The 57,671-nt window shown below is 60.6% G+C and carries 47 protein-coding genes (1 of these 47 running past the window's edge); 20 read left to right on the forward strand and 27 right to left on the reverse strand.

The genetic code is table 11. The annotated features are described in order from the left end of the window. Positions 1 to 507: 507 nt before the first annotated feature. Positions 508 to 1,959: a pyruvate kinase gene (gene pyk, locus ACI2KS_RS05230; protein WP_404617867.1), complete on the reverse strand. Its 1,452-nt coding sequence runs from the start codon at positions 1,957 to 1,959 to the stop codon at positions 508 to 510. A 319-nt stretch (positions 1,960 to 2,278) separates the two neighbouring features. On the opposite strand from pyk, the gene ACI2KS_RS05235 reads away from it, so the two are divergent. Then, entirely contained in the window at positions 2,279 to 2,653 is a 375-nt protein-coding gene (locus ACI2KS_RS05235) for a tol-pal system YbgF family protein (protein ID WP_404617869.1), read from the forward strand. A 314-nt stretch (positions 2,654 to 2,967) separates the two neighbouring features. Further along, positions 2,968 to 3,327, forward strand: coding sequence for a PilZ domain-containing protein (locus ACI2KS_RS05240; protein ID WP_404617871.1), 360 nt, complete (start codon positions 2,968 to 2,970; stop codon positions 3,325 to 3,327). Between the two features lie 10 nt (positions 3,328 to 3,337). On the opposite strand, the gene ACI2KS_RS05245 is transcribed toward ACI2KS_RS05240, so the two are convergent. The 7 genes from ACI2KS_RS05245 to ACI2KS_RS05275 all read right to left on the reverse strand — a co-directional run bounded on the left by ACI2KS_RS05245 (position 3,338) and on the right by ACI2KS_RS05275 (position 12,054). After that, positions 3,338 to 4,693: a DUF58 domain-containing protein gene (locus ACI2KS_RS05245; RefSeq protein WP_404617873.1), complete on the reverse strand. Its 1,356-nt coding sequence runs from the start codon at positions 4,691 to 4,693 to the stop codon at positions 3,338 to 3,340. Next, positions 4,690 to 5,814, reverse strand: coding sequence for an AAA family ATPase (locus ACI2KS_RS05250; RefSeq protein ID WP_404617875.1), 1,125 nt, complete (start codon positions 5,812 to 5,814; stop codon positions 4,690 to 4,692). Before ACI2KS_RS05250 ends, ACI2KS_RS05245 begins: the two co-directional genes overlap by 4 nt. A gap of 29 nt (positions 5,815 to 5,843) precedes the next feature. Next, positions 5,844 to 7,367 carry a glycosyltransferase family 39 protein gene (locus ACI2KS_RS05255; RefSeq protein ID WP_404617877.1) on the reverse strand — a complete coding sequence of 508 codons (1,524 nt, stop codon included), beginning with the start codon at positions 7,365 to 7,367 and terminating at the stop codon, positions 5,844 to 5,846. 156 nt (positions 7,368 to 7,523) lie between these two features. Continuing rightward, positions 7,524 to 8,741, reverse strand: a complete 1,218-nt coding sequence (locus ACI2KS_RS05260; protein WP_404617879.1) for a DUF4350 domain-containing protein — start codon at positions 8,739 to 8,741, stop codon at positions 7,524 to 7,526. Continuing rightward, complete coding sequence (locus tag ACI2KS_RS05265) at positions 8,738 to 10,336, reverse strand: DUF4129 domain-containing protein (protein ID WP_404617881.1); 1,599 nt, start codon at positions 10,334 to 10,336, stop codon at positions 8,738 to 8,740. Before ACI2KS_RS05265 ends, ACI2KS_RS05260 begins: the two co-directional genes overlap by 4 nt. Next, complete coding sequence (locus tag ACI2KS_RS05270; RefSeq protein WP_404617883.1) at positions 10,323 to 11,303, reverse strand: stage II sporulation protein M; 981 nt, start codon at positions 11,301 to 11,303, stop codon at positions 10,323 to 10,325. Before ACI2KS_RS05270 ends, ACI2KS_RS05265 begins: the two co-directional genes overlap by 14 nt. Positions 11,304 to 11,316: 13 nt before the next feature. Further along, positions 11,317 to 12,054, reverse strand: coding sequence for an RDD family protein (locus ACI2KS_RS05275; RefSeq protein WP_404617884.1), 738 nt, complete (start codon positions 12,052 to 12,054; stop codon positions 11,317 to 11,319). A 156-nt stretch (positions 12,055 to 12,210) separates the two neighbouring features. Between ACI2KS_RS05275 and sbcB the strand changes: the two genes are divergently transcribed. Beyond that, the gene (gene sbcB, locus ACI2KS_RS05280; protein ID WP_404617886.1) at positions 12,211 to 13,641 is read left to right on the forward strand and encodes an exodeoxyribonuclease I; all 1,431 of its coding nucleotides are present in this window, start codon (positions 12,211 to 12,213) and stop codon (positions 13,639 to 13,641) included. Positions 13,642 to 13,740: 99 nt separating this feature from the next. Here sbcB and mvaT read toward each other — a convergent pair whose 3' ends face one another. After that, on the reverse strand, positions 13,741 to 14,118 hold the full coding sequence (gene mvaT, locus ACI2KS_RS05285; RefSeq protein WP_404617888.1) for a histone-like nucleoid-structuring protein MvaT: 378 nt from the start codon (positions 14,116 to 14,118) through the stop codon (positions 13,741 to 13,743). A gap of 351 nt (positions 14,119 to 14,469) precedes the next feature. Here mvaT and purU point away from each other — a divergent pair, with 351 nt between their 5' ends. Together purU and ACI2KS_RS05295 are read left to right on the forward strand one after the other, a co-directional pair. Next, positions 14,470 to 15,321 carry a formyltetrahydrofolate deformylase gene (purU, locus tag ACI2KS_RS05290; RefSeq protein WP_404617890.1) on the forward strand — a complete coding sequence of 284 codons (852 nt, stop codon included), beginning with the start codon at positions 14,470 to 14,472 and terminating at the stop codon, positions 15,319 to 15,321. Between the two features lie 138 nt (positions 15,322 to 15,459). Continuing rightward, positions 15,460 to 15,657 carry a hypothetical protein gene (locus ACI2KS_RS05295; RefSeq protein ID WP_404617892.1) on the forward strand — a complete coding sequence of 66 codons (198 nt, stop codon included), beginning with the start codon at positions 15,460 to 15,462 and terminating at the stop codon, positions 15,655 to 15,657. On the opposite strand, the gene ACI2KS_RS05300 is transcribed toward ACI2KS_RS05295, so the two are convergent. Genes ACI2KS_RS05300 through ACI2KS_RS05310 form a run of 3 tightly spaced genes read right to left on the reverse strand, consistent with a single transcriptional unit; the run spans position 15,634 to position 18,522 of the window. After that, positions 15,634 to 16,629, reverse strand: coding sequence for a YbhN family protein (locus ACI2KS_RS05300; protein ID WP_404617894.1), 996 nt, complete (start codon positions 16,627 to 16,629; stop codon positions 15,634 to 15,636). The genes ACI2KS_RS05295 and ACI2KS_RS05300 overlap by 24 nt on opposite strands. Beyond that, entirely contained in the window at positions 16,626 to 17,405 is a 780-nt protein-coding gene (locus ACI2KS_RS05305; RefSeq protein WP_404617896.1) for a DUF2334 domain-containing protein, read from the reverse strand. Before ACI2KS_RS05305 ends, ACI2KS_RS05300 begins: the two co-directional genes overlap by 4 nt. Then, the gene (locus ACI2KS_RS05310) at positions 17,398 to 18,522 is read right to left on the reverse strand and encodes a glycosyltransferase family 4 protein (protein WP_404617898.1); all 1,125 of its coding nucleotides are present in this window, start codon (positions 18,520 to 18,522) and stop codon (positions 17,398 to 17,400) included. Before ACI2KS_RS05310 ends, ACI2KS_RS05305 begins: the two co-directional genes overlap by 8 nt. A 230-nt stretch (positions 18,523 to 18,752) precedes the next feature. Between ACI2KS_RS05310 and ACI2KS_RS05315 the strand changes: the two genes are divergently transcribed. Further along, complete coding sequence (locus ACI2KS_RS05315; RefSeq protein ID WP_404617900.1) at positions 18,753 to 20,237, forward strand: helicase HerA-like domain-containing protein; 1,485 nt, start codon at positions 18,753 to 18,755, stop codon at positions 20,235 to 20,237. Between the two features lie 137 nt (positions 20,238 to 20,374). On the opposite strand, the gene ACI2KS_RS05320 is transcribed toward ACI2KS_RS05315, so the two are convergent. After that, on the reverse strand, positions 20,375 to 21,847 hold the full coding sequence (locus ACI2KS_RS05320) for an inorganic phosphate transporter (protein WP_404617902.1): 1,473 nt from the start codon (positions 21,845 to 21,847) through the stop codon (positions 20,375 to 20,377). Between the two features lie 237 nt (positions 21,848 to 22,084). Continuing rightward, on the reverse strand, positions 22,085 to 22,282 hold the full coding sequence (locus ACI2KS_RS05325; RefSeq protein ID WP_404617904.1) for a hypothetical protein: 198 nt from the start codon (positions 22,280 to 22,282) through the stop codon (positions 22,085 to 22,087). A gap of 823 nt (positions 22,283 to 23,105) precedes the next feature. Between ACI2KS_RS05325 and pcaR the strand changes: the two genes are divergently transcribed. From pcaR to pcaD, 4 genes are all read left to right on the forward strand, one after another. Further along, positions 23,106 to 23,948, forward strand: coding sequence for a pca regulon transcriptional regulator PcaR (pcaR, locus tag ACI2KS_RS05330; protein WP_404617906.1), 843 nt, complete (start codon positions 23,106 to 23,108; stop codon positions 23,946 to 23,948). 328 nt (positions 23,949 to 24,276) lie between these two features. After that, the gene (gene pcaF / locus ACI2KS_RS05335) at positions 24,277 to 25,479 is read left to right on the forward strand and encodes a 3-oxoadipyl-CoA thiolase (RefSeq protein WP_404617908.1); all 1,203 of its coding nucleotides are present in this window, start codon (positions 24,277 to 24,279) and stop codon (positions 25,477 to 25,479) included. Between the two features lie 189 nt (positions 25,480 to 25,668). After that, on the forward strand, positions 25,669 to 26,958 hold the full coding sequence (locus ACI2KS_RS05340; protein ID WP_404617910.1) for an MFS family transporter: 1,290 nt from the start codon (positions 25,669 to 25,671) through the stop codon (positions 26,956 to 26,958). An 85-nt stretch (positions 26,959 to 27,043) separates the two neighbouring features. Next, on the forward strand, positions 27,044 to 27,832 hold the full coding sequence (pcaD, locus tag ACI2KS_RS05345) for a 3-oxoadipate enol-lactonase (protein ID WP_404617912.1): 789 nt from the start codon (positions 27,044 to 27,046) through the stop codon (positions 27,830 to 27,832). A 197-nt stretch (positions 27,833 to 28,029) separates the two neighbouring features. Here pcaD and ACI2KS_RS05350 read toward each other — a convergent pair whose 3' ends face one another. Genes ACI2KS_RS05350 through ACI2KS_RS05360 form a run of 3 tightly spaced genes read right to left on the reverse strand, consistent with a single transcriptional unit; the run spans position 28,030 to position 33,791 of the window. After that, positions 28,030 to 29,496 carry an AdeC/AdeK/OprM family multidrug efflux complex outer membrane factor gene (locus ACI2KS_RS05350; RefSeq protein ID WP_404617914.1) on the reverse strand — a complete coding sequence of 489 codons (1,467 nt, stop codon included), beginning with the start codon at positions 29,494 to 29,496 and terminating at the stop codon, positions 28,030 to 28,032. After that, complete coding sequence (locus ACI2KS_RS05355) at positions 29,493 to 32,627, reverse strand: efflux RND transporter permease subunit (RefSeq protein WP_404617916.1); 3,135 nt, start codon at positions 32,625 to 32,627, stop codon at positions 29,493 to 29,495. Before ACI2KS_RS05355 ends, ACI2KS_RS05350 begins: the two co-directional genes overlap by 4 nt. Positions 32,628 to 32,630: 3 nt before the next feature. Further along, the gene (locus ACI2KS_RS05360; protein WP_404617918.1) at positions 32,631 to 33,791 is read right to left on the reverse strand and encodes an efflux RND transporter periplasmic adaptor subunit; all 1,161 of its coding nucleotides are present in this window, start codon (positions 33,789 to 33,791) and stop codon (positions 32,631 to 32,633) included. A gap of 251 nt (positions 33,792 to 34,042) precedes the next feature. On the opposite strand from ACI2KS_RS05360, the gene ACI2KS_RS05365 reads away from it, so the two are divergent. Further along, a complete protein-coding gene (locus ACI2KS_RS05365) occupies positions 34,043 to 34,705 on the forward strand; it encodes a TetR family transcriptional regulator (RefSeq protein ID WP_404617919.1) in 663 nt (220 codons plus the stop codon). A 297-nt stretch (positions 34,706 to 35,002) separates the two neighbouring features. Further along, complete coding sequence (locus ACI2KS_RS05370; protein ID WP_404617921.1) at positions 35,003 to 35,866, forward strand: cache domain-containing protein; 864 nt, start codon at positions 35,003 to 35,005, stop codon at positions 35,864 to 35,866. A 194-nt stretch (positions 35,867 to 36,060) separates the two neighbouring features. Here ACI2KS_RS05370 and ACI2KS_RS05375 read toward each other — a convergent pair whose 3' ends face one another. Beyond that, positions 36,061 to 37,566: an MDR family MFS transporter gene (locus ACI2KS_RS05375; protein ID WP_404617923.1), complete on the reverse strand. Its 1,506-nt coding sequence runs from the start codon at positions 37,564 to 37,566 to the stop codon at positions 36,061 to 36,063. A gap of 493 nt (positions 37,567 to 38,059) precedes the next feature. Further along, complete coding sequence (locus ACI2KS_RS05380) at positions 38,060 to 38,950, reverse strand: LysR substrate-binding domain-containing protein (RefSeq protein WP_404617925.1); 891 nt, start codon at positions 38,948 to 38,950, stop codon at positions 38,060 to 38,062. Positions 38,951 to 39,115: 165 nt separating this feature from the next. Here ACI2KS_RS05380 and ACI2KS_RS05385 point away from each other — a divergent pair, with 165 nt between their 5' ends. The 6 genes from ACI2KS_RS05385 (at position 39,116) to ACI2KS_RS05410 (ending at position 46,551) form a co-directional block, all read left to right on the forward strand. Further along, positions 39,116 to 40,753, forward strand: a complete 1,638-nt coding sequence (locus ACI2KS_RS05385; protein ID WP_404617927.1) for a 5-guanidino-2-oxopentanoate decarboxylase — start codon at positions 39,116 to 39,118, stop codon at positions 40,751 to 40,753. Positions 40,754 to 40,767: 14 nt separating this feature from the next. Beyond that, positions 40,768 to 42,210, forward strand: a complete 1,443-nt coding sequence (locus ACI2KS_RS05390) for an aldehyde dehydrogenase family protein (RefSeq protein WP_404618474.1) — start codon at positions 40,768 to 40,770, stop codon at positions 42,208 to 42,210. Between the two features lie 216 nt (positions 42,211 to 42,426). Further along, positions 42,427 to 43,530 carry a PotD/PotF family extracellular solute-binding protein gene (locus ACI2KS_RS05395; protein ID WP_404617929.1) on the forward strand — a complete coding sequence of 368 codons (1,104 nt, stop codon included), beginning with the start codon at positions 42,427 to 42,429 and terminating at the stop codon, positions 43,528 to 43,530. A 195-nt stretch (positions 43,531 to 43,725) separates the two neighbouring features. Further along, complete coding sequence (locus ACI2KS_RS05400) at positions 43,726 to 44,634, forward strand: ABC transporter permease (protein WP_404617931.1); 909 nt, start codon at positions 43,726 to 43,728, stop codon at positions 44,632 to 44,634. Continuing rightward, positions 44,631 to 45,479, forward strand: coding sequence for an ABC transporter permease (locus tag ACI2KS_RS05405; protein WP_404617933.1), 849 nt, complete (start codon positions 44,631 to 44,633; stop codon positions 45,477 to 45,479). Before ACI2KS_RS05400 ends, ACI2KS_RS05405 begins: the two co-directional genes overlap by 4 nt. Positions 45,480 to 45,495: 16 nt before the next feature. After that, positions 45,496 to 46,551, forward strand: a complete 1,056-nt coding sequence (locus ACI2KS_RS05410; RefSeq protein WP_404617935.1) for an ABC transporter ATP-binding protein — start codon at positions 45,496 to 45,498, stop codon at positions 46,549 to 46,551. An 18-nt stretch (positions 46,552 to 46,569) separates the two neighbouring features. Here the strand turns inward: ACI2KS_RS05410 and ACI2KS_RS05415 are convergent, their stop codons facing one another. Beyond that, a complete protein-coding gene (locus tag ACI2KS_RS05415) occupies positions 46,570 to 47,496 on the reverse strand; it encodes an AraC family transcriptional regulator N-terminal domain-containing protein (protein ID WP_404618475.1) in 927 nt (308 codons plus the stop codon). A 370-nt stretch (positions 47,497 to 47,866) separates the two neighbouring features. Here ACI2KS_RS05415 and ACI2KS_RS05420 point away from each other — a divergent pair, with 370 nt between their 5' ends. Together ACI2KS_RS05420 and ACI2KS_RS05425 are read left to right on the forward strand one after the other, a co-directional pair. Further along, positions 47,867 to 48,220, forward strand: a complete 354-nt coding sequence (locus tag ACI2KS_RS05420; protein WP_404617937.1) for an antibiotic biosynthesis monooxygenase family protein — start codon at positions 47,867 to 47,869, stop codon at positions 48,218 to 48,220. Between the two features lie 182 nt (positions 48,221 to 48,402). Next, positions 48,403 to 48,642, forward strand: a complete 240-nt coding sequence (locus ACI2KS_RS05425) for a hypothetical protein (protein WP_404617939.1) — start codon at positions 48,403 to 48,405, stop codon at positions 48,640 to 48,642. Here the strand turns inward: ACI2KS_RS05425 and ACI2KS_RS05430 are convergent, their stop codons facing one another. From ACI2KS_RS05430 to bglX, 7 genes are all read right to left on the reverse strand, one after another. Continuing rightward, positions 48,643 to 49,266 carry a flavin reductase family protein gene (locus tag ACI2KS_RS05430; RefSeq protein WP_404617941.1) on the reverse strand — a complete coding sequence of 208 codons (624 nt, stop codon included), beginning with the start codon at positions 49,264 to 49,266 and terminating at the stop codon, positions 48,643 to 48,645. A 194-nt stretch (positions 49,267 to 49,460) separates the two neighbouring features. Beyond that, positions 49,461 to 49,862: a hypothetical protein gene (locus ACI2KS_RS05435; RefSeq protein WP_404618476.1), complete on the reverse strand. Its 402-nt coding sequence runs from the start codon at positions 49,860 to 49,862 to the stop codon at positions 49,461 to 49,463. A 409-nt stretch (positions 49,863 to 50,271) separates the two neighbouring features. Next, on the reverse strand, positions 50,272 to 50,658 hold the full coding sequence (locus tag ACI2KS_RS05440) for a hypothetical protein (protein WP_404618477.1): 387 nt from the start codon (positions 50,656 to 50,658) through the stop codon (positions 50,272 to 50,274). Between the two features lie 336 nt (positions 50,659 to 50,994). Continuing rightward, positions 50,995 to 52,317, reverse strand: a complete 1,323-nt coding sequence (locus tag ACI2KS_RS05445) for an MFS transporter (protein WP_404617943.1) — start codon at positions 52,315 to 52,317, stop codon at positions 50,995 to 50,997. 310 nt (positions 52,318 to 52,627) lie between these two features. Further along, positions 52,628 to 53,968, reverse strand: a complete 1,341-nt coding sequence (locus tag ACI2KS_RS05450; RefSeq protein ID WP_404617944.1) for a sigma-54-dependent transcriptional regulator — start codon at positions 53,966 to 53,968, stop codon at positions 52,628 to 52,630. Continuing rightward, on the reverse strand, positions 53,962 to 55,719 hold the full coding sequence (locus ACI2KS_RS05455) for an ATP-binding protein (RefSeq protein WP_404617946.1): 1,758 nt from the start codon (positions 55,717 to 55,719) through the stop codon (positions 53,962 to 53,964). The genes ACI2KS_RS05450 and ACI2KS_RS05455 overlap by 7 nt, the downstream gene beginning before the upstream one ends. Before the next feature lie 167 nt (positions 55,720 to 55,886). After that, a protein-coding gene (bglX, locus tag ACI2KS_RS05460; RefSeq protein WP_404617948.1) for a beta-glucosidase BglX crosses the window boundary here: on the reverse strand, positions 55,887 to 57,671 show its 3' portion. 516 nt of this gene lie beyond the right edge of the window; 1,785 of the gene's 2,301 nt are visible here — the last part of the coding sequence; its start codon lies beyond the right edge, outside the window; its stop codon occupies positions 55,887 to 55,889.

Consider the following 57,671-nt stretch of genomic DNA (forward strand, 5'->3'; position numbering starts at 1 on the left):
GTTTAACGATCTGGAGGGCGATAGATGTCGATCGCTTCTGCCCGGAGGGCGTGGGAGTCTGGCTTGCCGACGATCTGGCGCGAAGCGTCAGCAAACCGGCGACCACGATATGCCTGACCCACCGAGCCGCCTTGCACTGCCGGTGCCCGGCAGCGCGGGGCAAGCCCGCTCCTACGGGCCTTCGCCCAGAATCAAACACGGCCCTCCGATGCATTAACGATCTGGAGGGCGATAGATGTCGATCGCTTCTGCCCGGAGGGCGTGGGAGTCTGGCTTGCCGACGATCTGGCGCGAAGCGTCAGCAAACCTGCGACCACGATATGCCTGACCCACCGAGCCGCCTTGCACTGCCGGTGCCCGGCAGCTCGCGGGGCAAGGCCGCTCCTACGGGCCTTCGCCCAGAATCAAACACGGCCCTCGGCCAGTAACAGGGCGATACTGGAAAAACGGCCAGAAAAAAGCCCCGCTCCTCCTTCGAGGGGCGGGGCTTTTTATCGCTGCAGAGGCTTAGACCATTGGGTCGCCGACGTGCAGGATCTTCATGCCGTTGGTGCCGCCGATGGTGTGGTAGCTGTCGCCCTTGGTCAGGATGACCCAGTCACCTTGCTCCACCAGACCGCGCTTGACCAGCTCGTCCACAGCCGACTGGCTGACTTGACCGGCCGGCAATGCGGCTGGGTCGAACGGGATGGTGTAGACGCCGCGGAACATCGCCGCACGAGCCTGGGTGTGGCGGTGCGGAGAGAACGCGTAGATCGGCACCGAGGAGCGGATCCGCGACATGATCAGCGGGGTGTAGCCGCTTTCAGTCAGTGCAATGATCGCTTTAACGCCCGGGAAGTGGTTAGCGGTGTACATGGCCGCCAGCGCGATGCTTTCGTCGCAACGGGTGAACGAGTGACCGATACGGTGGCTGGAGGTCTTGCCGGTCGGGTGACGTTCGGCGCCGACGCAGATGCGCGCCATGGCTTCCACGGCCTCGACAGGGTAGGAGCCGGCAGCACTTTCAGCGGACAACATCACCGCGTCGGTGTAGTCGAGCACGGCGTTGGCCACGTCGGACACTTCGGCGCGGGTCGGCATCGGGCTGGAAATCATCGATTCCATCATCTGCGTGGCCACGATTACCGCTTTGTTGTGGCGACGGGCGTGCAGGATGATTTTTTTCTGAATGCCGACCAGCTCGGCGTCACCGATTTCCACACCCAGGTCGCCACGGGCAACCATCACCGCGTCACTGGCGCGGATCAGGGCATCGAGGGTTTCGTCGTTGGCCACGGCTTCGGCGCGTTCGATCTTCGCCACCAGCCAGGCGGTACCGCCCGATTCGTCGCGCAGCTTGCGAGCGTATTCCATGTCAGCGGCGTCACGCGGGAAAGACACGGCCAGGTAGTCCAGGTCCATCTCGGCAGCGAGCTTGATGTCTTGCTTGTCTTTTTCGGTCAGCGCCGGTGCCGTCAGACCGCCACCGCGGCGGTTGATGCCCTTGTGATCCGACAGCGGACCGCCGATGGTCACGGTGCAGTGCAGCGCGTCGGCAGTCTGGGTGTCGACGCGCATGACCACACGTCCGTCGTCGAGTAGCAGTTCGTCGCCTACGCCGCAATCCTTGACCAGATCGGGATAGTCGATACCGACGATGTCCTGGTTGCCTTCGGTCAGAGGATGGCTGGTGGAGAAGGTGAACTTGTCACCGACCTTGAGCTCAATCTTCTTGTTGACGAATTTGGCGATACGAATTTTCGGGCCTTGCAGGTCACCCAGCAACGCAACGAAGCGGCCATTCTTGGCAGCGATGTCGCGGATCAGCTTCGCGCGAGCCTTGTGCTCGTCGGGCGTGCCGTGGGAGAAGTTCAGGCGGGCGACGTCCAGGCCGGCAAGAATCAGCTTCTCGATGACTTCTGGCGAATTACTGGCAGGGCCTAGTGTTGCTACGATTTTGGTGCGACGAACGGACATGCACAAACTCCTTAAATGAAGCGCAGCGAGAGGCTACTACTGTATTGGTCTGTAGTCATTGTTCCTTTGCACTACCTTGTCGCGTTATGACTGGGCAATCGGCCCAGCTTGCGGAGAAACTCCCGCGCCCGACAATGCGGCGTCAAACCAAGCGGGAAATGCTCACTCAGCACGGCTGGACTGCGTGTTGTCGCCCGCGCATGCCTGGCGTAGTCCTCCCTCGTGAGGTTTATACGCAGGCTCGACGACCGCCGGCAGACGATCGACCTTGAAGAAATCCCGCGATGCGCCGATACATTGCAGAGCACAGGAGACTCTCATGCGAATCGTGATGATATTAGTGGCGCTGATGGCGCTGGGCGGTTGCACCCGTTGGGCAATGAACAGCCATCTTAACAACGCCAACCGTGCGTACGCCCAGGGCGACTGCGACGCGGTGATGTACAACCTGTCAAAGGTAGACCGTGAAAGCCGGTCGCGTCGCTATGTACAGCCGGAAGTGTCGATGCTGCGCGGACAGTGCCTGGAGCGCCAGAAGTTATACGTGGATGCAGCCCAGACCTACCAGTTCATCATTAGCCAGTACCCGTCCAGCGAGTACGCCTTCAGGGCTCAGGCCCGCCTGGACACGCTGCACCAGTTGGGGCACGACAACCTGGCGCCGCCTGCCATCCCGCGACCTGCTTCACTCTAGTTACACCCGGTTGGATGGACGGTCCCTGTTTCGGGTGGATGACCCGCCAGCATGAGCTAGGCTCAGATGCGTAGGGACCTAAGATTTCATCACAGGAGTGGCGAAGGACACTCTGATTATCGCAAGCGCGTGGTTATCGCGAAATCGAATAATCGGATCAGTGACTTCGGTAACGGCTGGTGAGTCAGATGACGTCCCTGTTGTAATGAACAGGTGGATTCGTTTGTTTACGTCGTCTGGGCAGTTTCAGGTGCGACCGAATCTCAATGCACTAGCGCGATCATGCTCAATGATCAATCCAGGGCGAGTGTCCAATGCTCAACGAAAGACGAATCGAGCGGCATCAACTGCCGTATTACCTGCAGGTGTTCAACCGGCACACCGATAAACCACTGGGTTGCCTGGGTAATGTCTCGGAACAGGGCCTGATGCTGATCAGCGATCTGCCGGTTCTGGTGGGCGCGGATTTCCAACTGCGCCTGAAAGTCCCGGACGGCAAGAACGGCCTGTATCACATCGACATCAATGCCAGCTGCTTGTGGTGCCAGGAGGACGAGACGCCCCGCGTTTACGACTCCGGCTTCAGACTTCAGGCGGCGCCTGTGGAGTACTACCATCTGATCCAGGCGTTGCAGCGCTACTTCAGCTTCTATTCGCTGGAGGCCTCCGCCTGAAGCTGCACCTTCATAAGGTGCCGGCTTTTTTCCAGCCCAGATAACGGTTGATCAACTGCGGCCCCAGCTCTGCGGGCCGCACATCCAGCACCGGTATGCCGTGGGCGCTCAAACGCTCATGCAGACCGGCCCGCGCATTGAGAAAATCCACCGTGCCGCAGTAATCCAGCGCCTGCTGCCAGGTCTGTACCGGTGCCTGTCGTCGTTGATCCAGAACCTCTTCACGCAAGCTGGCGACCAGTACCCGATGGTGCCGGCTCAGCTGTTTGACAGCGCCGAGCAACTGCTCGTCGTCTTCGTCACGCAGGTTGGTGACCAGCACCACCAGCGCCCGGCGTTTCTGTCTGATGAGCACCTGACGAATCGCTGCGCTGTAGTCGGCCGGTTGCTGGGTGCTGTGCAGGTCATAGACGTGATTGAGCAGCACATTGAGCTGCGCCGTGCCCTTGACCGGCGCCAGGTGACGGTCCTGCTCGGCCGCGAACGTCGACACGCCCACCGCATCGCCTTGCCGTAGCGCCACGTAGCCGAGCAACAGACAGGCATTGAGGGCGTGATCGAAGTGGGTCAGCTCACCGTCCTGGCTGCGCATCCGGCGCCCGCAGTCGAGCATGAAAACAATCTGTTGATCGCGTTCGTCCTGATATTCCCTGGCAATCGGGGTGCGCTGCCGTGCGGTGGCCTTCCAGTCGATCTGCCGCAGGCTGTCGCCCTCGCGAAACTCACGCAGCTGATTGAATTCCAGGCCCAGGCCCCTTCGCTGATGCTGGCGCACGCCGATCTGACTGAGCCAGTTGTCCACCGCCAGCAACTGACCGTTGTGCAGACGGGCGAAGTCCGGGTACACCCGCGCCACGTCAACGGCTGGCAGGTAACGTCGTGACAGCCACAGACGCAAGGGGCTGCGCATCTGGACCTCGATTCTTTCGAAGGTAAAAAGCCCGCGGCTGGTCGGACGCAGGCGGTAGCTGATCTGCGCCTTGCGCTGGGCACGCAGCAGGAGGTCCTGGGGCAGGTGCTCCAGTTCGAAGCAGTTTGTCGCGCCCTCAGGGCCGTGATCGAACAGCGTCAGCGGCACAGCGCGCAGCCAGTCATGCTCAACCTCGATGCGCACCTCGCCCCAGCGCCCTAGCGCCAGGCTGCCGGGCAGGTGGCGTCGCAAACGGGGCGAGGGCAGCCGCCACAGCCAAAATGCGTCCAGCGCGGCCAGTGCGCCAATCACGCACAGCAGTGCCCAGAACAGGCCATCGAGCTTTGCGGTCGGCCCGCGCCCCAGTGATTGGAACACGCCGATCAGCACGGCGAAACCGGCCAGCACAGCCAGCCACCAGAGCAAGCGTGTCGCCGGCTTGAGCAGTTGTTTCATTGGCGCGGCGCCGGAACCTGATCGAGCAGTTGCTTGAGCACCTGATCCACTGACATGCCTTCGATGTCCAGTTCCGGCGACAGCCTCACGCGATGGCGCAACACGGCCAGCGCACAGCCTTTGATGTCATCGGGAATCACGAACTCGCCACCGCGCAACAATGCCCGCGCCCGCCCGCCACGGACCAGCGCGATGGAGGCCCGGGGCCCGGCACCCAGCGTCAGGCCGGGCCAGGTACGGGTGGCGCGTGCCAGGCGCACGGCATAGTCGAGCACCTGTTCATCCACCGGCAGGTCGCTGGCGATGCGTTGCAGCGCTTGCACATCCCTGGCCTGCATCAGGACCCGCAGCGGTTGTACGTCGAGCATGTCCGAGCGGGTGGAGCGGGTGACCTGGCGCACCATGTCCAGTTCCTCCTCGGCCTGCGGATAATCCATGCGCAACTTGAGCATGAACCGGTCAAGCTCGGCCTCGGGCAGCGGATAGGTGCCTTCCTGTTCGATGGGGTTCTGGGTGGCCAGCACCATGAACGGTTGCGGCACCGGCAGGGCACGGCCCTCAAGCGTAACCTGGCGTTCTTGCATGGCTTCGAGCAATGCCGCCTGAGTCTTGGCCGGGGCGCGGTTGATCTCGTCGGCCAGCAACAGGTTGGTGAACAGTGGGCCCTTGCGCAGCTTGAACTGCTCGCTGTGCATGTCATAGACGGCATGGCCGGTGACATCGCTGGGCATCAGGTCGGGAGTGAACTGGATGCGCGCGAATTCGCCGCCAAAGCAACGTGCCAGGGCGCGCACCAACAGGGTTTTGCCCAGTCCTGGAACACCCTCGAGCAGGACGTGACCGCCGCCGATCAGCGCGGTCAGCACGTCGTCGATGACCGCGTTCTGACCGATCACCGCTTTCTGCAGTTCGTGGCGCACGGCCTGGGCCAGGTGGATGGCGCGTTGACGCTGCTGGTGCGGATTACTGGCCGGCGCGGCATGGGCATCGCCGTCCCGGCTTTCGGCGACAGGCGATTCATTGTGATCGACGGGGTTTGCGGCGCGGCTGGACGGTTCGGGCGGGTGCTCGCTCGTTATTTCCGTAACCTGACTGACGGTTGAAAACGATTTCTCTGTCATAGATCGATCACTTACCTGCTATCACTTTTTCAGTTTTGGTTCAGTGTGCTCAGCGAAGGTGGCCTGCCAAGCGTTGAAAGATTGTAAAGACGCGCCTGGGTGTCTCCCACTGTAATCGCATTCAGTTGCACCCAGTGACCGGGGATGGAAGGGAAGTCATCCGCAGGGTAGCTGCTGCTGATCAACCACACCCTGCCCGGGCCTGGCCCCAACTGCTCGAGGCTGTCGAGATAAACCGCATCGGCCTTGTTCGCGACGAGCGTTCCGAACCCGTAGTTGCCCGGTCGCCCTGAGGCGCCATTGCCGTTCTGTGGCGTATACAGCAGAGGCAGCGCGCCGGTCTTGTTGTAATAGACATAGCTGAAGTACCAGAACAGATCGCTCACAACGATACGGTCGCCCGCGACAAATCGTTGATTGACCTGGTTGACCAAGGTGTCGAACTGTCCATCTTCCACGCGGTAATCATTCCGCAAACCGCTCAATTCCGTGAGCAGCATCGCCGCCAGAAGCGCCATTGCGAGATAGCGAAAACGTTGCCCGACTCGATCAATGACGATTGCCACCACGATCGGCAAGCCCAGGGCCGAGAACGTAAGATAACGTTCAACCAGAAGCGGCACCTCCCACGAGACCAGAAATAAAACGACCAGCGGCAGGAAGGTATAGATCACCGATAAGGTTTGAAACCTGTGAGGGCTTGGGTCGTGTCGGCAGATAGCAGCGGCCGCCAGTGCCAGCGCAAGCGGCAGCAGGAAGTAGGGGAGCCAGTGCAGATCCAGACCATCGGTGAGGGTCAGATACTGCCAGAGGGTAGAGGGCAGTGAATAAAGGGTCACCGGCTGGATCCAGCCGATGTCTCCTCCCTCTTTCAGCTGTGGCAGGTGTTGGAACAGGTCGATCAGATTGGGAATCCATGGGACATACAGCAAAACGATCATGCCATGGGTGATCCACCAGGCACGCCGCTTGATCAGGTGGTCGGGTTCATTGCGGATCAGCGCAAGATAAAACCAGTGTGACAACACGCAAAGACCCGTGAAGTAATGGGTATATAAACCTGCCGTTATCAGCAGCGCATAAATAACCAGATAGCGTCGGCACTCAGGCTTCTTGACCCATTGAACCAATGCGATGGTTGCACCCAGCAGTAACAGCCCCATGAGCGAATACATGCGCACTTCCTGGCTGTAGCGCACCGCAATGGGTAGCAATGCCAGTAACACACCGGTCAGGACTGCTACACGCCGGCTCGCGATCAAACAGGCCAGCCAGATGCCCAAAGGCACTGTGGCAATACCGGTGAGCACGCTCAGGAATCTGAGGGCGAAGATGCCGTCCCCCCATGTGTTTATCCAAAAGTGCAACAGCAGAAAATACAGCGGGGGATGGACATCGTGGGCGCTGTGAAACCAGATGAGCGAGGGCCAATACTGGCTCATCATCAGGCTGGAGCCCTCATCGCACCAGATGGCGGAGGCGGTCGATCCATAGAGCCGAGCGACGCTTGCGAGCAACAGCATGGGTATCAGCCAGAGCGCCTTGGACAACACGATCAACTCCCTGGCTGTGGCCTGAGTACCACCCCTCTGACGGCATCGACGGGATCAGGAGCGTCAAGCCGCCCCCAGGCACAATTGAGCATCGTACTTATGAACGTCTAAGGGGTTTTCAATATGGCAGACTTCCTGCCTTTTTCCAGTACCTGATCACAGAGCATTCCTGAGCGTTTGCAGGTACGCAACTTGGCGGATGAATTCGCTGCTGGACAGGCGTTCCTCAACGCGCGGCCGTAACGCCTGGCCGATATGGCTGGTCGGCTGGCGCGTCATGCGCCCCAGCAACTGCCATTGTTCGGTGACCGGCAGTGCCTCGAAGCCGGGATGTCGTTGTCGGGCGCGACGCAGAATGTCCTGTTGCAACGCGCGCAACAACGCGTGCTGGCCTCTGCGCCGAAGCATGAAATCGGCACTGGCGCGCAGGTGCTCGCTCAGCTGCCGTCGGGCCCGCGACGCCACAGGCTGCAAGGGACCCTGGCGCACGCCGGCGTGCCATAGACCGGCGACCAGGCACAGCGCCAGGGCCAGCAGCGCTTGCGGGAAATATCTCCAGAGCAGGCCGAACAGATCATCGTGATCAGTGCGCAACAGCAGGGTTACGTCGCTGTCCTGGCTCAGATACCACAGCAACCAGGCGTTGTCGTATTTGCCGATGGCGCGGGTTTTCCACAGGTCGGCATCGGTCAGCACGGTAATCAGCCCGTTGCCATAAACCATTTGCAGCAGGTGCGTGGCGTCGGCGCTGTTGGCCCAGGATTGGGCGTGGTCCTGCGGGTCGTCCAGATGAAAGGCCGGATCGAAACTCATGTATGCCGGGTCGCTTTCATTTTGTACGTACAGTCGGGTCAGTTCCGGCCAGGGTGTCTTGGGTGCCTGAAGTTCAGGCGTGCTCAGGGGGATCACCGGTTTGAGCTGCTCTCGCTCGCGCCGACGGTCCTGTTCACGCAGGTCGCGGGTGAGAAATTGATGGATCTGCAACTGGTCGAGCAACAGATCGCCGCTGCGGCCTTTGCTTTCGTCCCACAGTTGCTCGGCGACGAACAGCAGGCGTCCGCCAGCGCGGGTCCAGGCCAACAGCCGTCTGACCTCGGCCGGCGTCATTTTTTCCCGGCTGTCGAGCAGCATCAGGGTCTGTGCCTGCGGGGCAGTGTCGGGGAGCGTGTTGAGCGCCTGGATCACCTTGACTGACATGCCTCGCTGGCGCAGGAAGGTTTGCGCTGCCAGGTAAGGGTTGGCCCGGACTTGCGGCGCCGGGCCTTGATCGACGACTTCCTGGTACTGCTCCAGGCGTTTGAGCAGCGGCAGGCTGATAATGGCGATGCACCCCAGCGCCAGCACGACGAGGCCGATCCAGAACCGCCGGCTCATGACGCTGCCCCGTCGGCGAACAGCCGCCGCCAGTTTTCACACAGCGCTTCGTGCACGTCAGCGGCGGGCAACTGGTGACCATAGGCCAGGTTCTGCCAGTGGCGCATGAGTTCACGGCTGAAGGCATGGAGCGAGGGCTGATCGAGCGTGGCGATCTGCTCCAGCACCTGACCTTCGGTGTCGGCGTTTTTCAGCGGCAACCGGTAGTCGGTCAGCAAGCGGTTGAGCAGGGCACGGTAGAGCAGGCTCAATGCTTCGCGAGGCGATTGCGACCAGAGGTGTTCAGCGGCGCTGGCGACGTCCTGCGGCAGGCTTTCGCTGTCCACTTGCAGGCCGAACAGTTGCCGTGGCGTGGCGTGCCTGATTGGCGGTTTGCGCTGTTCACGGCTGACGAAAGTGCCAAGCCAGGCGCGATAACGCCAGATGATCCAGGCTACGCCGAGGGTGATCAGCGTCCACAGCAGGGCTTCGAACACGCTGGACAGGGTCTTGCCGAGGTTGAGCAGACCGACCGCCAGTTTCGCCAGCCAGCCGGGCGTGTCGCCGGTTTTTGCGCCCTGTTGGTGTTCAGGCAGGCGCCAGCCGGAGACCTGCCTGGGATTCTTGAACGGCGGGTTGTCGAGCACGGTCTTGATCGCGCTTTGCGAGGCCTGGCTGGTCAGGGGTTGGCTGAGCAGGCGTGCCGCGCCGGGGCCTGCGACCTGATCGTCAGTCTGCGGCAGGTCCAGTGGCGGCAGCGGGCAGCTGTAGCTCGAAGGGTCTGGGCTGTCGTCCGCCAGCGCGCCCGAAGGTGCAGTGCTCAGGGTCAGTGCCACGGCAATCCCGATCAGTAGCGCATAGGCACTGCCGATCACCCGCTGGCGCAGGCGGCGGAAGGCCAGTTCGATGTCCCAGGCCTCCAGCGTGGTGCGGCGATTGAGATACAGGGCAAAGCCGCACGCCACGTATATCGGCCCCCACAACACCAGCACCAGCGCGTAGAAAGCGTTGGTCAGATGTTCCAGCCAGGTCCAGTTGCCCTCGATGTTCAGCAGGCTGCGCCATGACCAGTCCAGTTCGACCTGTTGGGGAATCAGCATATAGAACAGCACCATCGCGCCGACCCACAGACACAGCTCCAGCGTGCTGCCCATGGAGGTCAGCAGCCGCGCAACACGCAGGCTGTTCTGACCCAACAGGGCAATGCGTTGTGCACGTAACACGCCGTCCAGACCTTCCAGCTGTTGAACCGGCAGATTGAAGCTGCGGCTCAGACTGAAGCGACGCCAGGTCAGGCTGGCGATCAGCTGCGGTTTGAGCGCCCGCGGCCATGCCTTCAGCGCTTCTTTAAGCGACGGCGCCTCGCCGAACAGCGCCTGCGACAGGATCAGCAGCGCCAGCCGCTCGTAGGCCGGCTTGAACCACCAGAACAACAGCACCGCCAGGGACGGATAGTCCCAGAGCGCCAGGGAAAGCAAGGCGAAGACTGGCAGCGTCACCATCGCCCAGCTGGTCATCAGCAGGCGGCGATGCTGGCGCGCGAGCAACACGCCCAGGTCGATGGCTTCCCAGGCATTGCGCGGACGGATGACCACGGTGGCCTCAGTCAGGCGCATGGGCGGTGCGTCCGGCAAAGATCAGGTAGGCCGCGACCAGCGCCCATAACGCGGCCCCCACCAGATACTTGGTGGTCGCCTGCGGCCAGGTCATGGATGACCAGTAAGCTTCGATGAAGGCGGCGATCAGCAAAAACAGGATCACCCCACCGATCAGTCGCACGCTGGTTTTCGCGGCAATTCGTAACGCCTCGCCGCGACGCAACGCGCCGGGTGCCAGCAGCGCCCAGCCAAGTTTGAGCCCGGCTGCACCGGCCAGGGCGATTGCGGTCAGTTCAAATGCACCGTGACCTACCACGAATGGCCAGAAGGTTTCGCCAAAGCCGACGTCGCTGAGATGACCGGCCACCGCGCCAATCATCAAACCGTTGAAGAGCAGGAAAAACAGGCTGCCCAGACCGAACAGCAGGCCGCTGGCAAAGGTCTGAAAGGCAATGCCGATGTTGTGCATGATGTAGTAGCCGAACATCAGCCAGTCGGTGCTCGATGCGCGCTCTGCGGCTTGGCCGATGCGCCGCGCGGCAGGGTCGTACATGGCTTCCATCTCGCCCACCTGAGCGGGGCTGACGACGCTGTAGATCAGATCCGGATAGCCGTACACCAAAAGCCCCATGACCAGCAGGCTGCCAAAAAAAAGCAGCGCCGCCAGCGCAACCAGTCGCCATTCGGCGCGCACCAGGCGGGGAAAGTCGGCCAGCACGAAACCCAGCAGTTGCGCAGCGAACTGGCTGCGGTGGCGATACAGTTGCTGATGACCGCGCATGGCAAGTTGTTGCAGCGGCTCGACCAGGTGTGCGCTGTAGCCGCGTTGCTGGGCCAGTGCCAGATGCTGACAGATTTGCCGATACTGAGCGGTGAAACCATCACCGGCCTGGTTCTTGTGGCGGCTGCGCTCCAGTGCCTCAAGTCGCTCGGCGAAGCGCAGCCAGTGGTCCTGATGGCGTTGTTCGAACTGGCTCTGCTTCATCGGCCATGCCTTCTCATATCGACCCTGCCACACCGCGGGCGATGCCGTTCAACTGACCGACCGCGTATTGGGGATCCGGGTCCGCGTGCATCTGCAAGGGGGCGACGAGGATCGCCGCCAGCTCCTCGACGCGTGCCGGGGAAAGGCCTTGTTGACGTTCGGCGAAAGCCAGCACCGCACGTTGTTCATCAAGGGTCAGGGCCAGCGCGGGCAACAAGGGTGGTACCTGAGGCAAGAGCGGACGCTGGGTCGGGGTATCGCTGTAGATCACCAGTGTGCCCGCGGCCAGATCGCCCAGGCGTTTGAACAACGGGTGCTGCAGACAGCTGAATGCGCCCACGCTGTAGCCAAAAGGCAGCATGTCGATCAAGCGCAAGAGGTTACGCAGCAAGGATGCGGACCAACCGACCGGAGTGCCGTCATCGTGAACCACGCGCAAGCCCATGAGCTGTTTACCCGGCGTACGGCCTTGATGAAGCACCTCGAACAGCACCATGTACCACCAATTGATCAGAAACAGCGCCAATGCGAACAACCCGCCGCCGAATTCGCCGAGTGCGTCGAGCAGAAAAAACAGCGCCACCAGCAGTACGCCGCGAATCACCAGGTCGATGCCCAACGCCAGTGAGCGCGACAACAGACCTGCCGGCCGCAGCGCCAGATCGATGCCTTCGGGCGTTTCCAGGCGAATGCGGGTGTCCAGCGCCGCAGACTGCGTGGCGGTCCTTGGCCAAGCTTTCGAGGGGGACATTGTCGGGAGGGGTGCGCCTGGAAATAAAGTCTGATGCTAGCCACGGTGGCAGAGCTAAGCAACCGGATGATGTGCATGGCGCCGGGCCGGGCTGTCGCAATCGGCCAGCGAGCCCCATCTGTTAGACTTGCCCGGTCTCTTGTTCAGGATCAGCCCGTGACCTCCAGCATCTTCTGGTACGACTACGAAACCACCGGGATCAATCCGCGTAACGACCGGCCCCTTCAGGTCGCGGGCATACGCACCGATGATCAGCTCAACGAAATCGCCGAGCCGATCAACCTGTACTGTCAGCCCAGCGATGACATTCTGCCCCATCCGGCGGCCTGTCTGGTCACCGGCATCACGCCCGCACGGCTTGCGGAAAAAGGTTTGTGCGAGGCTGATTTCATGACCCGCGTGCATGCTCAGTTGGCACAGCCCGGCACCTGTGGCGCGGGCTATAACACGCTGCGTTTCGATGACGAAATGACCCGCTACAGCCTGTACCGCAACTTTTTCGATCCTTATGGCCGCGAGTGGCAGGGCGGTAACAGCCGCTGGGATCTGATCGACGTGATGCGTACCGCCTATGCCCTGCGTCCGGAGGGTATCGTCTGGCCGGAAGAAGAGGGGCGGGTCACGCTCAAGCTCGAACGCCTGACGGCAGCCAACGGTATCGATCATGGGCAGGCGCACGATGCGCTGTCCGATGTCCGCGCAACTATTGCACTGGCACGTCTGGTTCGCGATAAACAACCCAAGCTTTACGACTATCTTTATCAGTTGCGCAGCAAGCACAAGGTTCAGGAACAGATACGATTGCTGCAGCCGTTGGTGCATATATCCGGACGGTTTTCCGCCGCCAGAAGTTATGTGAGTGTTGTATTGCCCCTGGCCTGGCATCCGACCAATCGCAATGCGCTGATTGTCTGCGACCTTTTTCATGATCACAGCCCCTTGTTGGACGAAGAGGCCGAGGTCTTGCGCCAGCGCTTATATACCCGTCGCGAGGATCTGGGCGACGGCCAGTTACCGGTGCCGCTGAAATTACTGCATATAAACAAATGTCCGGTAGTCGCGCCTTTGAGCGTACTGCGCGAAGAGGACCGTCAGCGCCTGCAATTGGACATCAGCGCCTATAAAGAGCGAGTCCTGCGCCTCAATGAAGGCCAGGCGCTGTGGCAGGACAAGTTGAAAAAGGTTTATGCCAGCGACGACTTCGCCGGCAGCGAAGACCCGGAACAACAGTTATATGATGGGTTTATCAACGATCGGGATCGTCGACTTTGTGAGCAGGTTCGTATGGTCGAGCCGCAGCAACTTGGCACTGAAGCATGGCCGTTCGATGATCCGCGCCTTCCCGAGTTGTTGTTTCGCTACCGTGCGCGCAACTTTGCAGAGACCTTGAACACCGAAGAGCAGCAGCGCTGGAGGACCTTCTGTCAGCAGCGACTGACTGATCCGCAGGCGGGGGCGCCCAACACGTTGAAGGCCTTTACCAAGGCGCTGATAGCCTCGTCGCTCAAGGCAACACCCGAGCAGCTGAAGGTACTCGGCCAATGGCAGGATTATTCTCTGCAACTTCAACAACGGCTGGGGTTGTGAGTTCCAGGGACCGAAGCGGACAATAAAAAACGCCAGCTTCTGCTGGCGTTTTTCAGGGTTGTACATTGTTGTACAACGGCGCTATCAACCTGCAGGCTATCAGCCCAGCAGAGTTGCCCAGCCTTCAACCTCATCACCGCCCCACTTGGCTTTCCACTCTTTGAGCGTCTTGTGGTTGCCGCCTTTGGTTTCGATGATTTCGCCGTTGTGCGGGTTTTTGTATTGCTTGACCTTGCGCGCACGCTTGGTGCCGGCAGGTTTTACCACGGCGCCACGTGGGGCCTTGGTTTTAGCGTCAGGATCGAGCAACGCAACGATGTCGCGCAGGGATTTCTGATATTCGCCCATCAGTGAACGCAGTTTGCCTTCAAACTCAAGTTCAGTTTGCAGTTTACCGTCTTGTTGCAGGTTTTGCAGGCGCGCCTGGAGTTCTTTGATGGCTTCTTCTGTAGCGCGGTATTCGTTGATCAGGGACATGAGGGCTACCTGTTGTGATGAGCATGGCGTAATGACGCAATAATAGTCACAGCGTTTGCGCAAGTAAACATTTAAGGAAACTTTTATTTGAAGCATTTTGAAATAGCTAAGCGTTATGCGTCAGACAGGAAACAAATGTAGTGCGAGTGTCTTTCATAATCACTGCCTCTATTTAGTGCCTGGTCCGCGCCTTGTTCAGAACGGCGTGCGCGATCTCGGAACAGTCCACCATTACCTGCGATCGGATCCGGATCGCAGCCAGGCGAAAAATCAGTGTGATCGGAATACTGCAGAGTCGCCGGACAATCGCTAGAATGGCCGCCTTTGCGAAGTACTCTGGAGTTTTCCCACATGCGCACTTTTCGTCTGGTGATAGCTTGCCCGGACCGCGTCGGCATCGTTGCCAAAGTCAGTAACTTTCTGGCGTCCTACAATGGCTGGATTACCGAAGCGAGCCATCACTCTGACAATCTCAGCGGCTGGTTTTTCATGCGTCATGAAATGCGTGCCGATACCCTGCCTTTTGATCTCGAGGGTTTCCGCGAGGCGTTCAAGCCGATTGCCGAAGAGTTCTCGATGGACTGGCGCATCACCGATTCGGACCAGAAAAAACGCGTGGTGCTCATGGCCAGCCGCGAGTCCCATTGCCTGGCGGACCTGCTGCATCGCTGGCACAGCGATGAGCTGGATTGCGAAATTGCCTGCGTGATTTCCAACCACCAGGACCTGCGCAGCATGGTCGAGTGGCACAACATCCCTTATTACCATGTTCCGGTTGATCCCAAAGACAAAGAGCCGGCATTCGCCGAAGTGTCGCGTCTGGTCAAACAACATGAAGCGGATGTCGTGGTGCTGGCGCGCTACATGCAGATCCTGCCGCCGCAGCTGTGCCGCGAATATGCGCATCAGGTCATCAATATCCATCACAGCTTCTTGCCATCGTTCGTCGGTGCCAAGCCTTACCACCAGGCGTCGCTGCGCGGCGTGAAGTTGATTGGCGCCACGTGTCACTACGTCACCGAAGAACTGGACGCAGGCCCGATCATCGAGCAGGACGTGGTTCGTGTCAGCCACCGCGACAGCATCGAAAACATGGTGCGCTTCGGACGGGATGTCGAGAAGATGGTATTGGCCCGCGGGCTGCGTGCGCATCTGGAAGACCGTGTGCTGGTGCATGACAACAAGACGGTGGTGTTTGACTAAACTCGACATCCAACCCATGTAGGGGTCAGCTTGCTCGTGATATCGACAGGTCTGTCAGCACATCAGGTGCCTGATGCGAGCGTATCGCGAGCAAGCTCATTCCTGTAGGTAGGGTGAGCTATTCAAGAGGGCAACCCTGTGACCGACCCGCTCGACAAAGCCACATCCAAGGCCCCACCGACTCTGGGCGGAGGCTGTCTCAGTCGTTATGACCCGGATGCGCTGTCACCTGAGGATGGCACCGAGTTCGAAGGCGCGGCGCAATTGTGGGAACAGCTCAAGCCTGCCGTCATCGTCGAGGATGACGAGCCATCAGACAGCCTTGACCCGCAATAGCTTGAGCAGCAGCGGCCTGCCAACCATCAGCAGGAACACTGGGCCACCGGCCACCAGATAGAAGTAGTAAGTCACGATTCGCCAGATGAGAATCGCCGCCGCAGCGGTCGATTTGCCCACCATCGGGGCCAGCAAGGCGGCCGAGGTCAGCTCCGCAGCACCGGCACCGCCGGGTGACAGGCTGAATTGTCCGGCACTGAGTGAAAGCATCTGCACCAGGAATGTCCACGCCCAGTCGATGTCGACGCCCAACCCCTGAAGCGCCAGGTACATCACGCTGTAGCGCAGGCTCCAGTGAACGCAGGTCAGCGCAAACACCTGCAGCAAAATACGGTGAGGCATCTTCCAGGTTTCCGCCAACGCATCGCGAAAGTGCAAAAGCTTGCGCGCCCAACGAATGCGCGTGCTGTCCTTGCGCTTCAGACGTTTGAGCAACTTGCCGTTGAACAGAATGATGCGCCGGTGGTAACGCGCAAACCCGGCACAGGCACACAGACCCGCACCGATCAGCAGAGCACTGGCGATGAGCATCCACTCCAGGTTTTCACTGAGCTTGTGGAACACCGCATAGATCAGGATCCCGATCAGGGCGAGGAGGAAAAACACCAGGTCATTGAGTTGGTCGGTGGCGAACGCTGCGGTGCTTTTTGCCGGGCCGATGCCGCTACGCGATAACAGCGCGACCAGGGTCAGCGGCGCGCCACTGCCACCGGGCGTGGCGCAATAGGCGAACTCGGTGGCCATCACCACGCCCAGGCTCCTGCGCATACCGAGCCCGCTGGCGCTGTCACCCAGCAGCAGGCGCAAGCGCATGGTGTTCATGCACCAACCCACCAGGACCATGGCGAACATACCCAGTAGCAGGGTCAGGGGAAAGTGACGCAAGCGGTGAAAGAGCTCGGCACCGCCCATGAACACCGGAATCAACAGAGCAAGCAGCAAGGCTATGGCCAGCCAGACAAGTCGCTTCACGCGGCGGACCTGAAAGCGGGTTGCTGCTGCAGCCAGGTGAATTTGCTCATAGGCGTGCGGCCGCCCTCGAGCAGACGGGTGAGCGTGTTCAGCCAGTACGCTCGGGAAAATTCGTGACGCATGTCCACCGGGTGCAGGCCCAGGCGAATGGTTGGGGCAGTTTGCAAATGAGCCTCACGCTGATCACTGATGAGTTTCGACAGGCCGCGTCGCCAGGCGCTGCGAGCGCTCCAGACGATGCCCGGAGCATCGATTGGAGAAAAGTCTGGCAGACGATACAGATGTTGCGCGTCACTTGTGTAGTCCAGTGGCAGCTGACGCAGGGCATTGCGGGTGCCTTCGCTCATCAGCCAGGCCGGCGCGACGAAGCCATGCAGCGGCCAGTCGTTGCGCCGAAACAACTGCATACCGGCCTCCAGTCGCTGCAGCGCCTGCGCCTGGTCGAGGGTATAAAACTCGCCCTCCCAGGTGTAAATGCGGCGCATGAAGTAGTCCGCCGGCGTACGCGGGGCAGGGCTGTCATCGCAGTGGTAATACCCGTGCAGCGCCAATTCGTCACCGCGTTGCAACCGCGAATGCATCAGACGCTGGAAGTCGGGTGCGCGCTCGATGCAATCGGCTTTATGGAAATCCGGCACGACCAGCCAGGTCATCGGAACATTGCCCAGCGCATCGACAGCCTCGACAAAGGGTCGATAGTCCGGCCAGGTCTGCGGAGCGACGTCATGCAGCACCAGCAGGACCGAGCGCCATGGGGCATTCATCGGATCAGCCATGGGCGTAAGCCGCTTTGTCGACACGGGTGCTGCTGCCCAACACCGCCTCATAGTGCCCCAGCAAGCCGCAAACCACTGCATCCCACGCATAATGCCGTTCGACATGGCGGCGTGCGGCGAGCCCCATGCTCGGCGCATCCTGCCTGAACAACTGCCGCACCGCTGCGGCCATTGCCCTTGGCTGGTTGGGTGGACACAGCAGGCCGCAGCTGTCGGGAATGATTTCGCGAAACGCGCCAGCATCCACCGCAACCACTGGGGTGCCGCTGGCCATGGCCTCCAGCACCACCAGTCCGAAGGTTTCCTGGTCGCCGGCATGCACCAGCGCATCGGCGCTGGCCAGCAAACGCGCGATCTCGGCAGCGGGGCAGAAGCGATCGATCACCGACACATTGGACGGCACGCCGCTGGGCATGTGTGAACCGACCAGCAACAGGTGAAAGCCCGTGCCGAGCAACTTCATGCAGTCCAGCAGGACTGGCAGGTGTTTCTCCCTGGAACCGCGCCCGGCAAAGATCAGCAGGCGGGTGTCGTCATTCAGGCCCAGTCCGGCTTTGAGTCCGGGGTCGCGGTGCGCGGGATCGAACGTCTGCAGGTCGACGCCCAGTGGTTGTACGTGAACATTTTTCACCCCCAGGCGGGTGAGCTTCTCGGCCATGACCGTGCTCGGTGCCAGGACTCGGTCGAAGTTGCCATAAAGCTTACTGACATAGTTCTCCACGTTGGTGCCCAGCCAGGTGCCGATGCGGTTGCTGACCAGCAGCGGCAAGTCCGAGTGATAGAAGCCGATCACCGGCACATCTAGCTGACGGCGCGCGTCCAGCGCTGCCCAGGCTGTCAGGTACGGATCTCCGGCTTCAATCAGATCGGGCTGCAAATCACGCAAGGTGTTCAGCCAAGGCGTTGCCCGCAGGGGAAACCGATAGCCATTGCCAAATGGCACTGGCGGCGCGGGCACCCGGTAGACACCGTCTGCATGGCTGCTGCCGGCACCCGGAATCAACAAGCTGTGGCGAACACCGGAATAAAGCGCCAGGCGATGATGCTTGGCATCCAGATAGGTACGCACGCCGCCGCTGGCAGGGGCGTAAAACATGGTCATGTCAGCAATATGCACGATGGCCTCCTTTGCGCAGTGCTTCGTCCTTGGTTGACCTCTCTGAATAATAGATGTTCGGTCGGGAATCGTTGGGCAGGACGGGTACCGCAGGGGGCATCCCATTGCTCTAGCGGGCATGAACTAGAGTGAAGGTGTCAGCTGTGCACGGCGCTGTCGGGGGTGTGTGCATCGATGACGCTGGCGCCTGGTTATTTGCAAGGCAACCAATGCAACTTGCAGGAGAAGATATGCCGGATTCTCAACAACTATTGATCGGTGCGCGCATTGACGGTGAGCCCGTGGGGCAGGCGCTGCGTCTTGCCAATCGCCACGGGCTGATAGCAGGTGCGACGGGCACCGGTAAAACCGTGACTCTGCAGCGCCTGGCGGAGGCGTTCAGTGACGCCGGGGTGGCGGTATTCGCCGCGGACATCAAGGGTGATCTGTGCGGGCTGGGTGCGGCAGGCAATCCTCAGGGCAAGGTCGCCGAGCGAATTGCCGGTATGCCCTGGCTGAACCACACCCCGCAGGCCTATCCGGTCACGTTGTGGGATGTGCATGGTCAGTCCGGCCATCCGTTGCGTACGACCCTGTCGGAAATGGGCCCGTTGCTGCTCGGCAGTTTGCTGGAGCTGACCGACAGCCAGCAGTCTGCGCTTTACGCGGCTTTCAAGGTGGCCGACCGGGACGGTTTGCTGCTGCTGGACATCAAGGATCTCAAGGCGCTGCTCAATCATCTGCGTGAAAATCCGCAGGTGCTCGGCGAGGACAGCGCGCTGATGACGACCGGCTCAAGCCAGGCGCTCTTGCGGCGTCTCGCGGTACTGGAGCAGCAGGGCGCCGAAGCACTCTTCGGCGAGCCGGCGTTGCAACTGGAAGACATTCTACAACCGGCCAGTGATGGGCGAGGGCGGATCCACCTGCTCGATGCCAGTCGCCTGGTGCATGAGGCGCCAAAGGTCTACGCGACCTTTCTGTTGTGGCTGCTGGCCGAGTTGTTCGAGCAACTGCCCGAGCGTGGCGACGCCGACAAACCACTGCTGGCGCTGTTTTTCGACGAGGCGCATTTGCTCTTCGCCGACACCCCCAAAGCGTTGCAGGACCGCCTCGAACAGGTGGTTCGATTGATCCGCTCCAAGGGCGTTGGCGTCTATTTCGTCACCCAGTCGCCGGGCGATCTGCCAGACAACATTCTGGCGCAGCTGGGATTACGTATTCAGCACGGCCTGCGGGCTTTCACCAGCAAGGAGCAAAAGTCCTTGAGGGCTGTGGCGGAGGGGTTCAGGCCCAATCCCGAATTCGATGCGCTGTCAGTGCTGACCGAGCTGGGCATCGGCGAAGCGCTGGTGGGAACGTTGCAGGACAAAGGCACGCCGGAGAGGGTGCAGCGGGTCCTGGTCGCACCCCCGCAATCACGAATAGGCCCGTTGACCGACGCCGAGCGCCGGGCGCTGATCGCTCAATCTCCGCTGGCCGGGCGTTACGACAAACCCGTCGACCGTGAATCCGCCTATGAAATGCTGCTGGCACGCAAGGGCGCGCCGACCCAGCCTGAACAGCCGCCCGAGGCCAAAGCCGAAGGCGGGTTCGCCGATATGGCGGGAGGCTTTCTCGGGGGATTGGCCGGGCAGGCAGTCAAAAGTGCCATGCGTCAGGCCGCCAATCAGATCGGACGGGAGCTGGTGCGAGGCTTGATGGGGTCCTTGCTGGGCGGGAGCAAGAAGCGCCGTTGAGTGCGTTCAACGAAACGGCTTGTTGGCGGTGATCCTGCGAGCGTCAAGTTGGCGTGCGCAGCCGCTGGAGGTGATGCCTGAATTAAAAAAATGCCCATTCATTGAATGGGCATTTTCAGATCACGCGGCCAGTTGAATCAGGCCAGGGCCTTGGACGCCAGCCAGAATAAACCCGCCGACAGAGCGACGGTGGCGGGCAGGGTCAACACCCAGGCCAACAGAATGTTACGCACGGTGCCGCCTTGCAGACCGCTCTTGTTGGCGACCATGGTCCCGGCGACGCCGGACGACAGGATGTGCGTGGTCGAGACCGGCAGGCTGAACACGTTGGCCAGGGCGATGGCGCTGGCTGTGGTGATCTGCGCCGACATGCCCTGTGCATAGGTCATGCCCTGCTTGCCGATCTTCTCGCCGATGGTCAGCACTACCCGTTTCCAACCCACCATGGTGCCGACACCCAGCGCCAGGGCGACAGCGAAGATCACCCAGAACGGTGCGTATTCGGTGGTGGTGGTCAAATCCTTGCGCAGTTTCTCCAGGTCGGATTTTTCGCGCGCATCCAGCGTCGGCAGTTTGCCGACCTTGCGAGCGGTGTCATCCAGACACAACAGGTAGCGACGAACTTCAATGCGATGCTCGGGGGCGAGACTGTGGTAGTCGGTCACGCCTTTGAGGTTGTTGAGCAATGCATCGATGGTCGGTTCGGTCTGCTCAGGGTTGCAGCTGAATCGCTCGGGCAGGTCGCCCGTCGTGGATTTGCCAAGGGCCAGGAATTCACCCAGGGTTGCGTTGTTGCGCTGGTAGAACTGGCTCAGGTGCAATGTCGCGTCGCGGGTGCGTTCGATCTGGTAGGTGGTGGTACTCAGGTCCAGGACGAACTGCGCCGGTACGATACCGATCAGCACCAGCATGATCAGGCCAATGCCTTTCTGACCATCGTTGGAGCCGTGCACGAAACTGACGGCCATGGCCGAGATCACCAACACCAGGCGATTCCAGAACGGCGGGTGCTTTTTGTCGTCGAGCTTGCGGCGCTGCTCAGGTGTCTTGTGCATCTTCGACAACGGACGCCAGGCCTTCAGGCCCAACAGCACCAGTGCCGCGACGACGAAACCCAGCAATGGTGAGAACACCAGCGAGGCACCGATATCGATTGCCTTCTGCCAGTTGACGCCATCGGCCAGCGGAATATGGTTGATCAGCGCGTTGGCAAGGCCCACGCCCAGGATCGAGCCGATCAGGGTGTGTGAACTGGACGCGGGAATGCCGAAGTACCAGGTCCCCAGGTTCCAGGTGATCGCGGCGGCCAGCAGCGAGAACACCATGGCCAGACCATGACCGGTGTTGACATTGATCAGCAACTCGACCGGCAGCAAGTGGACGATGGCATAAGCGACGCCGACGCCGCCCAACAGCACTCCGAGAAAGTTGAACACACCCGAAAAGAATACGGCCAGATGCGGCGGCATGGCTTTGGTGTAAATGACTGTCGCCACCGCATTGGCGGTGTCATGAAAGCCGTTGATGAACTCGAAGGTGAGGACAAAAGCCAGGGCGAGCAGCAGGCTCACAATCACCCAAGCATCCAGTCCGCTGAATAAATCGATCATGGAAGGTTTTCTGACCCGGTATTAAGGGGGCGGGATTATGACAGAAAAAAAACTAATCGATAGGCAAGCCGCCAATTGGTAGCAACCTGCAACGAAATTTCTCTTCAGTGACCCCGTTGACTTCCTGTCAGGAAGCAAAAATGCAAACGTGCACGCTTCAACCTTAGCTGAAATTGAACGAAATCAACCAGGCTTCTGAGCATCATCCCACGGCTGGTCTTTTTACCCACCCGGGGTTCAGGGCTCTTCTTTGAGCTCGCTTTCCATCTTCTCAAGCTCTTGCTTGAACGCCTGGTCGAGCAAGCTCGCGCGTTTGCGCCAAGGCTTGCGCTCAGGTTCGGGTTGAGCGGCGTAGGTGGTTATCTCGCCGCCGTAGACTTCCTTGTAACGTTGTTCCTGGCGCTCTAGTTCTGCGCGCAGTTCATCTTTGGTCACGTTATTACCTGACTGAGTAGAGTTTGATTCTGGTGATAACGCCGTGGCTGGAAGTCTCGGCAGCCATCGACCGGCTGCTGGATTAAACGTTCGCGATGAGTTTCGGCGAAAGTGTTAAACACTTCTGTCACATGCGGCTACGCGCACCAGAACGACAAAAACTGTCGTAGCTACATTCGTGTTTCATTTGCCAGGATAGTGGCTGATCGACCGGGCTTATGGCCCGTTTATCGCTGCGCAATGCACTGGGGTAGTGCAAGCGGCGGGTAGATTGGATCCACGCCAGATTGGGCGGTGGTGTCATCTACGCCGTAGCGTTAAAGCACGTCAATTGCCGAGTACTATCTCCAAGAAGGTCCAAAGAGTCAACTGTAGTGGGGTCTCTATTCATTAATCGAGGATAAATACTGTTTTTATGTACGAAGGTTCCGAAGTTGATGCCGGTCAATGTGCGACAGAACGTTGTTATTCAAACAGGATTAATCCATGGACAAAATTCTGACGACGTAATTCCTTCAAGAGGGGCTTGAGGATTTGCGCGGGAATGTATCCGGATTCTTACAGAGAGCGGCGGGGAGAAGCTGAGACAAAAACGGCCTTGCGGGTAGCAAGGCCGTGCCTGGGACTTCTCAGTGGGTACCTGACCAGTATTTCCAAGAAGCCACATGGTGGCGTGTGAAAGGTATAAGCAACTGCGTCACCGGTCAATTGCGATTATCGCCCAGTGGTTCGATAATCGCCCAAATTACCCTTGCCGCAGCTCGAAAAAGAGATGAGAGTGGCGTTATACAAGGCCTCTGTGGCCGCGACGAACGGTATCGACATGAACGACCAACTGCGTAATTCCTTCGCTTCGCTGGCCCCGCCCATCGTCGCATCGCCAGCCAAGCGGATTCAGGCCCTGACCGGAGATCCGGATTTCATGACCTCGCTGGCGCGCGGATTGGCGGTCATTCAGGCCTTTCAGGAGCGCAAGCGGCATCTGACCATCGCCCAGATCAGCCATCGCACCGAGATTCCTCGCGCGGCGGTAAGGCGTTGTCTGCACACGCTGATCAAGCTGGGCTACGCGACAACCGACGGCCGTACTTATTCGTTACTGCCCAAGGTGCTGACGTTGGGTCACGCCTATCTGTCGTCGACCCCGCTGGCGGTTTCTTCGCAGCCGTATCTGGATCGGATGAGCGATCAACTGCATGAGGCCTGCAACATGGCCACGCTCGAGGGCGACGACATCCTTTATATAGCGCGATCGGCCACCACCCAGCGGCTGATTTCGGTGGACCTTGCGGTGGGCGGGCGTTTGCCGGCCTATTGCACGTCCATGGGCCGAATCCTGTTGGCCGCGCTGGATGATGTGTCGCTGCACGAATACCTGGAGCATGTCGACCTGCAGCCAAAAACCAGCCGCACGTTGCGTACTGCAGAGGCCTTGCTCGAATGCCTGCAGCAGGTTCGTCAGCAGGGCTGGTGCATCGTCGATCAGGAGCTGGAGCAGGGCCTGCGCTCCATCGCGGTGCCGGTCTATGATGCATCGGGCCAAGTGTTGGCGGCGCTCAATGTCAGCACCAGCGCCGGGCGTGTGGCGCGCAATGAACTCGAGCAGAAATTTCTGCCGATCATGCTCGATGCCAGCCGCGATCTGAGCACTCAGTTATTCACATGAGCAAGGTGGCATGGGCGGTATTGGCCTGTGCGGTGCGACCGGATGACCGTGACATGATGCGCATGCCTTCGTAATCACGTTGTCGATCACTCTGTGTTCGGTTATCGAACACAGAGTCGATTATCGGATTGTCGCGCCTGACGCTCAGGCATAACCTCAGCACCCTGCATTGAGGCGTTGCCCACGAACAGGGAGTCGCCGCCACCGGCCGGTCAGTGCGTCTTGCCTACGACATTGTGTCTGCGCGCGGCCTGCCCATTTTGAAATGACTGCTTTGCCTGACCTGACAGCGCCTGGCGCAGCAGCTCACGGCCCCACCAGGAGAAGCATGATGCGTGACGTGTTTATCTGCGATGCAATCCGTACCCCGATCGGCCGTTTCGGTGGCGCGTTGGCCACCGTTCGCGCGGATGATCTGGCGGCTCTGCCGATCAAGGCGCTGATGGAGCGCAACCCGTCAGTGGACTGGAACGAGGTTGACGAAGTGTTCCTCGGTTGCGCCAACCAGGCAGGCGAGGACAACCGCAACGTCGCGCGCATGGCAGCGCTCTTGGCGGGCCTGCCTCACAGCGTGCCGGGCGTGACGCTCAATCGTCTGTGCGCTTCTGGCCTGGACGCTGTAGGCAGTGCCTTCCGTGCCATTGCCTGCGGCGAGATGGAGTTGGTCATTGCCGGCGGCGTCGAGTCCATGTCGCGGGCACCGTTCGTGATGGGCAAGGCGGACACGGCTTTTGCTCGGGCTCAGAAACTTGAAGACACCACATTGGGCTGGCGCTTCGTCAACCCGCAGATGAAAGAGCGCTATGGCGTCGAAACCATGCCGCAGACCGGTGACAACGTTGCCGAAGACTTCAAGGTTACCCGGCAAGACCAGGATGCGTTTGCCCTGCGCAGTCAGCAGCGCACCGCCGCGGCCCAGGCTCGCGGCTTTTTCGCAGAGGAGATCGTGCCAGTGCGTATCGCCCACAAGAAGGGCGAGACCATCGTCGACCAGGACGAGCACCCGCGGGCCGACACCAGTCTTGAGGGCCTGGCAAAGCTCAAGCCGGTCAACGGTCCGGGCAATACGGTGACCGCCGGCAACGCTGCTGGCCTGAACGACGGCGCTGTGGCGCTGATCCTGGCCTCGGCCGAAGCGGTCAAGAAACACGGTCTGACCCCGCGTGCTCGTGTGCTCGGCATGGCCAGTGCCGGTGTCGAACCGCGGGTCATGGGCATCGGTCCGGTCCCGGCGGTGCGCAAGCTGGTCAAGCGTCTGGGCCTGACCGTCGCGGATTTCGATGTCATCGAACTCAACGAGGCCTTCGCCAGCCAGGGTCTGGCAGTCATGCGTGAGCTGGGTATCGCTGACGACTCGCCCAAGGTCAATCCCAATGGCGGCGCCATCTCCCTCGGTCATCCGTTGGGCATGAGCGGCGCGCGCCTGGTGCTCACGGCGTTGCATCAACTGGAAAAAACCGGCGCCAGCAAGGGACTGGCGACCATGTGCGTCGGCGTAGGGCAGGGCCTGGCCCTGGCAATAGAACGATAAACGACGCGCTGCCAGGCCTTCACCCGAGTCATCGATTGCCTTGTTGAACGGGCGACCTGATGGCTCGGGCGGTTGTCCTTGTGATGTCGAAGTGTTACTGCTTAAGTCTTAGTGTTGCAGACTATGTCGTAGACTAGCCCGAGGACTTTGTCCGATATGGCTGGTCTTTATAAAAACTGGGGAAAAATAATGACAACGACTCACTACACCGGAGAAGAAAGGAGCAAGCGGATATTTGCGATTGTAGGTGCCTCTTCCGGCAACCTCGTGGAATGGTTCGACTTCTATGTCTATGCCTTCTGCGCGATCTACTTCGCACCGGCTTTCTTCCCGTCCGACGACCCGACCGTGCAGTTGCTCAACACCGCCGGGGTGTTTGCCGCAGGCTTTCTGATGCGTCCTATCGGTGGCTGGCTGTTCGGGCGAGTGGCCGACAAGCATGGCCGCAAGAATTCGATGATGATCTCGGTCCTGATGATGTGCGCAGGCTCTCTGGTCATCGCCTGTCTGCCGACCTATGCCTCGATCGGTGCCTGGGCGCCGTTTCTGCTGCTGATCGCACGGCTGTTCCAAGGGTTGTCGGTCGGTGGCGAGTACGGCACCACGGCTACCTACATGAGCGAAGTCGCGTTGCGGGGGCAGCGTGGGTTCTTCGCATCGTTCCAGTACGTGACACTCATTGGTGGCCAGTTGCTAGCAGTGTTGACCGTGGTCATCCTGCAGCAGTTTCTCAGTGCCGATGAGCTCAAGGCCTACGGCTGGCGGATCCCGTTTGTGGTCGGCGCCATCGCGGCGGTGATTTCCCTGCTGCTGCGTCGCTCGCTGAAGGAAACCACCACCGCGGATGTACGCCAGGACAAGGACGCTGGCAGCATCACCGCGCTGTTCCGTGACCACAAGGCTGCGTTCATTACCGTGCTGGGTTATACCGCCGGCGGGTCGCTGATTTTCTACACCTTTACCACGTACATGCAGAAGTACCTGGTCAATACCGTGCACATGGACCCCAAGACCGCCAGTTACATCATGACCGGCGCCTTGTTCCTCTATATGTGTATGCAGCCGGTGTTCGGCGCCCTGGCGGACAAGATCGGTCGCCGCGCTTCGATGCTGTGGTTCGGTGCTTTGGGTACCCTTTGTACCGTACCGTTGCTGATGACCCTCAAGACCACCACCAGCCCGGTCATGGCGTTCGTCCTGATCACGCTGGCGCTGGCCATCGTCAGCTTCTACACCTCGATCAGCGGTCTGGTGAAAGCCGAAATGTTCCCGGTGCATGTTCGCGCGCTGGGGGTTGGCCTGGCATACGCCGTGGCCAATGCGATCTTCGGTGGCTCGGCCGAATTCGTCGCTCTGAGCTTCAAAAACATGGGCTCGGAAAACATCTTCTATTGGTACGTGACGGGCATGATGGCGATCGCCTTCCTGTTCAGCCTGCGGTTGCCGAAAAAACCGGTGTATCTGCACGAAGATCACTGATCCATCACGCGTGCGCCTGTGACAGGGCGCGCGTCATCCACACGCTTGAATGACTTTCACGCAAGTGCTCGACAAAGGAGCTGCTATGGCATTCGTACAACTTCAAGAGGGTGAAATGCATTACCAGATCGACGGCCCTGCCGGCGCGCCGGTGCTGGTGCTTTCCAATTCGCTGGGTACCGATCTGCATATGTGGGATGCGCAAATCGCCGCCTTCAGCAAGTCGTTCCGGGTCGTGCGCTATGACACCCGTGGTCACGGCAGATCCCTGGTGACCCAGGGCCCGTACACCATCGAGCAGTTGGGGCGCGATGTGCTGGCGTTGCTCGACGCGCTGAATATCAAGCAAGCGCATTTCTGTGGTTTGTCCATGGGCGGTTTGATCGGCCAGTGGCTGGGCATTCACGCCAACGACCGTCTGCACAAGTTGATCCTGTGCAACACCGCCGCGAAGATCGGTGGCCCTGAGATGTGGGGGCCACGGATCGACATGGTCGAGAAGGGAGGTGAGCAGGCGATGAAAGATCTGGGTGCCGGTGCTGTAGGACGTTGGTTCACGCCGGAATTTGCCAAGGATCATGCCGACAAGGTCACGCCGGTCACCGATGTGCTGGCCGCCACGTCGCCCCTTGGCTACGCAGCGTGCTGTGCGGCTGTGCGCGATGCTGATTTTCTCAAGCAGGTGGGCTCGATCACAGTGGATACGCTGATCATCTGCGCCAGCCATGACTCGGTCACCACGATTGCCGATGGGCACTATTTGCAGAACCATATCCATGGCTCGCAGCTGTCCGATTACTATGCGGCGCACCTTTCCAGTGTCGAGTTGGGTGAGACGTTTGCGCTGCGTGTGACGGAATTTTTGTTGAGCTGAGTTGTTAGGATTCGGAATACACCCCCGCACCCCTGTAGGAGCCGGCTCGCTGGCGAACGTGGTGTGTCAGCCATCGATGTGTTGTCTGACATTGCGCATTCGCCAGCAAGCCGGCTCCCACACGTTTTGCGGCTTCCGGGTTGTGCCTACCCATAAAAAAACCCACCAGTCGGTGGGTTTTTTCTTCAAACGTTAAATCAGAACATCCGCATTGCCGGCACATCACCCGAGGTCGGTTTTTTCTCACCGTTCTGGGTCTGTTCGTACCAGCCGCCGCCGAGGGCGCGGTACAGGTTGACCTCGCTGCTCAGTTGCGAGAGACGATCGGTGATCAACGATTGCTGCGCGTTGAACAACTGACGCTGGGCGTCGAGGAAGGTCAGGTTGCTGTCGATCCCGATACGATAGCGACGCTCGGCCAGACGGTAGTAGTCCTGGTTGGCTGCGACGAAGTCGTTTTGCGCCTTGAGCTGATCGGTAAAGGTCTTGCGCGCAGCCAGGCCATCGGAGACTTCCTGGAACGCGGTCTGGATCGCCTTCTCATAGTTGGCCACGCCAATATCCTTCTGGATCTTGGAGTAGTCCAGGCTGGCGCGCAGGCTACCGGCGTTGAAGATCGGCAGATTGATCTGCGGCTGGAACAACCAGGTACCCGAACCGCCCTTGAACAGACCGCTCAAATCGCCACTGGCCGTGCCGGCATTGGCCGTCAGGCTGATGCTCGGGAAGAACGCCGCGCGTGCGGCACCGATGTTGGCGTTGGCTGCCTTGAGGTTGTGCTCGGCCTGGAGGATATCCGGACGACGTTGCAGCAATTCCGAAGGCAGGCCTGCCGGCATTTCATTGAGCATGTCAGCACTCAATGGTGGAGACGCGGGCAGATTGGCTGGCACGCCGGTGCCCAACAACAGCACCAGGTTGTTCTCGTCCTGCGCCACCAGGCGCTGGTACTGGGCCAGCTTGACCCGGGCGTTTTCCACCGAGGTCCGCGACTGCGCAAGATCCAGCGCCGAAGCGACACCGACTTCGTTGCTACGCGCAGTCAGACGCAGGCTCTCTTCGAAAGCGCCGAGGGTGTCCTGGGTCACCTTCAGCAGTTCCTTGTCCGCCTGCCGGGTCAGGTAAGCGTTGGCGACGTTGGCTACCAGACTGATCTGCGTGGTGCGACGCGCTTCCTCACCGGCGAAGTAGGTCTCAAGCGCCTGCTCGCTCAGGCTGCGCACGCGGCCGAACAGATCCAGCTCGTAAGCGCTGATGCCAAGCCCCACCGAGTACTGGCTGGTGATACCCGCCTGACCGGTTTGCGACAGGTCGCCCGGCACCCGTTGACGAACACCGGAAGCCTCGGCGGCAACGGCCGGGAACAGGTCAGCCCGCTGGATGCGGTATTGAGCCCGGTAGGCGTCGATGTTCAGCGCCGCGACACGCAGGTCGCGGTTGTTCACCAACGCAGTCTGGATCAACTGCTGCAGGGCCGGGTCACGGAAAAACTGACGCCAGCCTTGTTCGACCGCTGCCTGGTTGGGCGCGTCGGCCGGCGAATACGCCGGGCCTTGCGGGTACTGAGCGGCCACCGGTGCTGCGGGCTGCTTGTAATCGGGGATCAACGAGCAGCCGCTGAGAACAATCGCGGTAACTGCCAGAGAGATCAGGGACTTGCTCATTGGCCAGCCTCATCGTGTGGGATGTGTTTCTGTTTGCTCTTGAACAGCGCGGATACCGACACAAAGAACAGCGGTACCCAGAAGATCGCCAGGATAACGGCGGTAATCATACCGCCGATTACGCCCGTACCAATCGAATGTTGACTGCCCGCACCGGCACCCGAGGAGATGGCCAGAGGGACCACACCCAGGATGAATGCCATGGAGGTCATGACGATCGGTCGCAAACGCATCCGGCAGGCTTCGATGGTCGCCTCGACCAGTCCTTTGCCCTGCTCATGCAGTTCCTTGGCGAACTCGACGATCAGAATGGCGTTCTTCGCCGCCAGACCCACCGTCACCAGCAAGCCCACCTGGAAGAATACATCGTTGGACAGGCCGCGCAGGCTGGTCGCCATCAACGCTCCGATGACACCCAACGGGATGACCAGGATGACCGCGATCGGAATCGACCAGCTTTCATACAGGGCCGCCAGACACAGGAAGACCACCAGAATCGACAGCGCGTACAGCGCCGGCGCCTGGGATCCTGACAGACGTTCCTCGTAGGACAGACCGGTCCACGAAATACCGACACCTGCTGGCAGTTTCTTCGCCAGTTGCTCGACTTCGGCCATGGCCTGGCCGGTACTGTAGCCCGGGGCTGGCGTACCCAGTACTTCTTCGGCTGGAACGCCGTTGTAACGCGACAGTTTGGGCGATCCGAATACCCACTCGCCGCTGGCAAACGAGGCGAAAGGCACCATCTCTCCGGAGCTGTTGCGCACGTACCACTTCTTCAGGTCTTCAGGCTTCATTCGTGCGCCAGGCTCACCCTGCACGTAAACCTTCTTGACCCGACCGCGGTCGATGAAGTCGTTGATGTAGTTACCGCCCATGGCAATCGACAGCGTGGTGTTGATGTCCGACAGACTGACACCCAGTGCCTGGGCCCGTTCGTCATCGATCACCAGCTGATACTGCGGCTCATCGCTCAGGCCGTTGGGACGAACGCCCGCCAGCACCTTGCTCTGCGCAGCCATGCCGAGCAGCTGGTTACGCGCTTCCATCAGCTTGGCATGACCCACGCCACCCTGATCCTGCAGGTAGACGTCGAAACCGGTGGCGTTACCCAGTTCCAGTACCGCAGGCGGTACCACAGCGAAGGTCATCGCGTCGCGGAAGCCAAAGAAGTGTTGTTGGGCGCGTTTGGCCAGTTCAAACACGCTGTTGGACGAGTCGCGGGCTTCCCACGGCTTGAGCATGATGAACGCAAGGCCGGAACTCTGCCCACGACCGGCGAAGTTGAAGCCGTTGACCGTGAATACCGAGTTCACCGCGCCGGATTCCTGCTCCAGCAGGTATTTGCGCATGTTGTCGATCACCACCTGGGTGCGCTCTGCCGAGGAGCCGGGTGGGGTCTGGACCTGAGCGAAAATCACGCCCTGGTCTTCTTCGGGCAGGAATGCGCTCGGGATCCGGGTGAACATCCAGACGGTGCCGCAGATGATCAGCAGATAGACCAGATAAGCCGGGATCTTGTGCTTGATCATGTGACCGACGCCACGCTCGTAGCTGACTACGCTGCGGTCGAAGGTGCGGTTGAACCAGCCAAAGAAGCCACGCTTCGGTTGCCCGTGCTTTTCGTGGTCGATGGGCTTGAGCAGTGTCGAGCACAGGGCCGGGGTGAAGATCAGGGCGACCAGTACCGACAGCGCCATCGCCGAAACAATGGTGATCGAGAACTGGCGGTAGATCACACCGGTCGAGCCGCCGAAGAAGGCCATTGGCAGGAGCACCGCCGACAGCACCAGTGCGATACCGACCAGTGCACCCTGGATCTGCTCCATCGACTTGATGGTCGCTTCCCGGGGCGAGAGCTTGTCTTCGGCCATTACCCGTTCGACGTTCTCCACCACAACGATGGCGTCGTCCACCAACAGACCAATGGCCAGGATCATGCCGAACATGGTCAGGGTGTTGATGGTGAAACCGGCAGCGGCGAGGATGCCGAAGGTGCCCAGCAATACCACCGGGACCGTCATCGTGGTGATGATGGTTGCGCGGAAGTTCTGCAGGAACAGGTACATCACCAGGAACACCAGTACGATCGCTTCACCCAGGGTGTGAACAACCCCGGAGATCGACTCCTGGACGACTGGCGTCGTGTCGTACGGATAGACCACTTTCATGCCAGGCGGGAAAAACGGCTCCAGCTGAGAAATGGTGGTGCGAATCGCCTTGGCGGTGTCCAGCGCGTTGGCGCCGGTGGCCAGCTTGATCGCCAGACCCGAAGCCGGTTTGCCGTTGAACTGAGCGTCGATGCTGTAGTTTTCACCACCCAGGCCAACCCGTGCCACGTCCCTCAGGCGCACCTGGGAGCCGTCCTGCTTGACCTTGAGCAGAATGTTGCCGAACTGTTCGGCGGTCTGCAGGCGGGTCTTGCCAATGATGGTGGCGTTCAGTTGCTGGCCCTTGAGCGCAGGCAGACCGCCGATCTGGCCGGAGGACACCTGCACGTTCTGGGCGGTGATAGCGGCTTTGACGTCGACCGGCGTCAGCTGGAAGTTGTTCAGCTTGGCCGGATCGAGCCAGATACGCATCGCGTACTGGGCGCCGAACACCTGGAAGTCACCCACACCGGAGGTACGGGAGATCGGATCCTGCATGTTCGACACGATGTAGTTGGACAAGTCTTCCTTGCCCATGCTGCCATCTTCGGACACCAGGCCGACCACCATCAGGAAGTTCTTCACCGCCTTGGTCACGCGGATACCCTGCTGCTGTACTTCTTGCGGCAGCAGCGGGGTCGCCAGGTTCAGCTTGTTCTGCACCTGAACCTGAGCGATGTCCGGGTTGGTCCCCTGGTTGAACGTCGCGGTGATGGTCATGCTGCCGTCGGAGTTACTTTCCGAGGCGACATAACGCAGGTTGTCGATACCGTTGAGCTGTTGCTCGATCACCTGGACCACGGTGTCCTGCACGGTCTGCGCGTTCGCGCCCGGGTAGGTGACCTGGATCGCGATGGCCGGTGGTGCGATGGCCGGGTACTGGTTGATCGGCAGTTTGAGGATCGAGAGCGTCCCCACCAGCATGATCACGAGGGCAATTACCCACGCGAAAATAGGCCGGTCGATAAAAAATTTCGACATGAATTACTCCCCTTTACTGCCTGCGGCTTTATCAGTTGCCGGGGCAGGGGCCGGGTTAGCTGCCTTGACGTTCGTCGCTTCGGTGGCCTTCACCTCGGCGCCGGGTTTGACGTACTGCAGACCTTCGGTGATGACGCGATCGCCGGCGTTCAGGCCTTTCTCGACCAGCCAGTCGCTACCGATGGTGCGGTTGGCGACCAGGGTACGGGTTTCGACTTTGTTGTCCTGATTGACGATCAGCGCCGTCGGCGTGCCTTTGAGGTCGCGGGTGATGCCCTGTTGCGGCACCAGGATCGCATTGGCCGCGACACCTGATTGCAGGCGCGCATGGACGAACATGCCCGGCAGCAGGGTGTGGTCAGGGTTCTGGAACATCGCACGCAGGGTAACGGAGCCGGTGGTCTGATCGACCGAAACCTCGGAGAACTCCAGCTTGCCCTCTACCGGGTAGACGCTGCCGTCTTCAAGTACCAGCTTGACCTTGGCGGCGTTGTCGCCGGCCTTCTGCAACTGACCGCTTTCCAGCTCGCGGCGCAGTTTGAGCATGTCGGCGGACGACTGAGTGACGTCGACATAGATCGGATCGAGTTGCTGGATCGTCGCCATGGCGTCTGCCTGCGCGCTGCTGACCAATGCGCCTTCGGTGACCGAAGAGCGGCCAATGCGACCGGAGATCGGTGCATAGACCTTGGTGTAGCGCACGTTGATCTCGGCGGTCTGCACGGCGGCCTGGGCTTCGCGGGCTGAACCGACGGCGGTGTCGTACTCCTGGCGGCTGACGGCCTGCTCGTTGATCAGCTGCTTATAGCGACCGGCCAGCGAGTTAGCCGACTGGAAGGTCGCCTTGGCGCTGTCCAGGGTCGCCTGATAGATCGACGGATCGATCTGATACAACTGCTGGCCGGCCTTGACGTCGGCGCCTTCGGTGAACAGACGCTTGAGGATGATGCCATTGACCTGTGGGCGCACTTCGGCGATCCGGAACGCAGTGGTGCGGCCCGGCAGTTCGGAGGTCAGGGTGTAGGCCTGGGTTTTCAGAGTGACGACGCCGACCTGAGGGGGCGGTGGTGCAGCGGCCGCTTCTTCCTTTTTACTGCATCCGCTGAGCAGCGATGCCAGGGCGACGGCAGTGACCAGTACGGTAACAGCTGGCTTGAATTGCATGAAGATCCTCGGGTCAAGAGCCTTCGCTCATGAAAGTGAAAGGGTGTAGAAAGCTTTCCGGCTGGATAAGTAGCAAGCTAATGAATATACTTACGTTCACGGTTGTTTGTAAACACCCACGACTGCGACATACAAACGCAGCGAGGGCATCGATTGTAGGTCCGGGACAAGGCATTACAAAGGCCGTCCGGCATGCTGTTCAGGCCACTCGACCAGAGAGCCTGATGCATTTTTATTGAGGTTTTACTGCCATGGTCCGACGCACGAAAGAAGAAGCTCAGGAAACTCGCAGGCAGATTCTGGAAGCTGCCGAACAGGCTTTCTACGAGCGTGGCGTCGCGCGTACGACCCTTGCAGACATCGCGACGCTGGCGGGCGTTACGCGCGGCGCCATTTACTGGCACTTCAGCAACAAGGCCGATCTGGTGCAGGCGATGCTCGACAGCCTGCATGAGCCAATGGAAGAAATGGCCCGGGCCAGCGAGAGTGCGGACGAAGTCGATCCGCTGGGATGGACGCGAAAGCTTCTGGTTCATTTGTTTCAACAAGTTGCCATGGATCCAAAAACCCGCCGCATCAATGAAATTCTTTTTCATAAATTCGAATTCACCGATGAAATGTGCGACATGCGGCGCCAGCGTCAATTCGTCTGGCTCGATGCCAACGAGCGCATTGCGCTGGCCTTGAGCAACGCCGCACGCCAGGGGCAATTACCCGTCGACTTGAACCCGCAACGGGCAGCCATCTGTTTGCATGCTTATATCCACGGCATTCTAGGCCAGTGGTTATTGGTGCCCGACAGCTTCGGGCTGTTTCAGGACGCCGAACGCCTGGTCGACATCGGTCTGGACATGCTCCGTTTCAGCCCTGCCTTGCGCGATACGCCGGCGGAGCGGGCGACGGGTTCGTACTAAGGGCGACGAAAGCCTGCAAGCCACGCCGTGCGGCCGTACGCCCGGTCGACTATAACCGTGTGGCGCTTAGCCTGCATCTATACAGCTGTTCAATCCGGTTGAACAGGTGGTTTACCTGTCCTTTACCCGATTTCATCCAGCGCATTCAGCCTGCCGACAGCCTCAGCCTGCCTCCCGTCGTTATCGGCGAGTCGTGCCCCGACAGCGCGCCGATGATGATACCGCCACTGAATACGTTCCGATTGGCATCCGCCGTCTACGCTTGCTTGCAAACCAACAAGAGCGGGGGTAAGCGTGATGTCTGTCGTTTTTCAGTCTGCAGCGTGGAAGAAACTGGTGTTCGCTGGATGTGTCTGTCTGTGGGCCTGCCAGGCATGGGCCGCCGGCGACGAGGCTCAGGAGTCGGCAGCCGCCAAGAGCCTGCTGACCAAGGCCGTTGCCCATTACCAGCAAGTGGGGGACAAGGCGTTGGCCGAATTCAGTCGTCAGGGCGAGTTCGTCGATGGTGAGCGTTATGTCTTCGTCACCGACACCAATGGCGTAATGCTGGCCAGCGGCGGGCCGTCAGTGGTGCTTATCGGTCGGGATGTGTCGTCGGTCCTTGACCCTGACCTGCAGAAGGCGTTCAAGGATGTGCTGAAAACGCCGGAAAGCGCTGGCATCCAGCAGGCGGAGTACCGCTGGCAAAACTGGCGCGACGGTAAGGTTGAGCGCAAGCACGTGTATTTCCAGCGCATTGGTGATCGCATTCTTGCGGTGGGTTACTACCTGCCACGCGCTTCACCGGAGCAGGCCAGAGCCTTGCTCGACAAGGCATCCAAAGCGCTGGAACAGGATCAGGACGGCACGCTCGAGTCGATCAACAACCTCAAGGGCGGTTTTTTGCAGGACGACCTGTATGTCTTCGTGGTGGATGTCGGCACCAAGCGTTACGTCGCCCACGGCACCAACCTGCGCCTGGTCAACACTGACTTCAGCAAGATCAAGGACCCGGAGGGCAAGCCTGTGGGCATCCCGATGCTGGAGATGATCAAGAAACAGCCAGAAGGCGAGTACGAATACCGCTGGCGCAATCCGGTCACCGGCAAGATCGAACACAAGCATGCGTACATGCGCAAGGTCGGCGATTTTCTGGTCGCGGTGGGGTATTACAACGGGTGAGTGGAGGCCTGAACGGGCGGTCGCGGATAACCTGAAGGAGCGTGGCTTGTCCCGCGATCGGCGACGCAGTCGTCATAAAATCACGCGACCCGGTTGTCTCTGGCTTTACCAGGGCGCAGGTTTCTGCGACCGGTGCCCGGTAGCTCGCGGGACACGCCACGCTCCTACATGAAGTGCGTTCGATGCCCGTAAGCTCAGCGATCCCTGTCGTCGCGCCCGCGCAGCAGGTGGTTGGGCATCGCCAGGGCTGCCGCCAGACCGAGCAGGGAAACCGCCGCACTGCCGATCAGCAGGTGCTCGAAGGTGATCGACAGTTGCCCGCGCAACAACTCCAAGGCCGGCCCGCTGACTGCATGCAGGCTGTCCATCAACAGATTGCCCGAGCTGGCTTCCCCGAGCGGGCTGCCTGCCGACGCGCCGAGACCGGAACCGGCCAGCATCGCCAGCAGCAATGCGGACATGCTGGCCACACCCACCGCGCCGCCCAACGAGCGAAACAGATTCGTGGTGCTGGTGGCAACGCCCATGTCTTTCATGTCCACCGAGTTTTGCGTGCCGACCAGTGAGGTCGGGAATTGCAAGCCACTGGCGATTCCGGTGAGCACCATGAACAGGCCGGTCAGGATGACGGACTGAGGAGGGGTGAAGGCGATGCCCAGAATGGCCAATGGCATCAGCAGCGCGCCGGTGAGAATGATCGGCTTGTACCGACCAGTGAGCGAGGTGCGCCGCCCGCCGAAGTAGGCGCCCATGGGCATGCCGATCGCCAGTGGCATCAGATGCAGGGCCGCGCTGTCCGCGCCGCCACCTGTCACGGTCTGAAAGCGCAGTGGCAGCAGCACGATCAGCGAGATGGCCTGGAAGCCGGTAAAGAAGATCGTGCACCAGCACAACACCGCACTGCGGTTGGCGAACAGGTGCATCGGCAGCAGTGGCTCGCGGGTGCGACGCTCGTACAGCACAAAGATCACCAAGGCCAACAGTGCCACGCCCAATTGAGTCAGCACCTGGTCATCACGCCAGCTGTGCCCCTGACCGATTTCGGTAATACCCAACAGCAGTGCGGTGAGGCCGATGATCATCAGTATGGTGCCCAGATAATCGATCACTGGCTTGCGCTGCGGAATCGGCAGACCGGTGAGCGTCTTGCGCGCGACCCACCATGCCAGCAAGCCCAGCGGCAGGTTAATGATGAACACCCAGCGCCATGACAGATACTCGGTCATGAAGCCGCCCAGCACCGGGCCTGCAACGCTGGCTGCGGCGTACATGCCGCTGAAATAGCCTTGATAGCGACCGCGCTCGCGGGGCGGCACGATATCGCCGATGATCGCCTGACTGACCGAAACCATGCCGCCTGCGCCGATCCCTTGCAGCACGCGGGCCAGTACCAGTTGCTCCATGCTTTGCGCCATGGCGCAAAACAGCGAGGCGACGGTGAACGTGCCCAGCCCGATGAGCATCAGACGCCGCCGGCCGTAGAGGTCACCGAGTTTGCCGTAGATCGGCACGGCGACAGTCAGGGCAACCATATAGGCCGAGATCACCCAGGCCAGCAGGTCGAAATCCTGAAATTGAGCGGAGATGGCGGGCATCGAGACCGCGACGATGGTCTGGTCCAGTGCGCTGAGGAAGACGGCCATCATCAGGGCGAAGAGAATGCTGCTGATGTCCGGGCGGGTTTGATTGAGGCTGGTCACGAACGAGGACTCGAACTGGCAGGTTGACCCGCCGAAAACCTCTGCGGGAAATGTGCTCAGTCTAGTCCGTTAGCTTGCTAATCGATAGCTGCCTTTATCGATTCACTCAGGCCTTCGAGCCTGGCAGGAAGGTCAGCGTAAGGCGCTGAAGCTGGCGTCTGACGGTACGCAATGGCCAAAGGTGCAGACCACCGCCATGCGTGGCTGTTGGCGCAATTGCTCGATTCGGTAAGCGCCTGCCGCGTAGAGGCTGAGCACCGCTGCAACAGCCACCACGTATAAGCATTGTCTTTTTATTGTGGTTCTCATGACATGTGCCTCGATCCGGTTAAAATTATTTTTCGGATGGATAGATCGAGTGTAGGCCGTATTTGCCCTCAGCGGTGGAGCGAGGGGGATTGAAAGTTTTTATCGGTGGCAGGTGGCTTGAAGTTTCATTGACTCAGCGCCGCGCCCCGAAAAACTTGGAGGACAAGCATCATGACAACCCCGCTCAATGTTCTGCACGTTGCGCCGCCTGCGCGAGCAGCCAGTCCAGCAGTTCCTGCAACTGCGGTGACGAGCCGGCACGATTGGGGTAAACGAAATAATAGGCTGCGCCGGTTCTGACCTTCAGATCGAATGGCGTCACCAGCCGTCCGGCTCCCAGATCCTCTCCTATCAAGGCCCAGTCCCCGATGGCTACGCCCGAGCCCTGCGATGCAACCGTCATCGCCAGGTCCAGCGTGTCGAAATGCTGCCCCTTGCCGATATTGCTCAGGGTCGTGCCCGCCGCCTTGAGCCATTGTTCCCAATCACGCTGGTCGCGGGTCGGATGCAACAGCATGTGCTGCTCAAGATCGGCCAGCCGGGTCAAGGGGGCAGGGCCATCGAGCAATGACTGTGAACAGACCGGGGTCAGTTGTTCGTCGAAGATGTGGTGAACCTGCATCGATCCGTCAGGACGGGCGCCATACACCACCGCCGCGTCAAACTCCTCGCGGCGAAAATCCACCGCATGCTGAACCGTGGTCGTCAGCTCCACCGGTACGTCCGGGCGTTCCTTCTGCCATTGCAGCAGGCGCGGCAACAGCCAGCGCATCATGCAGGTGGGCGCCTTGAGTTGCAGCGCTTCGCGTTTGACCCCGACCTGATCCACCGCCTCGTCGATCAAGGCGAACACCTGCTGGATCCGCGGAAACAACTCCCGGCCTTGAGCAGTCAGGCTCAGGCCCCGCGCCTGGCGTTGGAACAGGCTGTAACCCAGATGACTCTCCAGCCCCGAGATCTGCCGACTCACTGCGCCCTGGGTGATGTGCAGCAGCTCTGCGGCCCGCGTGAAGTTGCAGCACTGGGCCGTGATCAGAAAGGTATGCAGGGCGGGAAGAGGAGGCAGACGTTTCATCGGTTGCGCAGGCATGAGTGGAGAACATGCCTAAGCATGACATTTTTTGCGTTGTCACCGATATGCCCGCACGGTTCCAATTGGCCTACATCTGCTGCCTTGGGCATCGACCCTGCGGGCAGCTTCGGAATACGGTCTTTCAGAACGAATAAAGGTCCAGAAAAAATGGCGACGTGCGGCGAAGTATTGGTCAAGTTACTCGAAGGGTACGGGGTCGAGCAGGTGTTCGGTATCCCCGGCGTGCATACCGTGGAGCTGTATCGCGGGCTGGCCGGCTCCTCGATCAATCACGTCACCCCGCGCCACGAGCAAGGTGCTGGCTTCATGGCCGACGGTTATGCGCGCACCAGCGGCAAGCCGGGAGTGTGCTTCATCATCACTGGCCCGGGCATGACCAACATCACCACGGCCATGGGCCAGGCTTACGCCGACTCGATCCCGATGCTGGTGATTTCCAGTGTGCAATCGCGCAGTCAACTGGGCGGCGGGCGTGGCAAGTTGCATGAGTTGCCTTCGCAAAGCGCGCTGGTCGCCGGTGTTGCGGCGTTCTCACATACCCTGATGTCCGCCGCCGAGCTGCCGTCGGTGCTGGCGCGCGCTTTTGCCCTGTTTCAGGCCGCTCGTCCGCGCCCGGTGCACATCGAAATTCCGCTGGACGTGCTGGTGGAAAATGCCGATGCCTTGCTCGACAGCCAACCGGTGTCCATCACCCGCGCCGGTCCCGCGCCTGCGGCGATCAAGCAAATGGCAAGCCTGTTGGCCAATGCCAGACGACCTTTGATCCTGGCCGGCGGTGGCGCCATCGATGCGGCTGCCGCCCTGACCCAACTGGCTGAAAAGCTCGATGCGCCGGTTGCCTTGACCATCAACGCCAAGGGCATGCTGCCGTCTGCGCATCCGCTGTTGATCGGCTCGACACAATCGCTGGACCCCACCCGCGAGATCATCGAGGGCGCCGATGTGGTGCTGGCGATTGGCACCGAACTGGCCGAGACCGATTACGACATCACCTTCCAGGGCCGCTTCAGGATTCCCGGCACCTTGCTGCGCATCGACATCGACGCGGATCAGACGGTACGCAACTTTGCGCCCAAGGTGGCGCTGGTGTCCGATGCACAGACTGCCGCTCAGGCGTTGGTCGCGGCGTTGGCTGATGAACGCCTTGCTGAACGTCAAGCCGACTGGGGCCACAGGCGCGCCGCTGCGCTGAAAACCACGCTCGATGCCTCGTGGGATGAAGCCACTCGCGGTCAGACGCTGTTCCTCAAAACCGTCCTGCAGGTGTTGCCGAACGTGGTCCTGGTCGGCGATTCCACGCAACCGGTCTACACCGGCAACCTGACGCTGGACCTGGATAAACCGCGCCGCTGGTTCAATTCCTCCACTGGCTACGGCACCCTCGGTTACGCCTTGCCCGCAGCGGTTGGCGCCTGGCTCGGCAGTCAGGATGCCGGTGAGCGCAATCCGGTGGCCTGCCTGATTGGCGACGGCGGGCTGCAATTCACCCTGCCGGAGCTGGCCAGCGCCGTTGAGGCGCGCACGCCGATTATCGTTCTGCTCTGGAATAACCAGGGCTACGAAGAGATCAAGAAATACATGGTCAACCGCGCCATCGAGCCGGTCGGCGTGGATATCTACACCCCCGACTTCATTGGCGTCGCCAAGGCGCTGGGTTGTGCGGCCGAGGCCGTCTGCGGGGTCGAAGCGCTCAAGGCGGCATTGCATGCGGCGAGTGACCGCCAGGGGCCAACGGTTATCGAAATTGACCAGCGCAGCTGGATGCAAGGGTTGAAAGCATCGTGAGTGAGACATCTGTGTTGAGCCCGGTTTCACCTGGTCTGTACATCGACGGACAATGGCGCGCCGGTGGCGAGCCACTAACGGTGATCAACCCGTCGACCGAAGAGCGCCTGGCGATCGTTACCGGCGGTGATGCGCATGCCGTGGATGAAGCGGTACAAGCGGCACGCGCAGCATTTGGCGCATGGTCCAAAACCACCGGCGCTGCGCGGGCAATGATCCTGCGCAAAATCGCCAGTGGCGTCGCGAGCCGACGAGAGCGGCTGATCGAGTTGCAGTCGCGCAACAACGGCAAGCCGGGTTTCGAAGCGGCCATCGATGTCGACGATGTCATCGCCACCTTCAACTATTACGCCGAACTGGCCGAGGCCTCCGACGGCCAGCAAAACCGGGCGGTGGAGCTGCCCAGCGAGGACTTCAGTGCACGTCTGCGGCGCGAGCCGTGCGGGGTGGTGGGGCTGATCGTGCCGTGGAATTTTCCGATGGTGACCACGGCCTGGAAGCTGGCGCCGGCGCTGGCGGCGGGTTGTTGCGTGGTGCTCAAGCCTTCTGAAGTCACCCCGCTGGCCGAGCTTGAACTGGCGCAGATCATTGCGGCAAGCGGCCTGCCCACCGGTGTGTTCAACGTGGTGTGTGGCCGCGGTTTGTCGGTGGGTGCGCCGCTGGCTGAGCACCCGGGCATCGCCAAGATCTCTTTCACCGGCAGCAATGCGGTGGGTGTGCAGGTGATGCAACGCGCGGCAGAAACCGTGAAGGGCGTGAGCCTGGAACTGGGTGGCAAGTCGTCGCTGCTGGTAATGGCCGACGCCGACCTGGATATGGCGGTGGAACTGGCCAGCGGCGGCGGTTACTTCAACGCCGGGCAGATGTGCTCGGCCACCAGTCGCGTGCTGGTCGCGCAGGCACTGCTGGAGCCGTTTCTCGAGCGTCTGGTGGCCAAGGCACAGTCGATCAGGGTCGCAGGGCCGCTGGAGGAGGGCGCCGAGATGGGGCCGCTGGTCAATCAGGCGCAATATATGCGCGTGATTGCCCACATCGAGGCCGGTAAACAGGCTGGCGCGCGTCTGTTGTGCGGCGGCAAGCGGCCCGCCGATCTGCCTCGTGGATACTTTTTGCAACCGACGGTGTTCACCCACGTGCCCCTGGACAGTGCGCTGTGGCGTGAAGAGATTTTTGGCCCGGTGCTTTGCGTGCGTGGTTTCAGCTCCGAAGCCGAGGCGATTGCGCTGGCCAACGACAGCCAGTTCGGTCTGGTCGCCAGCGTGGTCAGTGGCGACGTTGAGACGGCTGATCGGGTCGCCAACGCTTTGCAGGCGGGGCTTGTGTGGATCAACGCGCCGCAAGTGATCTTCCCGCAGACCGCTTGGGGTGGGTACAAACAGAGCAGTCTGGGGCGCGAGCTGGGGCCTTGGGGCATGCAGGCTTTTCAGGAAATGAAACACGTGGTGCGCGCGGTCTGAGTGGGTCGAAAATCGTCCACGCATGCCTCGTCATAAGGCATGCGCCGAGCACATGGCTCCAATGCAAAACTTTCGATTGTTGAGGAACCGGCGTCACCGCAGGATGACCCCGCTGACTTGCTGAACACCCCGCCAGCCGGGGCTTGGAGTGAAGTCGGCTAGCGCGCTGCGGTGCGATCTCCCTCAACCATGCGACAGAAAAAAATGGAGTCCGACGTGGACAAACTTGATCTGAACAGACGGCAATTCATCAAGGCAGTGGGTGTCGCATCAGTGGGCGCGGCGGCCATGTCCATGCCCTTCATCGGCGCCCGTGCCAGCGACGGCAAATTCCAGGGCAAGACCCTGCGTCTGCTCACCTGGTCGGATGACACCGGCCTTGCGGCCCTGCGCAACATTGCCGCGACCTTTGAAGCCAAGACCGGCGCCAAAGTAATCGCCGACCGCACTGGCAGCACCTCTGAAATGGTCGCCAAACTCAAGGCCGGCGGGGATCGTCCGCAGTACGACATCATCACGCTGGCGGGTGTCGGCGCCGAAGGCCTGGCTGCGGCCGGTCTGCTGGAAAAACCCGACCTCAACCGCATCCCGAACATTGTCGATGTTCCGGAAAAGTACCGCACCGGCGCCAACGGCCACGGTATCGGTTACCTGCTGTGGTGCAACAGCCTGGTGTACAGCACGCGCACCGTCAAGGAAGCGCCGGACAGCTACGCCGCCCTGTGGGACAAGGACATGGCGCCGAACATCTTCCTGCCGCCGCCGAACTGGACCGAGGCGATGGACCTGATCATCATCGCCGCCAAGCTTGCAGGCGGTGACGAACACAACATCGAGCCGGGCTTCAAGAAGCTGGCCGAGTTGAAGGATCGCGTGGTGACTCTGGGCGAGAACCCGAACCAGATTGCCGAGCTGTTCCGCACCGGCTCCCTGGACATGGGCGGTCTGTACGCCCCGGCGTTTTTCCCCAAGCAGATCCGCGACCCCAACTACGGTCTGGGTGCCACCTTTGGCATGAAAGAGGGTTTCTACACCGACCTGATGCAATCGGTGATGCCGAAGAATCGCCCGGGCGATACCGATCTTGCCTACGCCTTTATCGACCACTCTCTGGACCCGGTCGTGCAGGGCAAGATGGCCGAAGACATCTACAACGGCCCGGTCAATGCCAAGGCGGTGATCTCCGCTGAAGCGCGCAAGAGCCCGTACATCCTTACACCTGAGCAAATCGCCGACAAAGCCATCATGCACGACAACGCCTTTTTGGCGACGGTGCATGACCAGTGGATTCGCCGCTATACGGAGATTTTCTCCTCCTGATGCAGTGCCCGTGAGATGGCGTCTGGCAGAGGGTTTCTGGACTCTGTCCTGACGGCATCGCGAGCAAGCGAAGGCCCACATCTGGTGTTCCTGCACTGGAAACGGCGGAACACTGACGGCGTGAGTTTGCTCGCGCCAGGGCTCAGACAGGCAACACATGCATCTCTGACTCACCGCGAAACCGAGATCAAAACCATGCACAACCCACCTATAACGCGCCAGGAAGACGCTGCCAGACCGCGTCGAAACCGGCCATGGTCACAGACGGCTCGCGCCTGGCTGTTTCTCACCCCTTCGATGCTGTTTCTTGCCGTGCTGATCGTCGCCAGCCTGCTGGTGTTGCGCATGAGCGTCGGCACCAAGGGCGCCGAGTGGAGCGGCTTCAGCCTGGACAGTTACGCCCAGCTGTTCGAACCCTATTACCTGAAATCCTTGCTGCTGACCTTGCGTCTGGCGCTGATCAGTGCGGTGATCGCAGTGATCCTGGCGATCCCGGTCGGTTACACCATGGCTCGCTTGAAATCGCCGCTGGTACGGCGTGTTTTCCTGGCCGCCGTGCTGCTGCCACTGCTGGTCAATCTGTTGCTGCAAAGCTACGGCTGGCTGGTGATTCTGGGACCTGCCGGCATGCTCAACCAAGCGCTCAAGGGGCTTGGGTTGATCACCCGGCCAATCATGATGCTGTACAACCAGAACGGCGTGTTGATGGGGCTGGTCCAGACCGCCTTCCCGCTGGCGGTGCTGCCCATTGCCAGCGCCATGCGTGGCGTCTCGCGCAGCTATGAAGAGGCCGCCGCGACCCTGGGCGCCAGCCGCTTTCAGGTGTTTCGCCAAGTGATCCTGCCAATGAGCCTGCCGGGCATCATCACCGGCGCCACACTGGTGTTTGCCTACAACGCCAGCAGTTTTGTCGTACCGCTGCTGCTGGGCGGTCGTCGTGTGCCGATGCTGGCGGTCATGGTTCACGACCAGATCGCGCCGTTGATGAACTGGCCTGCCGCGTCAGCTGCGGGTGTCGTGCTGATCGTCACCACGCTTGCGATCATGACCCTCTCCGAGTTCGTCACCGGTCGCCGTCGGCGCATGCTGGAGGCTTCGCAATGAGCAAAAAACTTCTGCGTTCCCAACCGCTGTTACCGGGTGAAACCGGACGCTTCGCAGCGATTCTGTCGGCGGTGATTCTGTTCCTGGCCGTAACCCCGATCCTGACCATGATCGTCATGTCTTTCAGCGGCTCGTCCAATCTGGACTTCCCGCCCGCCAGCTACAGCCTGCAGTGGTACAAGGCGGCCTGGCAGACCTTCGTCTCGCCCGATCAAAGCGACGTGTTGAGTCTGGGCAAGGCGATGACCACCAGCCTGCTGGTGGCATGTCTGACCATGATTTTCGCCACCTTGATCGCAGTACCGGCATCCTATGCCCTGACCCGCTGTGAGTTCCGCGGCAAGGCGTTCGCCATGCAGCTGATGTCATTGCCGCTGGTGTTCCCGATGGTGGTGTTGGGACTGGCGTTGTTGCTGGTGTTCGACAGCCTGCCGTTCCAGATGAACACCTCGCGCCTGGTAATCGCCCACGTGATTCTGGCGCTGCCATTCGTGATCAAGAACTGCACGGCATCGATGACCAGCATTGGCAGCGAAGTGGAGGAGGCTGCGCAGATGCTCGGCGCTTCCCCGACCCGGGCCATCATCGATGTGGTAGTGCCGTTGATGAAATCGGGGATTCTCGCCGGGATGCTGCTGGCTTTCATCGTCTCGTTCAACGAGTTCACGGTGACCTACTTTCTGTACAACATCGACGTCATGACCGTGCCGATCTGGATGTACAGCCGCACTGTTTCTTCGCTCGATCCCACCGTTTTCTCGTTCGCCGTGCTGATTGTGCTGATCGACTTCGTCCTGATCTGGGCGCTGGAGAAGCTGGTCGGTGAAGGTGGCGTTTCGTTCTGATTTGAGGTTTGAAGCTATGACCGGACTGATTCTGGAAAACGTCGAAAAATACTACGGCTCGGCCTGCGCCGTCACCGACGTCAATCTGCACCTGCCAGAAGGCAAGCTGGTGTGCTTTCTCGGCCCCTCCGGCTGCGGCAAGACCACGCTGTTGCGCATGATTGCCGGCCTTGAAACGGTGACCGGCGGCGAGATTCGCCTCGATGGCGAAGACGTCAGCCACACCCCGGCCCACGAGCGCAATTTCGGCATGGTGTTCCAGTCGCTGGCGCTGTTCCCGCACATGACGGTGGGTGAGAACATCGCTTACCCGCTCAAGCTGCGGGGTGTCGACAAGGCCGCGCAAAAGGCCCGGGTCACCGAATTGCTGGCGATGATCCAGCTGCAACAAATGGTTGATCGCCCGGTGGCGAAACTGTCCGGGGGGCAGCGGCAGCGTGTGGCCATTGCTCGCGCCATTGCCTCGCACCCCAAACTGCTGTTGCTTGACGAGCCGCTGTCGGCGCTGGACGCCAAGCTGCGTGAATCGATGCAGGTGGAGATCCGCCAGCTGCAAAAACAGCTGAACATCACCACTATTCTGGTGACGCACGATCAGCGCGAAGCCATGACCATGGCCGACATCGTCGTGGTGCTGGGTGAACACCGGGTGCAGCAGGTGGGCACGCCCATCGAGATCTACCGCAACCCGGCCAACGCCTTCGTGGCGGACTTCATCGGCTCGGGCAATATTTTTCCGGCCACGGCGCTCGGTGGCGGACGTATCCAGTTGCCTGGTGGAGATGCGCTGCAGGTGCCGATCAGCGACACGATCCAGGCCGGCGCCGAGATCAGGATGCTGGTGCGCCCGGAAGACCTGCAACTGTCGACCTTGCAGCCCGGCGACGGCAACCGGCTCACTGGCACGGTCACGTTCATTCGTGACATCGGTGCAACCATCGAAACCACGGTCGAGTGCGGTGGGGTCTCACTGACCGCGTTGAGCACGCCCAATCAAAGCCTGGGGCTGAGCATTGGTCATCCGGTGTCGGTCACCATCCCTGCCCAGGCGTGCCGGGTGCTGAGCGCCTGACGCAGGGTTGGCAAAGACTCAGAGCGTCTTGCGCAGGCGCGCCAGATCCCGCAGCGGTGGCGCGCCGAACAAGCGGCTGTATTCACGGCTGAATTGCGAAGGGCTTTCATAGCCGACCTTGTACCCGGCGGCAGACGCCTCGAGCCCGTCGGACAACATCAGACGGCGGGCCTCCTGCAAACGCAGCTGTTTCTGGTACTGCAACGGGCTCATGGCGGTCACCGCCTTGAAGCGATGGTGCAGGGTCGAGACGCTCAGATTCACTTCCCGCGCCAGTTCGTCGATGCGCAGCGCCTGCTGAAAGTTCTCGTTGAGCCATCTGATGGCTTGCGTGACGCGGTGAGTCTGACAGTTGGAAATCGCAATTTCGTACAGCCGATAGCCTTCACTCCCACGCAGCAGGCGATAAAGAATCTCGCGAGTGATCAGCGGGGCGAGCATGGCAATGTCTTTGGGGCTGTCCAGCAGGCGAATCAGGCGGATCACCGCATCGAGCAGTTGCGCATCGATACGCTCGACATACATCCCGCGACCACTGGGGCGAGTCGGTACGCTCATGGGGCCGGCTTCGGCGATCAGCGCATTGATGTCTGCCGGGTCGATGTCCAGACGCATGGCCAGGTGGGGTTCTTCCGGGGTGGCATAAATCACCTTGCCGCTGATCGGCAGGGCCACCGACAGCACCAGGTAATTGAGCGGATCGTAGGTGAACAACTCGCCACCCAGCGTCACGTCCTTGCGGCCCTGGGCCATGATGCACAGCGCCGGTTGCACCAACCCCGGCACCGATTGCTGCGGCCGGTCGTGACGCACCATGAACAGCGGCTTGATCACAGTCTGAAAGCTGCCGTCGGTCGGGGCATGACGGCGAATCAATGCGGCGAGTTCGGCACGCTGCTGTTCCATCTGTGCGCTCAGTTCGGGCATTGGCCGGGTGTCAGGCATGGCACTCGGCGTAGCGGGCTCGGCGGCGGTTGGCAGCATGGGAAACTCCTTGGTGAGGCGTCGGTGCAGCACAGCTTATTTTTGTGCAATCGCCAGCGTTAGGCGAATCCTGCCGGATGATTGCCTGATTCTGCAGCAGGTTCACCTGGCGTGCGACCGAAGGCCCTGTTTATCGAGGTGGATTGCTTGAAAGTCCGTGGCGGCGAGCGCCAAACACGCGCTGCAATCCCTTGGCCTGGACCTGCAGCGGCGCAGAATCAGGCAATAACCGCGCAGTAATTGGCTACCGGCCTTGGCATGTCGACCCCTAATCTTCACTTCCAGCCGCAACGCTTTCTCCGATCGCGGCTGTATCAAGGGAGCACACACCATGCACAGCACTTCAATCGTGAGCCATCTGCTATCCGTTCGTGCCGGAGCCGGACACAGCGCGCAATTGGGTGCGCGCCTGAGCGCATTGATCGGGCCTTCCTCCAAAGCCGCCGGGTGCCTGCACTTTGCATTGCAGCAATCGATGACCGAGCAGGATGTCTGGGTCATCAGCGGTTTGTGGGCCGACACGTCAGCAATGAATGACTGGTTCACGGCCCCGGAGTTGGGAGTTTTTTCCGAGCTGGTAGCCGAACGGCTGGTTCGCAGCCTGGACTTTCAGACCTTTTCTGTGGTGACAGCGCCCCAGGCGCAGGCAGGGTATGGGTTGTCTGAGTTGAGGAGGGCGGGTTGAGGCTTTTCTGGCTGTGCCTGTCTGATCGCGAGCAAGCTCACTCCTACAGATAGCCGGGGCGCTCGTGCAGGAGTGAGCTCGCTCGCGACGCCTTGCATCAAACAAAGAAAATCTAGCGGCCCTTTCCCTTGCTCAGGTTTAAAATCCTCGTCTTTCTCTCTTCAAGGCAGGATCTCCCTCCGATGGCACGCAAAGAATTCCAGCACCACGAAGCCGTTTCCGCTGCCGTACCGGGCGACGATGGATACAGCGCGGCAATCGCAGTCAAAGGCCTGGGTGCGGGCGGTGCGCCGACTTTCAATCCTGTACTCCAGGGCCAGACCTTCAAGACGGCACTGGCTGCCGATCAGGCCGCTGTCCAGGAACTGGAGCGGCTGATCGACGTGACGTCCGAAGGCGAGTTGATGTTCGCCCAGGACTGATCAGGCTTTGGGCCTGTGCATCTGGAACAGCGATTCGGGGCCCAGCTGGAAATAATCGGCTGGGCCGCCGCCGCGCAAGATAGGTTCGCCCGCCGCGGTATCGTAGACGCCATCCTTGAGCAACCGCTTGGCGATATGGATCGCCACCACTTCTCCCAGAATCAACCAGCTGGGCACCACTTGCTTGTCGGCGCGCTGTAGCTGGACGATCTGCGTCACCTTGCACTCGAACGCAACCGGCGTCTCTTTCACGCGTGGCACCGAAACGATTCGTGACGGCTGCGCGGTGAGATTGGCCAGTTCGAATTCGTTGACGTCCGCAGCCACGGGTGCACAGCTGATATTCATCTGCTCGGCGAGGGTGCGCGTCGCCAGGTTCCAGACGAACTCGCCGGTCTGCTCGATGTTGTTCAGGCTGTCCTTGCGACCGATGCTGCAGAAACCAATGATCGGCGGCACGTAGTTAAAGGCGTTGAAGAAACTGTATGGGGCAAGGTTGAGTTTGCCCTGCGCGTCCTGCGAGGAGATCCAGCCGATGGGCCGCGGGCCGACGATGGCGTTGAATGGATCGTGAGGCAGTCCGTGGCCTTTGGAGGGTTCGTAAAAGTGAATGTCGTCCGACATGGCGCATTTCCTGTTGAGGGCAGAGCCGTACGCGGCAGCGCGGCGTAATGAGCGGCTTGCGCAGAGAGTTAGGCCGTCATAGTGCAAGGCAATTCCCTGCGGTTCCAGACCAGCAGCATTTCGCGCTCAAAAAAAAGCCCGGCATATGCCGGGCTATAAAGGGAGTTCAGGAGGTGAAACGTGTAGAGCGGGTATCAGCTGACGCGGTTTGCACCGACGTGATCGGCACCGTCTGCGGCCAAGCGGTTGGCACCGACGTGATCAGCGCCATCGGCAGCCTGACGGTTGTTGCCTACGCGGTCGGCGCCGTCAGCAGCCAGGCGGTTGGCACCGACGTGATCAGCGCCATCGGCAGCCTGACGGTTGTTGCCTACACGGTCGGCACCGTCAGCAGCAAGGCGGTTGGCACCAACGTGATCGGAACCATCGGAAGCCTGACGATATGTGCCAGTGTGCGATGCATTGGTGTGAGAAGAACCACCTTCAGCAACCACAGTACCGTTCAATGCAGCGTGATTATCGGAAACAGGCAGAGCGAATGCGCTCGATGCCAGAATTGAAAGACTAAGGCCAATCAGAATATTCGAAGTTTTCATGATGTTTGCTCCAACTAAGTTCAATAATTTTTTCAACTTGGGTATGGAGCTAATCTTACGCGCGCACAGATTAAGTGGAAGTTAACAAGGTTGCTAACCATCATCGCCAAAAATGATAGTTGGCTGCAGAGCCCGATTTTAGAGCGTCTGGGGCGTTTTTGATCTGAAATGGGGCGATTTCTGTCTATTCTGACAGATTAGGCTCTTGACATTTGTGTATATTTGCTGATTGTTTTTCTGCGCCCGACCTCGGGCGGTGGTGCTTGTCATCACCTCAGACTGGAACGAAACGAGGGCAAGACGCGCTGCTTGACTGCAAACCCCAGCAAATACGAGGCTTTCAAAGGGTATTAAGGCGCCAAAAACTAAGCCCGGCATAAGCCGGGCTGGAGTGGGGACTGCTTGGGAATCAGCTCAAGCGGTTTGCACCAACGTGATCTGCGCCATCAGCAGCGAGGCGATTTGCACCAACATGGTCAGCACCGTCAGCAGCGAGGCGATTTGCACCCACGTGGTCAGCACCGTCAGCAGCCAGGCGATTTGCACCGACGTGGTCAGCGCCATCAGCGGCCAGGCGGTTTGCACCGACGTGGTCAGCGCCGTCAGCGGCCAGGCGGTTGGCACCGACGTGGTCAGCGCCATCTGCAGCTACGCGACCGATGTTGGTATGCGAAGAGCCGTTTTCAGCAACTACAGGTGCATTGACGTGTTTGCTTGCATCAACAGCTGGAAGTGCGAAAGCGCTACTGGCCAGGATCGAGAAAGCCAGGCCGAAGATCAGTTTGTTAGTTTTCATGTTGGTTTTCATGATAGTTGCTCCAGATCGACTTGATTAGTGGGTAACTCGGTATGGAGTTAACTTTACTCGGCTCTGGATTATTAAGAAGTCAATCGCATTAGTAGCGATCATCGCTGAAATTGATACTGCAAAAAGCTACTGCCCATTCAGCTACTTAGCCCTGCCATGGCGACAAAAAAAGGCAGCTCACTGATGTGGCTGCCCCTGTTTTTGCGTTCGATCACCTGTTCAGTACGGCTTGCCGACGGCAGCATCGGTGTCATCGGTGTCATCGGTGTCATCGGTGGCGCCGGCAAGCCGACCGATACAGGTCGGCATTGCTTCAGGATGCAGTCAGTCGGTCTCGATCCGGGAATGCTTGCGCGTGTCCTTCATGAACACGTAAACCAGCAGCGAGCAGGCGATGCATGCCGTGACGTACCAGTAGTAGCCGGTCTCCATACCGATGCTCTTGAACCACAGCGCAATGTATTCGGCGGTGCCGCCGAAGATCGAAACCGTCAACGCATAAGGCAGGCCGACCCCCAGGGCCCGGATCTCGGTCGGGAACAGCTCGGCCTTCACCACCGCATTGATGGACGTATATCCGCTGACGATGATCAGCGCCGCCATGATCAGGAAGAACGCACCCCACCAGGTCTGGATGGTATGCAGGGTGGTGAGGATCGGTACGGTGCACAGGGTGCCCAATACGCCGAAGGCGATGAGGATCGGCCGGCGACCGATCTTGTCCGACAGCGCACCAATCACCGGTTGCAGGAGCATGAACAGGAACAGGGTGGCTGCCGAAATCGTGGTGGAGTCGGTGATGCTCATACCCACCGTGTTCACCAGATATTTCTGCATATACGTGGTGTAGGTGTAGAACGCCAGGGTCCCGCCCATGGTCAGCCCGACCACGGTCATCAGTTCCTTGGGATGACGCATCAGCGTGCGCATCAGGCTCTCTTTGGGCTTTTCCTTCTTGCGGTTGAACGATTCGGTTTCTTCCATGCCGCGACGCAGGAACAGCGCGACCACCGCACACAGTGCGCCGATGGCGAACGGAATACGCCAGCCCCAGGCGTTCAATTGCTCGGTGGTCAGCGTCTGTTGCAGCACGATCAATACGCCCAGGGCGATGAGCTGACCGGAAATCAGGGTCACGTACTGGAAGCTGGAAAAGAAGCCGCGACGTTCCTTGGTCGCCATCTCGCTCAGATACGTCGCCGAGGTGCCGTATTCGCCGCCTACCGACAGCCCCTGCAACAGTCGGGCGAGCACCAGCATGATTGGCGCGCCAACGCCGATGGTTTCATAACCCGGGGTCAGGGCAATGATCAGTGAACCGAAGCACATCAGCAGCACCGAGGCCATCAACGCGGCCTTGCGGCCTTTGCGGTCAGCGTACAGGCCCATCAGCCAGCCACCGATCGGGCGCATCAGAAAGCCCACGGCGAAGATCGCGGCCGTGTTGAGCAGCTGTGCGGTGGTGTCACCCTTGGGGAAGAAGACTTTGGCGAAATAGAGAGAGAATGCAGCGTAGACGTACCAGTCATACCACTCGACCATGTTGCCGACCGAACCGCTGAAAATGGATTTCAGACGACTTCCGGTGGTTTTTTCGACGGCGGGCGTGGCAGCCGATCCGTTGGAGACAGAGTTGGGGATAGCCATTGGTTTTCCTGCAAGTCATTGTTTTTAGAAGGAGCGCAGCGATGCGGCCTGATGACGGTGATAGCAGGAGCTGTGCCAAGCTGTACAAGGCCCGGTCTAGAGGGGTTGATCAGCAATGGATAAGCGGAAATCCGCTCAGATCTAACATGGATATAAGCGGAAAGCCGCCGAGGGGGCCAGGTTTGATTCCTGTATCAGTCCGGCTTTTCGGCGCAGGCGATAACGACGTCGTCACCGCCGGCAAGCCGGACGGCTACAGGGGGTAGGCGCGGCTGAGGCTTCGGTCGTTTTCATGGCCAAAAGGGTCCGCCTATGCGTCGTTCTCCGTGATGAAATCCTCCCGCAACAACCCATGCCTCTGCATCTTTTCGTTCAGAGTCCGACGCGGCAACTGCAGGTCCTGCAGCACGGCCTTGATGTCGCCCTTGTGCCGACTCAGCGCCGAACGCAGGCAGTGAGCTTCAAAAGCCTCTTGCTGATCGGCGAGTGACTGGCCGCTGGGAATGGCGACCGAGGCCGGATTCTCAAGGCCCAGCACCTGTCGCTCCGCAGCATTGGCCAGCTCGCGCACATTGCCCGGCCAGTCGTGACTGAGCAAATGACTCAATTGGCCACCGCTGAGCAGTGGCGCGTTGCGGCCCATGCGCGCTGCCGCCAGGCGCGAGAAATGGCCAAACAGCAACGGGATGTCCTCACGCCGCTCACGCAACGCCGGCAGGCGCAGTTCGGCGATGTTCAGGCGATAGGCCAGGTCTTCGCGGAAACGCCCGGCACGGGCTTCTTCGAGCAAATCCGGTTTGGTCGCGGCGATGATCCGCAAATCCACCTCGATGCTCTGGTTGGAGCCCAGCCTTTCCAGGCGCCGGTCCTGAATCACTCGCAGCAACTTCACTTGCTGAGCCAGCGGCATGCTTTCGATCTCATCGAGAAACAGCGTGCCGCCATGGGCAAACTCCAGCTTGCCGATACGCTTGCCCTGGGCCCCGGTGAACGCCCCGCTTTCATGGCCGAACAGCTCGGCTTCGAATAGCTGCTCGGGAATTGCGGCGCAATTGACGGCAACAAAGGGCTTTTTCGACCGAGGCCCGAAGTCGTGCAGGCAGCGCGCGACCATTTCCTTGCCGCTGCCGGTCTCGCCACGAATCAGCACGTTGACCGGCAGCTGCGCGAGGTCCAACACCTGACGGCGCAAGGTCTGCATTGCGGGCGAAAGCCCGAGCAGTGTCGTGTCGAGCCGGCTGCGGCTTTCGGCCTGTTCGTGCAAACGCCGGTTCTCGAGAACCAACTGACGTTTTTCCAGGGCGCGGCGCAGGCTGCCCAAGAGCGTCTGCGGGGTGAAGGGCTTTTCTAGGAAGTCATAGGCGCCGTCGCGCATCGCATCGACCGCCATTGGCACATCGCCGTGCCCGGTGAGCAGGATCACCGGCAGATCCGCGTCTCGACTCTGCAGTTGACTCAACAGCTCAAGCCCGCTCATCCCAGGCATGCGCACGTCGCTCAGAATCACGCCGGCAAAGTGCTCCGGCAACGCTGACAGGCAGTCCTCGGCGCGACTGAACAGTTGCACTTCAAAGCCCGACAGCGACAGCCATTGCTCCACGGCTTCGCGGATGGGAGCCTCGTCATCGACCACGATCACCGAGTTCAGCATGGGCAATGATCCTCCATGACCTTGCCAAGACAGAATGAGAAATGTGCACCGTTGTTCAGGTTTTCCGCGCTCAAGCGACCTCCCAGCTCATGAATGATGGCGTAGGACACCGCCAGACCCAACCCCAGACCGTCGCCCACCGGTTTGGTGGTAAAGAAGGGGTCGAAGATGTTGGCCAGGTGTTGGTCGGCAATCCCGCCGCCGCTGTCACCCACAGTCAGGCGCCAGCGCCCCTCATGTTCGTCGATGCGAATGTGCAGACGCTTGAGCGGTTTGTCGCGCATCGCGTCCAGCGCGTTGCGCAGCAGGTTGATCAGCACCTGCTCAAGGCGGATGGCATCGCCTGATACCCAGGCCGGGCGCGTCAGATCCAGCACGCAACTGACCCGTTCCTCGCGAATGCGCGCATCGAGCAGCAACAGCGCCTGATCGACCACGTTTGCCAGATCCAGGCGTTCGCGCAGACCGCTCGGGCTTTTGCGCGCGAACGTCTTGAGGTGACCGGTAAGGGCGGCCATTCGTGTCAGTTGCTGGTCGAGCAGCGTCAGGGCCGTGTAGGCGTCGTCCACCCGGCCGTGATCGAGCAGCAGCCGCATGGTCGCCAGTTGCATGCGTTGCGCGGTCAGTGGCTGGTTGATTTCATGGGCCAGGGCTGCCGACATTTGCCCCAGCGCAGCCAGCTTGGCCGACTGCACCAGACCGTCCTGGGCCGTTTGCAGATCCCGGGTGCGCGCCTGGACCAGCTGCTCCAGCTCTTCCCGGCTGCGCTGGCGCATGCGGGCCAGACGCCAGCGCTGATAAAGAAACAGTCCGAGAAACACCAGTGTCAGCCAGGTGCCTGCCGCTGCCAGCGCAGCGTTGCGGGTGTCTTCGGCGGCGATCTGGGGTTTGCGCAACAGGTGCAGGGTCCAGCCTTCGGCCGGCAGGGGCAGCGATTGCCAAAGGTAGTCGGCCGGCCCATCGGGCGCGTCAATGCGGCTGAGCTGACTGTGATCGTTGAAGGTATGCAGCGCTTGCCGGAGCAACGGCGCCAGTGGCTGCTTATCGTACTGGCGTGTGCTGGTCAGCTCGGCGCGGTCCTGATCTGACAGCGGCAGCAGCGCGCGGTACCGCCAGCCGGGTTGATTGGCAATGAACACGATGCCCTTGGCGTCGCTGACCAACAGCAAGTCGTCGCCCTGTGCCCAGGTGTGCTCAAGGTCGGGGAATTCGAGTTTGACGACCATGGCGCCAACGAAGTGCCCATCGTCGTCCAGTACCGCGTTGGCCAGAAAGTAGCCTGGAATCCCGCTGGTCACGCCGACCGCATAGAAACGTCCGACGCCGTTGGCTTTGGTCTGGGTGAAGTAAGGGCGAAAACCGTAGTTATGGCCGACATAGCTGCTCGGCAGTCGCCAGTTGCTGGCGCCGATGGCCAGGCCGTTGCGATCGAGCAGCTCCAGGGTCGATGACTGCGCTGCGCCGTTGATCCGCTCCAGCTTCAGATTAAGCGCCTGCGTGGTCTGCGCGCTGACCGGGCCGTTCAGCGCCTCACGCAGTTGGGGATCGAGCGCAAGCACGGCGGGCAGCGCCCGGTAGCGTTCGATGAGGGTCTGAAGGGTGTTGGCGTAGAGCGACAGCTGGACCTGCGCGCGGCTGGCATCGTCTTCCAGTGAGTGGCGTCGAGCCTGATGCATTGCCAGGGTCGCGACGATCACGGCACCGGCGAGGATGAGCAGGGTAGACAGAAGAAGGCGGGCGAATCGCGGCATGGCGGCTGGCTTCTCACAATGAGCGTGTTGTCTGCGAAATCGCGTCGCCACCTGGTTTGTAGCCCTGCGGCTTGCCAGCGGGTGCGGTTCGAAAACCCCACCGCCGGCAAGCGGACTGCTACAGGGGTCGTGACGCGATCCTGGGACCGCGTCATCGACGGCAGTCTTTACAACAGAGTGAAGGTCGTTGTCTTCACATCCTCGGAGTCCAGGCCGATCATCAGCTTGAAATCACCGGCTTCAGCCGCGTACTTGAGCGAGGGGTTGAAGAACTTGAGGTCTTCCTCGGTCACGGTGAAGCTCACGGACTTTTCTTCGCCCGGCTTCAACATGATTTTCTGGAAGTTCTTAAGCTCCTTGACCGGACGGCTGAGCGACGCTGCGATATCGCGCAGATACAGCTGAACCACGGTTTCCCCAGCCACCTTGCCAATGTTCTTGACCTGGACGGTGGCGGTCAGCTTGTCCTTGCGGGTCATCTTGCTGATCGACAGGGTGATGTCCGAGACGCTGAACTGCGTATAGCTCAGGCCGTAGCCGAACGGGAACAGTGGGCTGGTGGGCTCCTCGAAATAGTTGGAGGTGTAGTTCGAGTCGTTGACGCGGTACGGACGACCGGTGTTCAGGTGATTGTAGTAAGCAGGCACCTGACCGACCGAGCGTGGGAAGGTCATCGGCAATTTGCCCGACGGGTTGTAGTCGCCGAACAGCACGTCGGCCAGGGCGTTGCCGCCCTCGGTGCCCAGGTACCAGCTTTCGAGCATGGCATCGGCCTGCCTGTTTTCCTCGCCCAGGGCCAGTGGCCGGCCGTTCATCAGCACGATGACCAGCGGTTTGCCGGTGGCCTTGAGCGCCTTGATCAGGTCACGTTGACGCCCGGGCAAGACAATGTCGACCCGGCTGGCGGCTTCGTGGGACATGTTGCGCGACTCACCGACCACCGCGACCACCACATCGGCTTGCTGGGCGACCTTGACCGCTTCGTCGATCATTTCCTGCTCTGGACGTGCGTCGACGTGAATCTGGTCGTCCATCTTGTTCAGGTAAGCGATGGCTTCCTGGTTGTCAGTGATGTTGGAGCCGGCAGCGTACACCAGCCTGGCTTTGTCGCCAACGGCATTGGCCAGGCCGTCATAGGCGCTGACGGTCTGGCGTTCAAGGCCAGCCCCCGACCAACTGCCGAGCATGTCCAGCGAGCTCTTGGCCAGCGGACCGATGACGGCGATGGTGCCTTGTTTCTTCAGTGGCAGGGTGTTGTTGGCGTTCTTCAGCAGCACCACACTCTTGCGCGCAACATCCCGGGCCTCTGCACGATGCAGGCGGTTTTCGGCGTTGCGATCAGCCGGGTCGTCGACAGCCGCACCGATACGCAGATAAGGGTTGGCGAACAGCCCCATGTCCCACTTGGCGCCGAGCACCTCGCGAACCGCGTTGTCGACTTCCTTGACCGAGACGTCACCGCTCTTCACCAGAGCCGGCAGTTCCTCGCCATAGGCCTTGTCGTTCATGCTCAGGTCCACACCGGCCTTGATCGCCAGCTTGGCTGCCTCGCGGAAATCCTTGGCGACCCCATGGTCGATCAACTCCTTGATCGCGCCGTGATCGCTGATGGTTACGCCCTTGAAACCCCAGTCCTTGCGCAGCACATCCTGCAACAGCCAGGCGTTGGCGGTGGAGGGCACGCCGTTGATCGAGTTGAGCGCGACCATCACCCCGCCTGCGCCCGCATCGATTGCCGCACGGTACGGCGGCAGGTAATCCTGTTGCATGCGCACCGGGCTCATGTCGACCGTGTTGTAGTCGCGACCGCCTTCGACTGCGCCATACAGCGCGAAGTGTTTGACCGCCGCCATGATGCTGTTCGGCGCCTGGGTGCTGGTGCCCTGGAAGGCGCGGGTCATGGTGCCGGAGATGCGCGACACCAGGTAGGTGTCCTCGCCGAAGCCTTCGGA

Origin of the sequence: Pseudomonas sp. NPDC087358, from assembly GCF_044900785.1 — a bacterium.
GTDB lineage: Bacteria > Pseudomonadota > Gammaproteobacteria > Pseudomonadales > Pseudomonadaceae > Aquipseudomonas.

Bases quoted from the DNA above. Each gene is read 5' to 3' on its own strand.
- pyk (WP_404617867.1), bottom strand. From the start codon at position 1,959: ATGTCCGTTCGTCGCACCAAAATCGTAGCAACACTAGGCCCTGCCAGT.
- ACI2KS_RS05235 (WP_404617869.1), top strand. From the start codon at position 2,279: ATGCGAATCGTGATGATATTAGTGGCGCTGATGGCGCTGGGCGGTTGC.
- ACI2KS_RS05240 (WP_404617871.1), top strand. From the start codon at position 2,968: ATGCTCAACGAAAGACGAATCGAGCGGCATCAACTGCCGTATTACCTG.
- ACI2KS_RS05245 (WP_404617873.1), bottom strand. From the start codon at position 4,693: ATGAAACAACTGCTCAAGCCGGCGACACGCTTGCTCTGGTGGCTGGCT.
- ACI2KS_RS05250 (WP_404617875.1), bottom strand. From the start codon at position 5,814: ATGACAGAGAAATCGTTTTCAACCGTCAGTCAGGTTACGGAAATAACG.
- ACI2KS_RS05260 (WP_404617879.1), bottom strand. From the start codon at position 8,741: ATGAGCCGGCGGTTCTGGATCGGCCTCGTCGTGCTGGCGCTGGGGTGC.
- ACI2KS_RS05265 (WP_404617881.1), bottom strand. From the start codon at position 10,336: ATGCGCCTGACTGAGGCCACCGTGGTCATCCGTCCGCGCAATGCCTGG.
- ACI2KS_RS05270 (WP_404617883.1), bottom strand. From the start codon at position 11,303: ATGAAGCAGAGCCAGTTCGAACAACGCCATCAGGACCACTGGCTGCGC.
- ACI2KS_RS05275 (WP_404617884.1), bottom strand. From the start codon at position 12,054: ATGTCCCCCTCGAAAGCTTGGCCAAGGACCGCCACGCAGTCTGCGGCG.
- mvaT (WP_404617888.1), bottom strand. From the start codon at position 14,118: ATGTCCCTGATCAACGAATACCGCGCTACAGAAGAAGCCATCAAAGAA.
- purU (WP_404617890.1), top strand. From the start codon at position 14,470: ATGCGCACTTTTCGTCTGGTGATAGCTTGCCCGGACCGCGTCGGCATC.
- ACI2KS_RS05305 (WP_404617896.1), bottom strand. From the start codon at position 17,405: ATGGCTGATCCGATGAATGCCCCATGGCGCTCGGTCCTGCTGGTGCTG.
- ACI2KS_RS05315 (WP_404617900.1), top strand. From the start codon at position 18,753: ATGCCGGATTCTCAACAACTATTGATCGGTGCGCGCATTGACGGTGAG.
- ACI2KS_RS05320 (WP_404617902.1), bottom strand. From the start codon at position 21,847: ATGATCGATTTATTCAGCGGACTGGATGCTTGGGTGATTGTGAGCCTG.
- pcaR (WP_404617906.1), top strand. From the start codon at position 23,106: ATGAACGACCAACTGCGTAATTCCTTCGCTTCGCTGGCCCCGCCCATC.
- pcaF (WP_404617908.1), top strand. From the start codon at position 24,277: ATGATGCGTGACGTGTTTATCTGCGATGCAATCCGTACCCCGATCGGC.
- ACI2KS_RS05340 (WP_404617910.1), top strand. From the start codon at position 25,669: ATGACAACGACTCACTACACCGGAGAAGAAAGGAGCAAGCGGATATTT.
- pcaD (WP_404617912.1), top strand. From the start codon at position 27,044: ATGGCATTCGTACAACTTCAAGAGGGTGAAATGCATTACCAGATCGAC.
- ACI2KS_RS05350 (WP_404617914.1), bottom strand. From the start codon at position 29,496: ATGAGCAAGTCCCTGATCTCTCTGGCAGTTACCGCGATTGTTCTCAGC.
- ACI2KS_RS05355 (WP_404617916.1), bottom strand. From the start codon at position 32,627: ATGTCGAAATTTTTTATCGACCGGCCTATTTTCGCGTGGGTAATTGCC.
- ACI2KS_RS05360 (WP_404617918.1), bottom strand. From the start codon at position 33,791: ATGCAATTCAAGCCAGCTGTTACCGTACTGGTCACTGCCGTCGCCCTG.
- ACI2KS_RS05365 (WP_404617919.1), top strand. From the start codon at position 34,043: ATGGTCCGACGCACGAAAGAAGAAGCTCAGGAAACTCGCAGGCAGATT.
- ACI2KS_RS05370 (WP_404617921.1), top strand. From the start codon at position 35,003: ATGTCTGTCGTTTTTCAGTCTGCAGCGTGGAAGAAACTGGTGTTCGCT.
- ACI2KS_RS05380 (WP_404617925.1), bottom strand. From the start codon at position 38,950: ATGAAACGTCTGCCTCCTCTTCCCGCCCTGCATACCTTTCTGATCACG.
- ACI2KS_RS05385 (WP_404617927.1), top strand. From the start codon at position 39,116: ATGGCGACGTGCGGCGAAGTATTGGTCAAGTTACTCGAAGGGTACGGG.
- ACI2KS_RS05400 (WP_404617931.1), top strand. From the start codon at position 43,726: ATGCACAACCCACCTATAACGCGCCAGGAAGACGCTGCCAGACCGCGT.
- ACI2KS_RS05405 (WP_404617933.1), top strand. From the start codon at position 44,631: ATGAGCAAAAAACTTCTGCGTTCCCAACCGCTGTTACCGGGTGAAACC.
- ACI2KS_RS05410 (WP_404617935.1), top strand. From the start codon at position 45,496: ATGACCGGACTGATTCTGGAAAACGTCGAAAAATACTACGGCTCGGCC.
- ACI2KS_RS05415 (WP_404618475.1), bottom strand. From the start codon at position 47,496: ATGCCTGACACCCGGCCAATGCCCGAACTGAGCGCACAGATGGAACAG.
- ACI2KS_RS05420 (WP_404617937.1), top strand. From the start codon at position 47,867: ATGCACAGCACTTCAATCGTGAGCCATCTGCTATCCGTTCGTGCCGGA.
- ACI2KS_RS05425 (WP_404617939.1), top strand. From the start codon at position 48,403: ATGGCACGCAAAGAATTCCAGCACCACGAAGCCGTTTCCGCTGCCGTA.
- ACI2KS_RS05430 (WP_404617941.1), bottom strand. From the start codon at position 49,266: ATGTCGGACGACATTCACTTTTACGAACCCTCCAAAGGCCACGGACTG.
- ACI2KS_RS05435 (WP_404618476.1), bottom strand. From the start codon at position 49,862: ATGAAAACTTCGAATATTCTGATTGGCCTTAGTCTTTCAATTCTGGCA.
- ACI2KS_RS05440 (WP_404618477.1), bottom strand. From the start codon at position 50,658: ATGAAAACTAACAAACTGATCTTCGGCCTGGCTTTCTCGATCCTGGCC.
- ACI2KS_RS05445 (WP_404617943.1), bottom strand. From the start codon at position 52,317: ATGGCTATCCCCAACTCTGTCTCCAACGGATCGGCTGCCACGCCCGCC.
- ACI2KS_RS05450 (WP_404617944.1), bottom strand. From the start codon at position 53,968: ATGCTGAACTCGGTGATCGTGGTCGATGACGAGGCTCCCATCCGCGAA.
- ACI2KS_RS05455 (WP_404617946.1), bottom strand. From the start codon at position 55,719: ATGCCGCGATTCGCCCGCCTTCTTCTGTCTACCCTGCTCATCCTCGCC.